Source organism: Serratia sp. BIGb0234, assembly GCF_024809915.1.
In the GTDB taxonomy this organism is placed as follows: domain Bacteria; phylum Pseudomonadota; class Gammaproteobacteria; order Enterobacterales; family Enterobacteriaceae; genus Serratia; species Serratia liquefaciens.
Map to the genome: position 1 here is coordinate 57,672 of NZ_JANUEI010000010.1, position 57,671 is coordinate 115,342.

The window sequence follows — 57,671 nt, forward strand, 5'->3', positions numbered from 1 at the left end:
TGGCTGCCCGCATGAACCGAGATATCCGCACCATTTCCAGCCATAAAAAACGGGCCATGGACAAAGCCGGTTTGCAACATAACGGCGAACTCTATGCGCTGGGGGCGCTGCTTTACGGCCCACAGCATGCAACCGCGCAGATTGCCTTACCGGCAGCGGAACAGCAAGTGTTGGCCGCCCTGCTGCGCAACGGCAGCGTCACGGCGACCGCGCAGTTGCTGGGGAAAAGCGTCAAAACGGTGAGTGGCCAAAAACACAATCTTATGCGGCGACTTAATGTGCCCCATGAGGTGGCACTGTTTGCCGCCGCCGAACACTACCATGCCGGGCCCAAAAAAAACTGCCTCGTCCACTCTGAATAGGCCTTAAACATTAAATCAATGGCCAATAGGAAAAAAGCCATCGCTTAATTATCACGCTGTGGCCATTTCGCGCGAATTAAGCCCTGGCCGAAAGTTAAAATTCGATTCTTTTGAATCGTTGGGCATTGCTTGCGGTATAGAGTACCGTATGCTGAATATTCCGGTGGCCGAGATAGTCTTGTATCAACCGGGTATCCATACCTTTATTTGCCAGGCTATAACCGCAGGCGTGACGCAACATGTGGGGATGGGCAGGTAATTCGAGACAGGCCGCTTTACCGTAATCGCGGATCAGTCGGTAGATTTGCTGGCGCGATAGCCGGCCGCCCTTGCGCGACAAAAACAACCAGGGCTGGCCGGCATGCGGGCTGTCTTTACGGTCATCCAGCCAGCGTTTAAGCATCAGGGTCTCATCCGGTTGTAATGGGTGCTGAACCGACAGACCATTTTTCAGTCGCGAAATAAAAACCCGCCGCTCGGCGAGTTCTATATTGTCCAGCGTCATACGGCTTAACTCGCTGGCCCGCAAACCGTGAACAAAGCACATGGTGATCATACAGCTGTCCCTGACCGAGTTTAGTCCTCCCTTTATATTTTTTATCATTTTTTTTATTTCTGATTCATTCAGATATTTTCTTATTTTCAATTGCATAACTCCCCAGAAACATCATGTATCAAGCAGGACCGATGGCGGGTTTAAAAAACAGCCAAAAATGCAAATACAGTTACCAAACGTGCTAAATAGTAATGAGACTCTAAGATTAATCCTTAGCTATTATTGTCACGCGCAGCATTAATTACTAATTAATTAGCATTCGCATCGGGCAGTTATTGTTCTTAGAAAATGATTCACGGCGGTCGAGCAGCCATTGTCAGTAAATTTTCCCGAGAAAAACCACGGCTCCCTTTCTTACTCTGCAAATAAGTTACAGTTCATCAGCAAGAAAGCATTGTCGATCGCAGAGGCGCTGCCTACACTGCAAACAGGAAGTGACACTGGTAACAATTTGGAACCGGTTGCTGTGGTTCCCACAATGAATAAGGAAGACATAATGAGTTGGCCGTTCCTTGCCGTATTCTTTTCCGGTTGGCTGTTCGTCGATGCCTCCTACCGTGGGCCTCGCTGGCAGCGCTGGGTGTTTAAGCCCATCACTCTGCTGCTGTTGTTATTGCTGGCCTGGCAAGCGCCGGTGTTGGGGCCTGCAGGGTATTTGATCGTCCTCGGCCTGCTGGCAACCTTAATCGCCGACACCTTGCTGCTGCTGCCGCGCGAACGCGTGCTTTACGCCATCGGTGCCTTTTTCCTGTCGCACTTGCTGTATACCCTGAGCTTCGCCAGTCAGATGACCTTCAGCCTGTTTTGGCCGCTGCCGCTGGCGCTGCTGATTATCGGCGTGCTGTTACTGGCAACAATTTGGACGCGACTGGAAGAAATGCGTTGGCCGATCGCCACTTATGTAGCGATGACGCTGCTGATGGTGTGGCTGGCGGGTGAGCAGTACTTTATGCGCAGCACCGATTTCGGTTTCTCGCTGCTGGCGGGCACTTCACTGCTGCTGCTGGCCAACGTGGTGTGGCTGGTTAACCGCTATCGCTGGACCTTCCGCGCCGCGGATGCGCTGGTGGCCTTCTGCTATTTCTCCGGCCATTTCCTGATCGTACGTTCGCTGTATCTGTAAGGCTGCTCAGGGCGGGTTCGACTGCCGAACCCGCTGTTGTTATACCAGCGCTTTCAGCGTCAGCCCATCATCCGCGCCAAGCTGGTTGCGGTAAATATCGCCATCGCGCGAGAAGAACGCCAGCGTACTGCCATCCGCCCGCAGCAAAGCGATGCCGTCCGGTGCAGGGCGCCAACCGACCACCTCGGCGGTTAACACCTTTTCCAAACAGTGCTGCCGATCAACCAATGAGTAGCCGTTGATTTCACTCTGTTCACCGGCCAAAAACTCAATCTGACATTGTTGTTCGGCATTGGCGACCAGCCATTGCCCCGCCAATGATTGCGCGCTGGGAAGAACCAAACTGCTGGCCATAACTGCCCCCGTAACCATCATGCCGCCTGCCACTAAGGCGGCGTGCGCTAAGCTGCCCTTCATATCGTCTCCTGTATAACGCCCGGCCAACCGGCGCCGGGCGTTAGCACCTGCACTGTTAAACGATAAAGTCAGTGGCGACGTCAACCTGGCCGACGATCTTCACCAGGAAGTCCGGGGCCTGATGGCCGCCGATATTCAGGGCCAGATCGCTGACGTTATTCGACGCATTGTAAGACAGCAAGGCTTCGCCCGCAGCGCCACTGAAATGATCGACGAAGTGGATCTGATCGCCACCCTGCGCGCCCTGATTGAAGAATGACAGGTCGATTTTATCGATGCCTTTCTGGAAATCCTTGATCCAGTCGGAGGCACCCGGCGCAGAATCGCTGACCGCAGAGAAGACAAAGGTGTCTTTGCCCGCACCGCCCCACAGCTCATCAGCCCCACCACCGCCGAACAGCACGTCGTTGCCCGCGCCACCTTTCAACACGTTGTTGGCCGCATTGCCGACGATCACGTCATTGCCTGAACCGCCAATCGCGTTCTCGATGGTCACACCTGCGGCAATGGACACGTTGCCTTTCAGCCCACCCACGTCGGAGAAAGATTTCTCGTTCAGATTAATACGCTGGTTAGCGGTGTAACCGGAGAAATCGAAGGTGTCATTACCACCCGCATCCCAGGCCGCAAAGATCACTTTTTGCGAATTGCTGGTGGTACTGAGGAAGTCACGGCCGGTATTTGAGTTGAAGCCATACACGGTATCGCCGGTACGGGTGGTCTGGTTGGCACCATACAGATGCTGAATAGCGGAAATGTCATCCAGCAGTGGCGCCGCAGCGTAGTGCCCGCCGTTGTCGCCACCGGTGTTGGTTTCGCTCCAGTAACTCATCAGGCTGAACTCACGAGTATCTTCGGCGTAGCTGGCGTCTCTGTAGGTCGGGTTGCCTTCACCGGCGTTGTAATCGCCCGGATGGCTCAAGCCCAACGCATGGCCAATTTCGTGGGTAAAGGTCTGGCGGCCGTAGTCTTCGCTGGCCGGATGTTTCACGTTGGACTGGTTGACGTTGTACCAGGTCTGCCCGCCCAGGTTTTGGCCCTGATAAATGGTGTTCGGCAGGAAGGCGTAAGCCTGGGTATCGTAGTCATAATGGCCGGGACGATCCTGGCTGTAGTTACCGAAGGTGATATTGGCCTTCTGGCCGGCACCAACTTCGGTAAAGGTGATATTGGCCACGTCAGACCAGGACTGCAGCGACAGCTTAGCCTGCTGCTGCTGTTCCGCGCTGAATTTGCTCAGTCCGGTATCGCCGGCGACGTTGGTGGAAGAGAATTTATAATCCGGGAAAGAGAACGTTAATTTAACCGGTTGGCCAAAAACTTTATAACCGTTCCAGGTTTGGTTCTCGCGGGTAATAAACAGCCCGGCTTGCTCGGTAGAAAATGAGTCCTTGCCATTAACCTGAATCCCGTTGCCTCGCTCATGATAATGCAGCAAATCATCTACTGCATTGTAAGCGGAGCTCGCAGCCGCAAGGCTGGATTCAGTAATTTCAATTGCCTTTTTAGTAGATTGCATTGGTTCGATTCCACTCATTAGCTGATTGTTTTCAATCAGACAGATAGACATAACCTGCCAGGAAGCCACGGAGAACGAACCGTACGCTTACGGGAAGGAGTTTATGCGCCGTTGCCGGCAGTGTGTTAGAGAGAATTAATGCATATATATCAGCAAATAAGATTACCACCATAAATGGTAATCGATTCCAATTATAGGCAGCGGTATAAAACTGCACATAAAATAATCAGCCATTTATTATCGTTTCGAAGGCGATTTATGCTGGTTTTTTACGTTCTTTACAATATTAATGAAACTTAAATGCCATGAGTTGGTAACAAACTCCAACAAAAATGCGGCCTGCAGAGCCAAGCGAATCGTGCTGGGATTTAGACGGCTAAAAGTTAAATTTTGCTAAAGCGTTATAGATTAATAACTCTTTATTATTAGCCGCCGGTACTTTTTAGTTCCCGCAGGAATAACATTTTCTTTTTTTGACTAATCACCTCGTGCCTTCCGGGTCCTTCACGCTCGTCGCCCCCTGATAAACGACAGGGGAAAAAAGAAATACCCCAATTCTCCCTCCGGTGCGCCATTAGCAATAATTCTCATCCGTCGCTTGACTCTGGAGTGGACTCCAGGGTGTAGAGTTGGTTTCAAGAAGCTCATTAACTGCCCTGAGGGGGGACGTTATGCATAACCATGAAAATCACAATCATCAGGAACATAACCATGCCGAAGGTGGCTGCGGGTGCAATCACAGCCACAGCAAAACTCAGCACGGTTGCAGCAGTGAAAAACAAAACGCTGTCAACCCTGGCGAACACTCTCATGCTCACGATCATGGCGCCAGCTGTTGCAGCGCTGACGATCATGGGGATCCGGACGAGGAAAGTGACAGGCTCGCTGCCGCCCCTCTCTCCGGCAGCGAGCGCTACAGTTGGAAAGTCACGGGTATGGACTGCCCCAGCTGCGCTAAAAAGATTGAAAATGCCGTTACTGCCATCCCGGGTGTCGTAAATGCACGGGTGTTATTCGCCACCGAAAAGCTGGTGGTAGACGGCCAGTCGAACCTTAGTCTGCGCATCCAGGACGCAGTGCAACAAGCCGGGTTTACCCTGCTCGGCACCCAGGCAAACCAAGCCGAGCCGCCTAAACCTTCACGCCTGGGGGAATTCGGCCCGTTGCTGCTGCTCACCGCGCTGATGATCGTCAGTTGGGCACTCAGCCTGGTCAACCCTGAGCTGAGCCGCATCGCCTTTATCGCCACCACGCTGGTGGGGTTGGCACCGGTCGCCACCAAGGCGATACGTCTGATCCGCTCCGGCACGCCGTTTGCCATCGAAACGCTGATGAGCGTGGCAGCCATCGGCGCGCTGTTTATCGGCGCTACCGCCGAAGCGGCCATGGTGCTGTTGCTGTTTATGGTCGGCGAAATGCTCGAATCCTACGCCGCCAACCGCGCCCGTCGTGGCGTGAAAGCGTTGATGGAGCTGGTTCCTGAAGATGCCCTGCTGCTGCAGGGTACCGAGCGTAAACGCGTGCCGGTCTCCAGCTTGCGTCCCGGCGATGTGATTGAAATTGCCCCCGGCGGTCGCCTTCCGGCCGATGCCGAACTGCTCAACCCGTTCGCCAGCTTCGACGAAAGCGCCCTGACCGGCGAGTCGGTCCCGGTCGAGCGTCAGCAAGGTCAGAAGGTGGCGGCGGGCAGTTTGTCGGTCGATCAGGCCGCGCAGATGAAGGTGATTTCCGAGCCGGGCAAAAACGCCATCGACCGTATCCTGCAGCTGATTGAAGAAGCCGAAGAGCGCCGTGCGCCGATCGAGCGTTTCCTTGACCGTTTCAGCCGTTACTACACCCCGGCCATTATGCTGCTGGCTATCGCGGTAATTCTGGTGCCACCGTTGATGTATGCTCAACCCTGGGATGTCTGGATTTATCGCGGCCTGACCCTGTTGCTGATCGGCTGTCCTTGTGCACTGGTGATCTCCACTCCGGCAGCCATTACCTCCGGACTGGCGGCGGCAACCCGTCGCGGCGCGTTAATTAAAGGTGGCGCGGCGCTGGAACAGCTCGGCCAGGTGCAAACCATCGCCTTCGATAAAACCGGTACCCTGACGGAAGGCAAACCGACGGTGACGGATGTGCTGCCGCTTAGCGTCATCAGCGAACAGTCACTGTTGATCCTTGCCGCAGCGGTAGAAGCCGGCTCCCATCACCCGTTGGCGCAGGCCATTATCAATCGCGCCGAACAATATGGTGCTCCTTTGCCGCCGGCACAGAACCGTCGTGCGTTGGCCGGCGTCGGTGTGGAAGGCATTGTCGACGGTAAAACCGTGCTGATCAGTACACCGGCCAAACTGGCTGCAGGCTTGCTCAATCAGCAAGGTGCTAACCAGGTGGAACGGTTGGAAAATGCCGGTAAAACGGCGGTTGTGGTACTGGAAGATGGCGTGCCGATCGGCCTGCTGGCCCTGCGCGATACGCTGCGCAGCGATGCCAAGCAGGCGATTGCCGAACTGAATGCGTTGGGGATCAACGGCGTAATGTTAACCGGCGACAACCCTCGAGCGGCCGCAGCGATTGCCGCCGAGCTGGGGCTGGACTACCGTGCCGGTTTGCTGCCGGAAGATAAAGTGAGGGCGGTAACCGAGCTGAGCGAGCTGCGGCCAACGGCGATGATCGGCGACGGCATCAACGATGCGCCGGCAATGAAAGCCTCCAGCATCGGTATCGCCATGGGCAGTGGCACCGACGTGGCGCTGGAAACCGCCGACGCGGCGTTGACGCACAATCGGCTGCTGGGCGTGGCGGAGATGATCCGCATCTCACGCGCTACACACGCCAATATCCGCCAGAACATCACCATTGCGTTGGGGCTGAAAGGGATATTCCTGATCACCACCCTGATGGGCCTGACCGGGCTGTGGCTGGCGGTGCTGGCGGACTCTGGCGCTACCGCGCTGGTCACCGCCAACGCCCTACGCTTGCTGAAGAAACGTCAGTAATAAGAACCAAATATCAGGATGCCAGCAATGGCATCCTGATTCACTTAGCCGAAAAATAACACCGGCAAGTCGCACGTAATAACCATAAAACCAGCATGCCTTTCTATATTCTTCCGCCACCTATTCCTGAAACCCGATAAGCCTACTTAACTTATCAGAGTCATGGCCGAATGAATGAAACCGCTATATTTTAAAATCCTGAACCTGATCGTCGTCCCTTTTATCCCTACACTGGCTCTGGCGCAGCAGCCTGATTCTGCCGCCACAGAGCAACTCATTGATAGCGCCGATCGCCCCCTTTTCACCACCCCTAACGCCTTACCCGCAGCCCAGCATAACGATGCGCCCAAGGCAAAACCCCAGCCTGAGCATCGCCTGTTGCCGATTTGGGGGGATGAAGCACGCGCCCGTGGTTATGATCTGCCGGAACCCTTCGGGATCGGCATCAACTACATGAACATGCGGCAAAATATCGATGTCGACAGTATCCAATTTTCCGGCCTCAGCCTGGGTAAAACTCCCTTGCCATCCAATTTGTTCAACATCGACGTGGGCAAAACTCGCGAGAAAAGCAAAACGGAAACCATGCGTCTGGACACCTGGGTACTGCCATTCCTCAATGTTTACGGCATCATCGGCCATACCAAAGGTAGCTCGCTGTCCCAGGTTTCCGTAGACGCCGATCCCAGTCAACAAAAAGGCTTCCTGAACAAGGTTATCGCGGGTCAGGTGCACCGCATGAATCAAAGTGGGCAACTCCGCGATCTGGATTTTAAGCTCGATTTTAAAGGCACCACTTACGGCGCCGGTTTCACGCTGGTTGGGGGATATGAGAACTGGTTCACCTCGGTCGATACCAACTACACCCGCACCAATTTCGATATCCTTGATGGTCAGATTTCCGCACTGACGGTGTCGCCTCGGGTAGGTTACCGCTTCCTGGTGCCCGGTATCAGTGGCCAAACCCATCTCAACCTGTGGGTCGGCACCATGTATCAGGACGTCCAGCAGAGGTTCAAAGGCAGCCTGAGTGATTTAAAAATGCCAACCGAACTTCAGAGCCTGATGATGATGGCCAATCAGCAGGGTGAAGGCCGTTTTGACGTGAAACAGCACCTGCAATCGCCGTGGAACGTACTGATTGGCACGCAATACGAGATCACCAGACACTTTAACCTGTTGACCGAATTTGGCTTTAGCGAACGTAACAGCTTTATGGTCTCCGGTGAATATCGCTTCTGATGGCAATATCGATCCGCAGTTTGCCGCTGGTATTGTTGGTTCTGCTACCCGGAGCTCACGCCACTTTGTTGTCACGCCAGCAAATAGATGAAATGTTGGCCCCTTTGGGGTCTAACAACCAATTCGACAGCAGCAAAACCATCGATTGGGGGGTGTTGCCCGGCCCGTTCTATACGCCAGAACTCGGTCTTGGCATCGGTACCGCCGTCGTGGGGATATACCGCCCGGACAGCCAGGATAAAGTCAGCCAAAACTCGACGCTGGCGTTAAAGGGCTTTTTCAGCACCACCGGTGCCTTCGGCGTCGGTTTCCAAAACCACAGTTTTTTCGCTGACGACCAATGGCGTTTTTTTGCCGACGGCTCGTTGAATAATATGCCCACCTATTTCTGGGGCACCGGTTACCAGGCTGGGCATAACAACGGCAACAAAGAAAAGTACACGCAGCAGGCATTCCAGATAGCCCCGCAGCTGCTGTATCGCATTGCCAATGCCACCTACGCGGGGGTTGGCTGGGATTTTTCCTCGACGCACGCCAGCAAAACTGATGAGGATGACAGCAGCCTGTTAAGGGCCCAAAAAGCCGGCGTTTCATCGCTAAGTTCAGGAGTCAGCGGTTCGCTGAGTTACGATACGCGCGACTTCGTTTCTAATGCCAGCCGTGGCCAGTATCTTCGCCTGAGCGACACCTATTTTGCGCCAGAATTGGGCGGCGACAGCCGTTTCAATGCTGTAGAAGGCCAGTACAATGCCTACCACAGCTTGAGTGCGAAAAGCGTGCTGGCGTTAGACGCTTACAGCCGCCTGACGACGGGCGAGGTGCCCTGGGACAGGCTGTCCGGCCTGGGTGACGACAAACGCATGCGCGGCTATTATCAAGGCCGCTATCGCGACAGAAATGTGTTCAGCAGCCAGATCGAGTATCGTCGCAAGCTGAACTGGCGCCACGGTTACGTTCTTTGGGCCGGTGCGGGAACGCTAAGTAGCAAGGCCGGCGATTTGGGCCAGGGGCCCTGGTTACCCACGCTGGGAGCGGGTTACCGTTTTGAATTCAAACCGAAAATGAACGTGCGGCTCGATTTTGGCATCGGACGTGGCAGCAGTGGATTTTACTTTCAGGTTGGGGAAGCTTTTTAATGCGCTCTGTTGTACTGCTGGTTTTGTTGTCGTTTACTTCCGCGCTATCTGCCAAACCCGTGGAAACGTTGGTGACCTCGCAACCCATCAACGAAAGCCGTATCGCCTGGCCGGTGGCTGCGCCGCTGTCCCCGCCGGATGGTTTGCGCCCCTGCTGTGCCTTTGGCTACAACCTCAAAGCGCAAGTTTGGGGTATCCCAGTCCCCTTTTATCAGTTGGGTAACCTGGTGGATGCCGACCGGCTTGGCCGTCACCACTATAACGACAGCGCTTTCAATGCCGTTAGCAACTTGGTGGGACTTGGCAGCGAGCAATTGGGGGTGATGTACACCCGCCGCGGGGGATTTATCGATATCGCTCACGTACGCGACACCGCCGACAATACCCTTTTCCTGTTCAGCCAACTGCTACCCCGATTGGGCCAGCAATGGAATATCGATCTTAGCCCCGAGTTGGCAATACGCCGTATCCAGCTGAACGCCTTTACCCCACCTCAGGATGCTGCGCAGCGCTATACGCTCGCGGCGTATTTGGCAGGAGAACTCGCCTTTCAAATGGCGGCGTGGCATGAAGTGGCACAGTGGTATGGCTACCAGTCGGTACCGGGGTTTTCGGAGGAGGTCTCGGCTTTTTCACCGGAAGATTTGTATTCCAACCTGCTGGGATCACGGCTGGCGATCGATGCTATCTTGCAGGGGCAGGCGGTTTCCCTAACGGCCTACAACCAGGCCATGGAGAATTTGCTCCCCCAGGCCCTGCACCAGCTTGGCGCCGTCTCCATCAGGGCAACTCAGCGGCAGTTTGACGGGATTGACGGCGACTGGTGGGACAGCCATCGCCGGGTACCGGAGAAGTTTCTGGTCTTAAAACGGGATTACACGACCGGCAGCAATCGCCTGCCGGCTCTGCCGCCGTTCGAAAACACCGCCCCACAACGCCTGATGTTACCGCTGCAGGTTCAGGGGTTCTGGCTGGCAAAGCTGGGTGAACTGCAACTCTGGCCGACGGATGCGATGCATTCTCTGCCGGTGCCGCCCCACTATTACCGCCCGCAGGATTTCAGGGGGCTGGCAATGCATGCTCGCGCATCGGACGCACAGCAAATACTGCAAAAACGCTAGGCAAAATCGGCGATTAGCGCTCAACACCTTTGCGCAATAAATAGCGGTAAGGCGTTTTTTCAGTTTCCTGCGCCACCAGCGTGTGCTCCATAAAACGGCAAAAACCCGGAATATCGCGGGTGGTGGCCGGATCGTCAGCAATAATCAGCAGGGTTTCACCGTTATCCATATGGCGCACGGTTTTACGCACCATCATTACCGGTTCCGGACAGCGCAGCCCCAGCGCATCAAGCGTCTGGTCGGCCTGGGCAAACAAGTCAGTCATGCAATTTTTCTCGGTCAAAAGCGATCGGCGTACGCTCGCCGCATCTCATTAGCGCCTAGTTTACGCCGGTAGTTTTTCTGCGCAAGATGCGTTAACGTTTGCGTTAAATTTAACCATTGCATTGGTTGCGCAAACGCGTATCATGCGGCCGCGCAGCTTATTTCGCTGCACAGACAAGACATTCTGGGTTCCCTCACCCCACTGCTAAAAAGGCTACAACATGTATTCGTTTACCGCTCGACAGCGCCTTACCGCGTTGGTCTGGCTATCGCTGTTCCATATTGTCATCATTACCTCCAGTAACTACCTGGTGCAGTTGCCGATGTCCATTTTCGGTTTCCATACCACCTGGGGTGCGTTTACCTTCCCATTTATCTTTCTGGCAACCGACCTGACGGTGCGTATTTTTGGCGCCCCGCTGGCGAGACGCATCATTCTTTCGGTGATGGTGCCGGCCCTGTTTATCTCGTACGTCATCTCCACCGTCACCTATCAGGGGGAATGGCAGGGGTTTGCCGCACTGGGTAGCTTTAACCTGTTTGTCGCACGTATCGCCGTCGCCAGCTTTATGGCTTACGTGCTCGGTCAGATCCTCGACGTACACGTTTTCAACCGGTTACGCCAGCGCAGCGCCTGGTGGGTGGCCCCTGCCGCGGCCATGTTCCTCGGCAATATCAGCGACACGCTGTCGTTCTTCTTTATTGCATTCTACAAGAGCAGCGACGCCTTTATGGCCAACAACTGGGTCGAGATTGCACTGGTCGATTACAGCTTCAAAGTGCTGATCTGCATGCTGTTCTTCCTGCCAATGTACGGCGTGCTGCTGAATATGCTGCTCAAACGCATTGCCGCTCGCCAGGGCGACAGCAGCCTGCAACCGAGCTGACCCGTGTTATCATTGGCGGCCTACCCATCCGGAGGCCGCCATGACCGTCACCACCCGCCACGCCACCCTCGAAGAAATTCATCGTCTGTATCAGCAAATCCCCGAATTCGGCAATCTGCACAACCTCAACGATCTGCAACAGCGCATCGGCTCACTCCCGATGGCCGCACTGATCGCCGAAGTCGACGGCCAGGCTACCGGTTTCAAGCTCGGTTATCAGCAACAAGACAGGGTGTTTTACAGCTGGTTGGGTGCCGTATTGCCGGCTTATCGCCGTCATGGTGTGGCAATGGCGCTATTGGCCGAGCAGGAAAACTGGGCACGGGCACAGGGTTATCACCAGTTGAGGGTGAAAACCCGTAATCAGTTCCGTGCGATGCTGATGATGCTTATCAACAATCACTATCAGATTGTTCAACTGGAAAAGAAAGGCGAAGTGGCTGATTATCGGCTATTACTTGAGAAAACCTTGTGACAACATCTGCCTTGCATTTCACCCTGGAATAGGTTGCGATACGGCAGTGAAACCCTACCTGAAAGGAAGAAGGAAGCCCAATGCGTAAAGTAGCAAAATTGATGGGTATCAGCCTGTTAGTGCTTGGCCTCGCGGCCTGCGACGGCGAAACCAAAGACACCAAAGCGCCGGCGGGCGATGCCGCAGCCAGCGCACCGGCCGGGCAACAGGTAAGCTTGCTGGAGGGTAAGCTGGCGTTCACCCTGCCGGTCGGTATGGCGGACCAAAGCGGCAAGCTGGGTAATCAGGCGAACAACATGCACGTTTACGCCGACAGTACCGGCCAACGCGCAGTGATCGTGATCCTCGGCGACAAAACCGCCGACAGTCTGGAAACCCTGAGCAAGCGTCTGGAAGATACCCAGCGCGCGCGTGATGCGAACCTGCAGGTGGTCACCAACAAAGCCATCGACGTAAACGGCGTGCCGCTGCGTCAGTTGGACAGCATCATTACCAGCGGCGGCGAGAAGGCCTACTCCTCCATCCTGATTGGCACGCTGGATAACAACATGCTGACCATTCAGGTGACGCTGCCGGCGGATAACCAGCAGCAGGCGCAAAGTGAAGCCGAAGGCATCATCAAAACGCTGAAACTGAACAAGTAAACTTTTACTGACTCAGCCTATAGGGCGCAGTTCACCCTGCTGCGCCCTACGCCAGGGCCTGTGCCAACAGGGTAATCGGGTGTTCGCAGCGCTTGCTGGTCGACATCTCGATTTGCCATTTACAGGTTTCGCAGTCCGTCACCACCAAATCGACCCCACTCTCCTCAATCTGGCTAAACAGCGATGCGCCAATCCCTTGCGAAGTCGCATAGTTCTCGGATTTAAATCCGTAGGTGCCGGCAATGCCGCAACACTGCGAATCCAATACCACCAGCTCCAGCCCCGGTATCTGCCGCAATAATTCCAGCGTATAGGCCGTCCAGCCCATTTTCTCCATGTGACACGGCGTATGGTAGGCCACCCGCAACGGCGTGCGCTTCAGCGGCAGGCTGCGCCCCTGATTGAGCAGGCGGTACAGATAGCGCGTCGCCAGCTCCACCCGTTCACGCACCGCCGAGGTATCCACCTCCAGCAAATGCGGGTATTCGTCACGCAGCGTAAAAGTACAGCTCGATGATGTGGCCACAACAGGGATGCCGCGCTCCAACACCGCCTCATGCAGCGATTCGGCATTCACCTTGGCCTGTTTCTTGGCCTGGGCGATAAAGCCGTTGGCAATCAGCGGCACACCGCAGCATTTTTCGCGCTTAAGCAGCTGCACGCCGATATCCATCGCATTGAAGACTTTGATCAGATCCTTACCCAGCTGTGGATGGTTGTAATTGACGAAGCAGCCGTGGAAAAAAGCCACCTGCTCGGCGTAACGCTGTTGGGCCTGCGCTTGCTGGCGGTACCAGCGGCGGAAGGTGCCGAACGAGTATTTGGGCAGTTCGCGACGGTGATCAATTTTCAACGCCTTGTCCAGCAGAACGCGCACCGGCTTTAACCCGGTGGCAGCGTTGACGATCGGCGCAAACGGCGTCGACAGTGAGCCCATGATATCGGTATGACTGAGGATGGCGTCGCGCAGCGTCGGCTTGCTCTGGGCAAAGTCGGCACGCGCCCGCTGAATGATATCGCCAATTTTGACGTCGGACGGGCAGGCCACCTCACAGCGTTTGCAGTTGGTGCAATACTTCAGCGCTTCGTCGTACAGCGCCGGATCTTTTAACCGTAGGCGTTCGCCGTCCGGCCCCGCCTGCTTGGGCCCGGGATAAAGCGGATTGACCTTGGCCACCGGGCAATAGGTGGTGCAGACGGTGCACTTGATGCAGTTCTCAAAACTGTTGTCTTTGTGCAGGCTCATGGTTGCTCCTCCTGTGCCGCAATCTGTTGCGCGACATGCAATGCTCCCACCAACGAAACACCTGCACCGCAGCCCTGCTGCAGCGGATCGTAGCCGCCGGTTACCGCCCCTATGGCATACAGGTTACTCAAAGGCTCTCCCTGCCTTAGGGCACGCAGCTGGTTATCGGTGCGTACCCCAAACTGCAAATAGGGTTGCGGAGCAAACAGCTCGCGACAACTCCAGTCTGCACGCTCCGCCTTACTGTCGACATCCAGTCCAAATACCGGTTCACGTATGCCGTCGAAGTCCGCCACCAGCCCATTACTGAAAAAACTGCCGCTGGCCAGCACCACCTGCTGCGCCACCAACGGAATGTCGGTGTGGTTACGGGTATAAACACCGGTGACTCGCCCGGCTTCAATATCCGCCCGCAGCACGCTGTCCCCCGGCATAAAAACGCCGCCCAATTGCTGTAATCGCGAGCGCAGTGCCTGGTGCAACCGCATCCCGAGCACTGAAGGCGGCAGCGTCGGCAGCAGGCGAATCGGTTTGCCGACCGCCGCCTGCAGCGCCGCCAATGGTGCGTCATCCTCCAGCCCCAGACAGGCCGGCAAGAATATCGCCTCGGCGTCCGCAGCCAACCGCCGAAGCTCGTCCGCCATTGGCGTCAGGTTTTCCGGCAGATCCAGTACCCTGGCGATATTTACCGCTCGGAACTCACTGGGGTTATTGCGCAGCCGGTCCAGCGCCGGCAAGTGCATATCCGCCACCTCAGCCCGAACGTCCAGGGCCTGCGTCAGGGAACTGGCGGCCAACTGTGGCTGAAAATCCAAAAATCCTTCAATGCCGATCACCGCAATGTGCCGCCACGGCAGTTCACCGCCTAACGGCGTAACGGGGATAGCCTGCGGGCTGAGCCAGGTGGCCCGGCGCGTGCCCAGCGGCGTGATGCGCAGATGATTGCGTTCGCTGTCACCCTGCAGAGCAAGCCCACAGCGCTGCAATAGTGAAGCGGCTTCACCCGACAGCGCCGCCACCCGCTCGGCACCGATCAACGCATAGGGATGCCGGGGTGCCTGTGTTGCCAGTGCGGACAGCGCCGCCAATGGCTCTGTCACCGGGGTGCCGTCGGGCAGTTGCGCCAGCAGATCAAGCGAGCCGGATGAAAAATAGAGTGCACTCTGGCCAGAACTGACCACCGCACAGCGCTTGCCCTGTTCCGCCAGGCGGATGGCGCAGGCCATACCCGCCAGGCCACCGCCAATCACCACTACGTCAAATCGCATCATCGGCCTCCTGTTCCCCCCGGGCATCGAGCCCGCACAATCCCTGGTAAACCCAACTGGTAAATTCACTTTCGCGCAGCGCATCGCCCCAGGCGATAGGCCGGACGCCTTTCCAACGCTCGTTGAGGAAATGCGATAGCTGGTCGATCGACTGCTGCGGGGTGGTGACGTTAAAGCGTGTCAGCAGCCCCGCGGCACGGCAGGCGCAAAGCTCCCCCTGGCAGGTGCCCATGCCAACGCGGGTACGACGACGCAAATCGACCAGGTTATTGACGGTGAGAGAGTTAACCGCATAACGCACCTCGCCGGCGGTCACCGCTTCGCATTCGCACACCAGGCTGTTGTCCAACCGATCCCCCGCCGGTACGCGGTTTGCACGGTCGCCGTGGCGATAAACCGCCGAGCCACGAATACTGGCAGGCAAAGACACCACGCTACGCACCGTTTCTTCCGCCGACTGACGAGAACCCGGCAACGCCTCCTGTGCGGTAGTGCAGGGGCTGTCTACCCGAAGCTTTTCGCACACTTTATCGGTCGCCCACTGCGCCATCAGCCGGTAGGTCATCAGCTTGCCGCCGGTGATGGTGATAAAGCCTTCCAGACCGTCGCGGCTGGCATGATCGAGCAGCACGATGCCACGGCTGACGTTGCGACCGCTAGGGTCGTCGTCACTGGCTACCAAAGGCCGAACGCCGGCATAAGCACGCAGAATTCGGGTTTGCGCCAATTCAGGTGCCAGCAGCGCGCCCTCGCGGATTAAAATGTCCACTTCCTGCGGGGTCACCAGCATGTTGTCGATCTGGTCATAGTCAATGTGGGTCGAGGTGGTACCAATCAGCGAGATGGTGTCGCCCGGCACCAGAATGTCGGCGTCCGCCGGCTTGCGGCAGCGGTTGATCACCATGTTGTTGATGCGATGACCCAGGATCAGCAGAGCGCCCTTGGCCGGGAACATGCGAATTCGCAGATCGGCATATTCTGCAATCTGCTGACCCCAGATACCGGCGGCGTTGACCACCACTTCGGCGTGAATATCGTAACGGCGCGACGATTGATGGTCGAAAACACGCACTCCGGTAACGCGATCGCCCGTGCGTAATAAACCGACCACCTGGTGATAAGTGAGGATCTGCGCGCCATGCTCACGGGCATCGAGCATATTGGCGGCGGTCAAACGGAAAGGATCGACAGTGCCGTCCGGCACGCGCACGGCACCGATGAGCGCCGGATTAGCCGCCGGCTCCAGCCGCAACGCCAACTGCGGATCAATAGCTTCAGCGTTGATACCGGCGCTGTGGCAGGAGACAATAAACTGCTGTTGGTAAGCCAGCGAATCCTGCGGCAGGGTGATAAACAGCCCGTCGGTTCGCTCGATACAGTGATGCGCAATGCGTTTGAGGATACGGTTCTCTTCTATGCATTCGCGCGCCGATTCGCCGTCGGTTACCGCATAACGCGCACCGCTGTGCAGCAGACCGTGGTTGCGCCCGGTCGCGCCGGTGGCGATATCATGACGCTCCAGCAGTATGCAACGCAGTCCGCGGCGTGCGCAGTCACGAGCAATGCCCGCGCCGGTCGCGCCGCCGCCAATGATGATCACATCCGTTTCGTTTTCTGCTGAATGGCTGCTCATGACGCTCCCTCTGGATCCGTGGTTATTGCCCTATTGGGCCACAGTCATTGGGGTCTTTGTTTGATAAGGAACAATAACGAACTTAAAACGAAAGTAAAATGTCCACAAAAAACCACGAATGTGATCACAATCACGATTTTTAGGCGTTTTTCTATTTCATAACGTTAACGAATCGCTCAAAATCCGCCGGTGTTTCATAAAAGTGTAACATTTGCGCCATTCATCACAGCGACACCAGGCGGTTTTGACTAGGATGACGCTCGTTATGGAACAAAAAAACACCACATTCGATATCCGCTCAATCATCAAATGAACGTAAAAGATCATATTGATGTGATAACTAGATAAAGCCATCGGAGGCGCTCATGTTGAGTATTTTTAAGCCGGCAGCACACATTTCACGTGTGCCGGTCGACAAAGTCGACCCGCTGTACCGTAAATTGCGCTGGCAAATATTTATGGGGATTTTCTTCGGTTATGCCGCCTACTACCTGGTGCGCAAGAACTTCACCCTGGCCATGCCTTACCTGATTGACCAGGGCTTCAGCCGCGGTGACCTCGGTTTCGCGCTGTCCGGTATTTCCATCGCCTACGGTTTCTCCAAATTTATCATGGGGTCGGTTTCTGACCGCTCCAACCCTCGCGTGTTCCTGCCCGCCGGCCTGATTTTGGCTGCTGCGGTCATGCTGTTCATGGGCTTCGTTCCATGGGCGACATCGAGCATCGCGGTCATGTTCGTGCTGCTGTTCCTGTGCGGTTGGTTCCAGGGCATGGGCTGGCCGCCTTGTGGCCGTACCATGGTGCACTGGTGGTCGCAGAAAGAGCGTGGCGGTATCGTTTCGGTCTGGAACTGCGCCCATAACGTGGGTGGCGGCCTGCCACCGCTGCTGTTCTTGCTGGGTATGGCCTGGTTCAACGACTGGCACGCGGCGCTGTACATGCCGGCCTTCGGTGCCATTCTGGTAGCCCTGATCGCCTTTGCCCTGATGCGCGACACCCCGCAATCCTGCGGCCTGCCGCCGATTGAAGAATACAAAAACGATTATCCGGACGACTACACCGACAAAGCGGAAGAAGAGCTGACGGCCAAGCAGATCTTCATGCAGTACATCCTGCCGAACAAACTGCTGTGGTACATCGCCGTAGCCAACGTGTTCGTTTATCTGCTGCGTTACGGCATTCTGGACTGGTCACCGACCTACCTGAAAGAAGTGAAACACTTCGCGCTGGACAAGTCTTCATGGGCTTACTTCCTGTACGAGTATGCAGGTATTCCGGGCACCCTGCTGTGCGGCTGGATGTCGGACAAGGTGTTCAAGGGTAACCGCGGCGCTACCGGCGTGTTCTTCATGACGCTGGTGACCATTGCCACCGTCGTTTACTGGCTGAACCCGGTCGGTAATCCTGGCATCGATATGGCCTGTATGATCACCATCGGCTTCCTGATTTACGGCCCGGTCATGCTGATCGGCCTGCACGCACTGGAACTGGCACCGAAGAAAGCCGCCGGCACCGCCGCAGGCTTCACCGGTCTGTTCGGTTACCTGGGCGGCTCTGTTGCAGCCAGCGCCATCGTCGGCTACACCGTTGACTACTTCGGTTGGGACGGCGGCTTTATGGTGATGATTGGCGGTAGCATCGGCGCGGTAGTGTTGCTGTTGCTGACCATGATGAGCGAGAAAAAACACCACGCGGAAATCGCTGCCAACAAACGCGGTTAAGCGTCATACAACTTTCGCATTATTTAAAGGCCGCCTTGCGGCCTTTATCTGATGACAAACACCCGAAAAATGGGATTTTCGGGCGTTTGGAGTAGCTCATAAGACATAATCCTTTGTTTTTATTAGTCCCCAGATCATAACGTTTAACTGCAAAAGACTTTGTCAGCAGTCTTAGGCCGGTTAATCACCGGCCTTTTTACTACCCCTGCACCTACAACATGGAGAACAACAATATGCGGACTCAAGTCAAAGCCCTGCTGGCAGGGATTATCCTGGCCACCTCAATGGTCAGCGCCGCACAAGCCGCCGACAAGGTGGTAATCGCCCACCGTGGCGCCAGCGGTTATCTGCCGGAACACACGCTGCCGGCGAAGGCCATGGCCTACGCGCAGGGCGCGGATTTCCTCGAACAAGATCTGGTGATGACCAAGGACAACGAGCTGGTGGTGTTGCATGACCACTACCTCGATCGCGTCACCGACGTAGCAGAGCGTTTCCCGGACCGCGCGCGCAAAGACGGCCGTTATTACGCCATCGACTTTACGCTGCCTGAAATCAAGTCGCTGAAGTTCACCGAAGGTTTTGAGATCGAAAATGGCAAGAAGGTACAGGGTTACCCGGGTCGTTTCCCGATGGGTAAATCCGACTTCCGCGTCCATACCTTCCAGGAAGAGATCGAATTTGTGCAGGGTTTGAATCATTCAACCGGCAAAAACATCGGTATTTACCCGGAAATCAAAGCGCCGTGGTTCCATAAGCAGGAAGGGAAAGACATTTCCAGCAAGGTGCTGGCGGTTCTGAAACAGTACGGCTACACCGGCAAGGGCGATAACGTTTATCTGCAATGCTTCGATGCCAACGAGCTGAAGCGGATTAAAACCGAGCTGGAACCGAAAATGGGCATGGATCTGAAGCTGATCCAATTGATCGCCTATAACAAGTGGCAGGAAACCTACGAGCAGAAAGCCGACGGCAAATGGGTGGAATACGACTATGACTGGATGTTCAAACCGGGCGCGATGAAGCAAATCGCCCAGTATGCCGACGGCATCGGACCGGACTACCACATGTTGGTGGTGGCGGAAAAATCCAAACCGGGCAAGGTGGTGCTGACCGACATGGTGAAAGAAGCGCATGCCAACAAGTTGGCGGTGCACCCATTCACCATCCGCGCCGATGCGCTGCCAGACTACGTGACCGACGTGAATCAGCTGTATGACGTGATTTACAACCAGGCGGGCGTGGACGGCGTGTTCACCGACTTCCCTGACAAGGGCGTGCAATTCCTGCAAAAGCAGGGCCAGCACAAGTAATACCAATCAGGGCGCCGCAAGGCGCCCTGTTCATATCAACCCAGGAACATTTTCCGCAGGTAATGTGGCACCGCGTCGTCGACGTTTGAGCCAATGACTTCCAGCTCAGGCAGTTTATCTTTCAAACGCTGATGCGCGTCGCGCATGATGCAGCCTTTACCGGCCATCGACAGCATTTCCAGATCGTTCATGCCGTCGCCGAAGGCGATGCACTCTTTCAACGTATAACCGATGATCTTGGCCACTTCTTCCAGCGCATGCCCTTTTGACACGCCACCCGCCATCACTTCCAGACAGGTTGGGAACGAGAAGCTGACGTTAACCCGATCGCCCCAGCGTGCATTGATGGCATCTTCCAGCGGCAGCAGCTTTTCGTGATCGTCGCAGGTGAAGTACACCTTGCACACGCCGTCTGTTTCCAACAGGCCCGGTTCGAACAACTGGTACTGGAAAATGGATTCCTGGAAAAACTCTTTCTGTTCAGGGCTTTCGCGGTTGATGTACCAGTCGTCGTTGCGGTAGACGTTGGTGGTGATATCGGCATCGTTATGCAGCATGCCGTAAAGGTCGCGGGCAATGTCTTCGGCCAGGTTATGGCTGAAAATCAGCTCACCGTCGGTGTTGTGCACGCGAGCGCCGTTGGACGTGATCATAAAGGCGCTGATGTCGAGGTTATCGCGGATCTGCGCAACGTCGATATGGTGACGCCCGGTAGCGAAGACGAAATGTACCCCACGCTGGGTCAGCAGCTTCAAGGTCTCTTTGGCGTACGGGGACAAGGTGTGGTCAGGTGACAGCAGCGTGCCATCTAAATCGGAAGCGACGACGTGATACATAGCGGTATGTTCTAACCTCTGATGGAGTGGTCGGCGGTAGGGGTACCACCTAAGTGTTGAGCAAAGAAACGCAGGATTGCGTTCAGTGCTTCGGCGCGCATCGCGTCCCGCTCAAACAGGATCTCATGCCGTGCGCCTTCGATAACCTGCGGTTTTTCCCCTTCGCAAGGGTGCCCCGCTTCTGACAATGCCTGACAAAAAGCCTGGTGAGAGCGGTTGTCGACCACCCGATCCTCCCCGGCCTGCAATAACAATAGCGGCGTAGTGATGTTAGCCGCCTGAGCGATGATATCCCGACCGGCCTGGAGACTTTCTCGCACCCAATGGTAAGTGGGCCCCCCCACCTGCAGCTCGGGATAGTCGGCGTAATAGCGCAAGCAGCGCCGATAACGTTCACGGCTGTGGGTCAACACGTTGACCACGTACGGCAGTGGCCGCCACTGGCCGGTGCCTATCGCATAGTACTCACGCACCTTCGGGTGCTTCTCCGCCCAGTCAAGAATGCGATTGGCCATCCAACCCGGCATAGGTAAATAAATGCCGAACATTGGCGCACAAAACGCGGCGGCGTCAAAGGCCTGCGGCTGACGAGCCAGGAATTGCGCCAGGATCGCGCCCCCCATTGAGTGCGCCAGCGCAAAGCGTTGCCGGTAACCGCGTGGCTTCACTTCCTGCTGATAAAACTGGGTGAAATCGTCGACGTAATCGCTGAAGTTTATCACATGACCACGGTGCGTATCCGCCAGCAAACGGCCGGAACGGCCTTGCCCACGGTGATCTAAAATCATCACATCATAGCCACACTGGAACAGATCATAGGCAACCTCAGGATATTTAACGTAACTTTCGATGCGGCCGGGGCTTACCACCACCACCCGCTGATGACGCGCAGAACAGAATCGTACGAAGCGGATGGGTACGCCGCCAACGCCGATGAACTCGCCCTCCTCACGCAGCCGCCAAAAGTCCAGCAGCGGGCCGGTGGCGAAAGCAGCAAACTGCGTTTCACGCGTTAACCAGTCATCGGTGCTGAGAGTAAACGACGTCATCAAATGCTTTTCCCTGAGCCGCCAGCGGTAAAAATGTGACCGCTGGCACAAGAAATAATACTAGCGTATTGTGATTCAATTCCTACAAAAACCGAATCATTTTGGCACAAATTGGCGCTTTCAGGGAGCACTGCAATGACTTTGGACTGGTGGCTAACCTACCTGCTGACAACCCTTATCCTCAGCCTGTCACCCGGCTCTGGAGCGATCAACACCATGAGCACCGGCATCAGCCACGGTTATCGTGGGGCAGCAGCCTCGATCGCCGGGCTGCAGGTCGGGCTGAGCCTGCATATCCTGCTGGTGGGCATTGGCCTGGGGGCGCTGATCTCGCAGTCGCTGATGGCTTTTGAATTGCTGAAATGGCTGGGTGCCGCTTATCTGGTGTGGCTCGGTATTCAGCAGTGGCGCGCCGCCGGTTCGCTGGACTTGCATACGCTGGCGGGCACCATGCCGCGCCGCCGTCTGTTCCGCCGCGCCGTGCTGGTGAATCTGACCAACCCGAAAAGCATCGTTTTTCTGGCCGCGCTGTTTCCACAGTTTATTTTGCCCAATCAGCCCCAAGCCGAGCAGTACCTGGTACTCGGCGTCACTACCGTGGTGGTCGATATCATCGTGATGATTGGCTATGCCACTTTGGCGACCCGTATTGCCGGTTGGCTGAAGACCCCACGCCAAATGCAACTGCTGAACCGCATCTTTGGCTCGCTGTTCATCCTGGTCGCAGGGCTGCTGGCCACGGCCCGAAAAGCCTGATGCAAAAGGGCCGAACATCGCTGTTCGGCCCTCTGGTTCACTGCCCCAAAATTAACGGGTAAAGATCAGGTGCAAGCCGAAACCGGTGAACAATACCCCCGCCAGTCCGTCGATCCATTTCGCCAGGCGTTGATAGCCCCGGCGCATTGCCGGTAGCGCAAACACCACGGCCACTAGGCTGAACCAGACAAAAGTCTCGGCGATGATCAACAGGAACAGCCCCCAGCGCGCACCGGCGCCCACGTCGTCACCGACAAACAGTGAGAACACGCTGCCGAAATAGATAACGGCCTTTGGGTTTGACAGGTTGGTCAGAAAACCGCGAATAAAACTGCGTCCCGGCTTAGGCAAGGCCACTTTCACTTCCGGCGCTGGCGTTGATTGTGCATTCTGAGAGCGTGCGGAGCGCAGCAGCTGCCAGCCCATCCAGCACAGGTAAATCCCCCCGCCCACCATAATAACCTGATGCAGCCAGGCCATTTTTTGCAGGATCAGGTGCAGGCCCATCAGCGCCACGCCCGCCCAGACGACGATGCCCAGCGAGATGCCCACCACCCCCATCATCGCCTCACGGCGTGAACGGCTGGCGGCGGTTTGCGAAACAAAAAAGAAGTCCGGCCCCGGGCTCATCAGCGCAATCAGGTGCACCAGCGCCACGGTCAGAAATAACATCAGCATGATTTACTGCCCTTAGTCTTCGTCATTATCGAGATGATCGCGGATCATCGCCATAAACGGGGCGCCAAAACGCTCCAGCTTACGCTGGCCAACGCCGTTAACGCTCAACAGATCGCCGGCCTTGATTGGCATCTGTTCCGCCATTTCCAGCAGCGTAGCATCGTTAAACACCACGTAAGGCGGAATATTTTCTTCATCGGCAATCGATTTACGCAGCTTGCGCAGTTTGGCAAACAGTTTGCGATCGTAGTTGCCGCCGTAGGATTTCTGGTTGGCACTGCCACGCGATTTCAGGCTTTGAATGCGTGGCACCGCCAGTTGCAGCTCCAGCTCGCCGCGCAACACCGGGCGTGCGGCCTCGGTCAGCTGCAATGCCGAATGCATGGCAATGTTCTGAGTGATAAACCCCAGGTGGATCAACTGACGCAGCACGCTGGTCCAGTGTTCGGTGGTTTGGTCGCGGCCAATGCCGTACACCGGCAGCTTTTCATGGCCGTATTCGCGGATACGCTGATTATTGGAACCGCGTAACACCTCGACAATGTAGCCCAAACCGAAACGCTGCCCGACGCGATAGACACAAGACAGTGCTTTGCGCGCATCTTCCAGCCCGTCGTAGCGCTTGGGCGGATCCAGGCAGATATCGCAGTTGCCGCAGTTCTGATGTTTGCCCTCGCCAAAATAGTTAAGCAGCACCAGGCGGCGGCAGGTTTGCGCTTCGGCAAATGCGCCCATGGCGTTCAGCTTGTGGCGCTCGATGTCCAACTGTTGTCCGGCAGGCTTTTCTTCCAGGCAGCGGCGCAGCCAGGCCATATCGGCCGGGTCATACAACAAGATAGCTTCGGCGGGCAGGCCATCGCGCCCGGCGCGGCCAGTTTCCTGATAATAAGATTCGATATTGCGCGGAATATCAAAGTGCACCACAAAGCGCACGTTCGGTTTATTGATGCCCATGCCAAAGGCGACGGTGGCCACCACCACCTGTAAATCGTCACGCTGGAACGCTTCCTGCACCTGGGCGCGGCGATCGTTGTCCAGCCCGGCGTGATAGGCACCCACGCTCAACCCACGGCTTTGCAGGCGCGCGGTGGTGTCTTCCACCTTGGCCCGGCTGTTGCAGTAAATAATGCCGCTTTTGCCGCGTTGGTCCTGTACAAAACGCCACAGTTGATCGAGAGGTTTAAACTTCTCCACCAGCGTATAGCGGATGTTCGGCCGGTCAAAGCTGCTGACCTGCACCAGAGGGTCCTGCAGTGCCAGCAGGCGCACGATGTCGCCACGGGTAGATTCATCGGCTGTCGCCGTCAGGGCTATCACCGGCATCGCGGGGAAGCGTTGCTTCAACTGCCCCAAGGCACGGTATTCTGGGCGGAAGTCGTGGCCCCACTGCGAGATACAGTGTGCTTCGTCTACTGCCAGCAACGCCGGCGGACAGTGGTCGAGCAGATCGAGAAAGCTGTCCATCATCAGCCGCTCGGGAGCGATGTACAGCATTTTGATTTGGCCGCTGCGGCACCCCGTCATCACTTCGAGCTGCTGCTCACGCGTTTGCGTCGAGTTATAGCAGGCGGCGGAAACGCCATAGGCCAACAGCTGATCGACCTGATCTTTCATCAGCGAAATCAACGGGGAAACCACTAACGTCAGGCCATCCATCACCAGCGCCGGGATTTGATAGCACAACGATTTACCGCCGCCGGTCGGCATAACAACCAGGCAATCCTGCCCGCCGATCGCCGTGTTGATAATCGTTTGTTGACCCGGTCGGAATTGCTGATAGCCGAAGGTATCGCGTAATACCTGCTCTGCCAGCAACTCTTTGTTTATCACTGCTGCGGTTGACACACACTTCCCCATTTTTTGCTGCGTAGCGACGCCTGTATGACGGCCGGATTACATAATATCGTTAAGCATGACACCAACGCCAACCCGTGTCTGCCGGAAGTTGTAATCAATCAAGGATTCGCCGTAACCGCTGAAGACTTGCGTGTAGAAACGCACGTGCTTGCTGATCGGGTAGCTCCAGCCCATTTCCGCGCCGCCGTAGCCGCTGTTCCAGTTATAGTGGCTGTCGACGCTGAAGATGCTGTCACCCCAGGCATAACCGACTTTCAGGCGGTAGTAGCCCATGTATTTGGTGATATCCGGGTTATCGTCGCTGCTGCTGCTTTCCGAGAAACGGAACCAGGGCTTCAGATCCACCTGCCAGTTGCCGTTTTGCGCCATAAAGCGCGCGTAACCGCGGTTCCAACTGCGTGAGGTGGGATCAGAACGGCCGTTGGACTGGTGATTGAGGCCCACTTCCACATCGCGCAATGTCCAGCCGGCGAAGCGGTAATCGGTCGCCCAGCCGAGGAACACCTGCGGCTCGTAGTTGGTTTCGCGAAACGGCGATGATTCACCGTGGTTGGAAAGCTGCCACCAGGAGCGCTGAGTATAAGATGCACCCAGCACCGAGTTGTCGCCGGCAATGCCGCGCCACAGTGGGAATGCCAGACTAAGCTGGAACTTCACCTCGTCCTTGCGGGCGTTATCGGACCAGTTATAGGACTGGATGGCTTCTTTATTGATATTGCTGGTATCGGTATACAACACATAGTTGGTTTCATACGGATACAGCGTAAATGGGTTGTCGTGATCCTGCAGCATGTTGGCAATAATGCTGCCGCGTACCGCCGGTTTATCATGAATTTGCTGCTCTTTGGCTTCTTCCGCCTGTACCAGCAGCGGCGCGGCCAGCGTGGCCAAAACGATCCCTGACAAAATGCGCATAACGTTCCTCACCCCAACAAAAAATGACAAACTCTGAAATAAAAACAGGCCATTTTACACACAAAGGAGATTTTACAGCAGCACGGCGTGTATTTATTGGATTAGTCTGGAAAGCAACAAAATATAGGCATAATATCAACAAACGATTAACCTGGACTGACCAGTTTACTTCCCTACGACACAGAACAAGAATGGGTATTTATGTCTACCACACCACTCACACTAGAAGCCGCACGCCAAAAAATTGGCGAAATCTTTGTTTATCACATGCCGTTTAACCGCGAGCTGGGTCTCGAGCTGCGCCGCTTTGACGACGACTACGTGGAGCTGAGTTTCACCAATCAGCCCAAGCTGGTTGGCAATGCGGCCCAGAAGATCCTGCACGGTGGGGTGATCGCCTCGGTGCTCGACGTCGCTGCCGGGTTAGCCTGCGCCGGTAGCGTGCTGATGCGCCTGGATCCACTGATCGAAGAAGAAGTCGCTAGCCGTCTGTCGCGCATGGGCACCATAGATTTGCGCGTTGATTATCTGCGCCCGGGCCGTGGCGAGCACTTTATCGCGGCGGCCAGCGTATTGCGCAGCGGCAACAAAGTCGCGGTCGCCCGCGTTGAACTGCATAACCACGATGGCCTGCACATCGCCAGCGCTACCGCGACCTATCTGGTCGGGTGATTGTATGCGGTGAGGCTCTTCAGTACACTCACCGCATCTCCGTTTTTCCCATCTGAGTAACGTCATGGACGCACAGCAAACGCGGCAGGGCATCTTCTTTGCTCTGGCCGCCTATTTTATTTGGGGCATAGCTCCAGCCTATTTCAAACTGATCCAACAGGTACCTGCGGATGAGATCCTCACCCACAGGGTCATTTGGTCATTCTTCTTTATGCTGGCGCTGATCACGCTCGGGCGTAACTGGTCGCAGGTGCGAGCCGCCTGCCACAATCGCAAACGGCTGTTCTTGTTGGCGGTGACCGCGGTGTTGATCGGCGGCAACTGGCTGCTGTTTATCTGGGCGGTGAATAACCACCATATGCTGGAAGCCAGCCTGGGGTATTTCATTAACCCGCTGGTGAACGTGCTGCTGGGGATGCTGTTCCTGGGTGAACGTTTCCGCCGCATGCAGTGGATAGCGGTAGTACTGGCATTTGCCGGCGTGTTGATTCAGCTGTGGCAATTCGGTTCGCTGCCGATTATCGGGCTGGGGCTGGCATTTAGCTTTGCGTTCTACGGTCTGCTGCGCAAGAAGATCGCCATCGACGCGCAAACCGGCATGCTGATTGAAACCCTGTGGCTGCTGCCGGTCGCGGCGGCGTATCTTTTCCTGTTCGCCGACAGCCCAACCAGTCACCTGAGCGCCAACCCTTGGTCGCTGAACCTGCTGCTGGTGGCAGCCGGCATCGTCACCACCGTACCGCTGCTGTTCTTTACCGCCGCAGCCACCCGCCTGCGCCTGTCGACACTCGGCTTCTTCCAGTATCTCGGCCCCACGCTGATGTTCCTGCTGGCCGTCACCTTCTATGGCGAAACTGTCGGCCAGGACAAGCTGGTGACCTTTGGCTTTATCTGGGCCGCACTGCTGTTGTTTATCCTCGACGCACTCTATACCCAGCGCAAACTGCGTTGAAGCAGCGCTAAGTTGAAGCCGGGGTGGCGCGGTTAGAAATGAATCGTGCCATCGCCGGGCCAGTCAGCAAGATGGTGAACAAGCGCAGCGTCTGCATCGCCATCACGAAAGACATGTCGACCCGACTGCCGGCGGCGATGATCGCCACGGTATCCAACCCACCCGGGCTGGTCGCCAGATAGGCGGTCATCAAATCCACCGGCAGGAAACGCGTCAGCATCCATGCCAGCAGACCGCAAAACAGCATCAGCGCGACGATCGACACCACCATCTGCGGCAAGGTACGCAGCGCCAACAAAAAAATCGGCCGGGTGAAGCGCAGCCCGACGCTCCAGCCAATCAGGGTATAAGCCAGGGCCAACAGCCATTCCGGCACCTGTAACGCCATGGTACCGCTGGAATGCAGCGTCGCGCCGATGATCATCGGCAGCAACAACGCGCCGGAGGGAATACGCAACCGGGGGCCAAGCCAGGCGCCGACCACGGCAATGCCCAGCGTCGCCGGGAAACGCCAATCCAGTGAAGGGAACCACTCCAGCATCGCGCCGCCATGCCCCGCTTCATCACCCAACCCAATGCGCGCCACCATCGCCGCTGCGGTTGCGACAAACAGCACCCGCAGGTATTGCATAAACGCCACCAGCCGCACGTCGGCACCGAAATCCCCGGCCATCGCCACCATCGCCGATGCCCCGCCGGGCGATGAGCCCCAGGCACCGGTTGGCCCCGGCAGACTGCTATAACGCACCAGACACCAGCCTGAAACTCCGCTGGCCAGCAGCGTAGCGATCAACACCAGCAGCACCAACGGCCAGTCATCCAGTAACGGTGTGAGAATAGCAGGCGAGAGACTTTGCGCGATCATGCAGCCCAGCACCGCCTGTGCGGCGATGAACAGGTAACCTGGAATGCGAACCGTGGCGCCCAGCAGCCCCATGGCCACGCCGACAATCATCGGCCCCAGCAACAGTGCAGCGGGAATATGGAATCTTTGCAGGCCAAACCCCAGCACCAGCGAAGCCAGCAGCAGGATTGACCATTGGATCAAGCGGGGAAACCTCTCCATCAAAACGCATGCCTTACGGACAGATAAGCCAAAGGGGCATTCTACCCCTATTTAGCAGGCTAAGCGTTGGTCGACAGCAGAAATATCGGGCGAACAGGTTCGCCCGTCAGCTTACAGCCAGTTCTTGCGTTTGAAGTACAGATACGGGGCCAGCCCCGCCAGGATCATCAGGCTGATGGCGCCCGGATAGCCGAACGACCACTTCAGCTCCGGCATAAACTCGAAGTTCATCCCGTAGCTTGAGGCCACCAGCGTCGGTGGCAGGAACACCACCGACACCACCGAGAAGATCTTGATGATGCGGTTCTGTTCGATATTGATAAAGCCCATCGCCGCTTGCATCAGGAAGTTCACCTTCTGGAACAACGATTCGTTGTGTGGCAGCAAAGATTCGATGTCGCGCAGCACTTCACGCGCCTGCTCCAACTGACCGGTCGGCAAACGCGCCTTACGCACCAGGAAATTCAGCGCACGCTGGGTATCCATCAAACACAGTCGCACTTTCCAGCCGATATCTTCCAGTTCGGCCAGCGTCGACAGTGCTTCGTCGTATTCATCGCCCTGATGGCCTTCCATGATTACCCGGCTGAGCTTTTCCAAATCGCTGTAGACGTTTTCAATTTCGTCCGCCAACTGCTCAATCTTGGTTTCGAACAGATCCAGCAACAGCTCGTAAGCGTTGCCGTCCACCATCGTCAGGTTACGTGCGCGCATGCGGTACAGGCGAAACGCCGGCAGCTCACGCTCACGCAGGGTATACAGACGCCCATCACGGATGGTGAAAGCTACGGTGGAGTTACCGGCATGGTCTTCCGCATCTTCAAAGTAGAAGAAGGAGTGAATATGCAGGCCGTCTTCGTCTTCGAAGAAACGCGCGGAAGCTTCGATATCATCCAGCTCCGGACGTGTCGCCAGGCTTTGGCCCAGCTCGTTTTGCACGCGTTCACGCTCGCCTTCTTCCGGCTCAACCAGATCAACCCACAGCGAGGTGGTGAGATCATCGGAGTCATCCAACTCCAGACGGGACAGGCGGCTTTTATCTAATTTAAACGCGCTCAGCATCTGCTAAAACTCCCTTAGGGTGACAGGGGTAAACAACGCGTGGAAGCACAGAAACAGAGGGGTGTTGCATCACCAGCTTGTTTCAGACCATGAAGGATCTGACTCGTAGCGACACTTAAGAGGTCGCCGACAACCACGAAGGCTATCAGCTCGATGGGATAGCCTTAGAAGTTGTACCTGTTGTTGTCCAGGTCAGTGAGCCAGTATCTACTGGGTGTGTCCAAGGCGTATGTCCTCATTGATAATAGTGCGCGCATGTTACGCCGAGAAGAAAAAGTCTGTCAACCGGTTAGGCCCGATAATTGCGCAACAATTCATCGCCATAACCAATGGGACAAAATCGGTTTAATCCGTGATAAAGGGTAACGAAAAAGTCGCGGGGATCTCTGACCGCGTCTGTGAATATTGCTAATATGAAGCCACGATAAGCTTGCGGACTTTAACGATGAAACAGATTACCGCCCACGACCTGACCGACATGAGTGAGCAGGCCGCTAAAGTGGCTCGCCTGCGCGCGCACCGTACGTTACACGACGAGTTGAGCGAGCCGGTGCAGCGACTGGCGATTGCCATGGAACCTGGCACCTATATTCGACCGCACCGCCATCCACAAACCTGGGAACTGTTGACACCGCTGCGCGGCCGCTTTGTGGTATTGCAGTTTAATGAGGAAGGTGTCGTCACCCAACGCACGCTGCTGGGTGAAGAAACCAAAGTACTGGAGATGCCGGCGTTTACCTGGCATGCCGTGCTGTCGGTTGATCCCGGCGGCGTGGTGTTCGAAGTAAAACAGGGGCCTTATCAGGCGCTGTCGGAAGAGGACTGCATGCACTGGGCCCCTCCAGAAGGTGGTGAAGGCATCGAAGCTGTGATGCGTTGGTATGCCACCGCGCAAGTTGGCGATCGCTATACCCGTACGCTTTAAGCCTGAGTGCTGGGGCGAAGAGATTCGCCCCTTTGGGTTCGGCGGCTACTGCCCCGCTACACCGTTTCCAGTCTGGCATAGGCGGCCACCAGCCACTTGATGCCTTCCCCTGGGAACGCAATTTGCAGCCGACTGTGTTCGCCGCTGCCTTCCAGATTGACGATGGTGCCTTCGCCAAATTTAGGGTGACGCACTCGCTGCCCCAGCTTGTAGCCGGTATCGTTTTCACCGATCGGCGTGCCCATACGACGATGGCTCACCGGTCGCGATACGCTGGCACGCAACCGCACTTCTTCCACGCACTCCTCCGGCAGTTCGCCGATAAAACGCGAAGGCCGATGGTAAACTTCCTTGCCGTACAGACGGCGCGTTTCGGCATAGGTCAGCGTCAGTTTCTGCATGGCACGCGTCAGGCCGACGTAGGCCAGACGACGTTCTTCTTCCAGCCGCCCGCCTTCATCCAACGACATCTGGCTCGGGAACATCCCCTCTTCCATACCGACGATAAACACCAGCGGGAACTCCAGCCCCTTGGCCGAGTGCAGGGTCATCAACTGCACCGCATCCTGATAGGCATCGGCCTGGCCTTCGCCCGCCTCCAGCGCAGCATGCGACAGAAACGCCTGCAGCGGCATCAGATCCTGATCTTCATCCTGATAGCTGTATTGACGGGTTGCCGTCACCAGCTCCTCAAGGTTTTCGATACGCGCCTGGCCTTTCTCGCCCTTTTCCTGCTCATACATAATGAACAGCCCCGAATCGCGGATCACCCGGTCGGTCTGTACGTGCAAGGGCATATCGGCGGTTTCATGCGCCAGGGAATCTACCAGTTCGGTAAAGCGCTGCAGCGCAGAGGCCGCACGGCCGGCCAGCACCTTGTCTTGCAGCAGGGCGCGGGTGGCCTGCCACAGGGTCAATTGACGATCGCGCGCCGTTCGACGCACTTCGTCCAACGTCCGGTCGCCAATGCCACGGGTCGGGGTATTTACTACGCGCTCGAACGCAGCGTCGTCATTACGGTTGGCTATCAGCCGCAGATAGGCCAGCGCATCCTTGATTTCCTGACGTTCGAAGAAGCGTTGCCCGCCGTAAATGCGGTAAGGCATGGCGGTTTGCAGCAGCGCCTCTTCCAATACGCGCGACTGGGCGTTGCTACGGTAAAGGATGGCGCAGTCATTCAGTGCGCCGCCATTTTCCTGCCAGGTTTTGATGCGGCCGACGACAAAGCGCGACTCGTCGAGTTCGTTGAACGCACAGTAGATAGAAATAGGTTCGCCATCCCCGCCCTCTGTCCACAGGTTTTTACCCATGCGCCCGCCGTTGTTGGCGATCAGGGTGTTGGCTGCCTTTAGAATATTGCTGGTCGAACGGTAATTTTGTTCCAGAAGGACGCTCTGCGCACCGGGGAAGTCCTTCAGGAAACGTTGAATATTTTCCACCTGAGCGCCGCGCCAGCCATAAATCGACTGGTCATCGTCACCCACGATCATCACGTTGCTGTTATTGCCGGCCAGCAGGCGGATCCAGGCATATTGAATGCTGTTGGTATCCTGAAACTCATCTACCAGTACGTTGGTAAAACGTTCGCGGTAATGGTTGAGGATATGCGGTTTGTTCAGCCACAGCTCATGGGCGCGCAGCAACAGCTCGGCAAAATCCACCAATCCGGCGCGATCGCAGGCTTCCTGATAGGCCTGGTAGATACGCAACCAGGTTGCCTCCACCGGATTATTATAGGTCTCGACGTGTTGCGGGCGCAGGCCCTCATCTTTTTTGCCGTTGATGTACCACATCGCCTGACGCGGGGGCCATTGTTTCTCGTCGATATTCAACGCCTTGACGATGCGTTTGAGCAGGCGGAACTGGTCGTCGCTGTCGAGGATCTGGAAATCCTGCGGCAGATTGGCATCCATGTGATGTGCGCGCAGCAACCGGTGAGCCAGCCCGTGGAAGGTGCCGATCCACATGCCGCCCTGACTGGTGCCAATCAGATGTTCGATACGGTGGCGCATTTCCGCCGCGGCTTTGTTGGTGAACGTCACCGCCATGATCGAATACGGCGAACAGTTCTCTACCGACAGCAGCCAGGCGATGCGGTGCACCAGCACCCGGGTTTTACCGCTGCCCGCGCCGGCCAGTACCAACAGGTTGCCACGTGGCGCCGCCACGGCTTCGCGTTGTTTTTCATTCAGGCTGTCGAGCAGATCGGAAACGTCCATAGGCACCATTAATTGGTAAGGGAAAGCGCGTCAGCGACGCGATTCCACTGGGAATTTATACAGAGTTCTGGCAGGGATTATAACAATGCTGTCAGCGATGCCAACTGCGAAATCTCAATATGTGGCAGCAGCCGGCTATCGGCAGCCTGCATCAGGCTGCGCTGACGGTCGTTGATCCAACAGGCCTGCAGGCCTGAGCGCAACGCGCCGGCGACGTCGGTGGTTAAATCATCGCCGACGTGGAGAATATGCTCAGGGGCGATGCCTAAACGCTCTGCGGCCAGTTGATACATGTCCTGATAAGGTTTGGCGCGGCCATCCGGCCCGGAGCGCAGCACAAACTGAAAGTAACCGTCCAGCCCGCACATTGCAGGATCGGCATTGCCGTTGGTGATCGCCACCAGCGGAAAGCGTTCGCCCAGTGCTTTCAACGTGGCGTGGGTAGCTTCAGGCACTTCGATGCGGCTGCGCCACAGCGCAAAATTCTGCATCGCCGCGTCAGCCCCTTCAGCAGCCTGGGCATCACGCAGCCCCTGACGGCTCAGCGCCAGGTGGATGGCACGCCAACGCCACTGGGTGACGTCGTGGTAAATCTCTGGATCCTGTTCACGTAACTCTTGGCGCAGGCGGTGAAAATCCGCCGACTGGAAGTGGTTCAGCCCGGGATGATAATTCTGCAGGAAAGCCACCGACTGCAATTCGGTCTGTTTGATCACCGGACGGTTGTCGTACAGCGTGTCGTCCAGATCGAAGGTCAATGCCGCCAGCGGGCGTAGCGGACGATAAAAGTGCATCAGGATTTCCCCCGTTTGGCGCGTGGATGCGCGGCATCGTACACGTTCGCCAGATGTTGAAAGTCGAGATGGGTATAGATTTGGGTGGTGGTCAGATTGGCATGGCCAAGCAGTTCCTGCACCGCACGCAGATCGCCGCTGGACTCCAGCATATGGGTAGCAAAGGAGTGGCGCAGCTTGTGCGGATGGATGTGGCTGTTAACGCCCTGCTTGACGCCCCACTCGGCAAAACGTTTTTGCACGTTACGGGTCGAGATGCGTTTTCCCTGATTGGACAGGAACATCGCATCGTCTGACGGCCCGAACAGGTCGCGCATCGCCAGCCAGTGTTCCAGCCAGGTCACGGCGGTGCGGCCGACCGGCAGCTTGCGTTCCTTGCTGCCCTTGCCCAAAACCCAAATTTCACCGGCGGCCAGATCGACGTGGCGACAGTCCAGCCCCACCAGTTCAGAAAGACGCAGCCCTGCACCGTACATCACCTCAAGCATAGCGCGATCGCGCACCGCCAGCGGATCGTTGAGATCGATATCCAGCAGCTGATTCATTTCATCGACGTCGATGTTTTTCGGCAGATGACGGCCACTGCGTGGCGTGCGGATCCCTTTGGCGGGGTTGGCTATCAGCATGCCCTGGCTGACCTGCCAGTCGAGAAAACTGCGTAATGCCGACAAGCGTAACGCGAGGCTGGAAGACTGCAGGCCGGCGCGTTTACTGCGCGCCGCCAGCATCCGGACTTTGGCGGCGTCCAACGCCGGCCACTCCGTGATGCCCATATCCTGAGCCAGCGCCATCAGCGCCTGCAATTGGCGTGAATAGCTTAACTGCGTCAAGGGGCTGAGCTGGCGTTCCACCTTCAGATAGCGCAGAAAGGCATCGACCGGCTGTTGCAGGCTGGCCGCCAGCGGGGTCATGCGCGTTCGATCCAGCGTTCCAGCAGTTCCGGCAGCATGCGCGCCAGTTGATTAAGCATCACCGTGCCCATGCCCTGCTGATAATGTTGCGTATCGCGGCTGCTGAAAATCACCATACCCAGCTCGCCCTCATCACCCAGCATCGACAGCGCTACCGAGCCGACCAGTTTGGCCTGCGGCAGCAGCAACAACAACTCGGGGCCATTCAGGCTGCCAAGAAAGTGCTGTTGGTCGCCCAGACGCTGAATGCGCAACGGTTCAAACGAAGAGCGCGTCAGGGCAAGGTGAGTGAAATCGGAAGGTGCGCCGATTTTCCAGCTTTCGGAAAACAGGCGGATATTGGCGCCGGCCAAACCGAAACCGCGCGCCCAACGCTGCAGGCGGTTAAGCATATCCTGCAGGCTGTCGGCGGTGGCCAGATTGGCCTGCAAATGCAGCAGGCTGGCAAACAGCGTTTCGTTGGCGCTGGCCTGCTCCATCAGCAGCGTGATTTCTTCTTCCAGCCGATGGATGTGATTGCGCTGGCGAGCCAGATGCCACTCGACCAACGATACGGTGCCGCGAACGGGATGGGGAACGCGCATTTGCTCCACCAACCGCGCGTTGCGCATAAAGAAATCCGGGTTTTGCAGCAGAAACTGCATCACGGCGTCGTCATCAAGCTCAATGCCTGCGACAGCCTGGTCCTCAACGCTCTTCATAGATGAATAAATCCGTCATATACATGGGTTGCCGGACCGGTCATAAACAGCGGGCTGCCCGGCCCTTTCCAGCGAATATGCAGGCTGCCGCCCGGCAGTTCTACATGCACCTCTTCTGACAGCAATTCCTGTTGAATCCCTACTGCCACGGCCGCACAGGCTCCGCTACCGCAGGCCTGCGTTTCGCCAGCACCGCGCTCATAGACACGCAGTTTAATGTGCTCGCGACTGACAATTTGCATAAAACCGATGTTAGCCCGTTCCGGGAAGCGCTCATGCCCTTCCAGCACCGGCCCGAGCAACTCCACCTTGGCGGTTTTTACATCATCCACCTGTAAAACACAATGTGGATTGCCCATCGACACCACGCCGCACAGCACCGTATGCTCCGCTGCGCGCATGATGTAGGTCTTTTCTTCTTTGGTTGCGCGAAACGGCACTGCCTGGGGATCGAAGTTCGGCTCACCCATATTCACGCACACCAGATCATCGTCGGTCACGCTCAACACCATGCGCCCGGTCTGGGTACTGACGCGAATATCGCGCTTATTGGTCAAGCCTTTCAGCCGTACAAAGCGGGCAAAGCAGCGAGCGCCGTTACCGCACTGCGCCACTTCACTGCCGTCGGCGTTAAAAATGCGGTAATGGAAATCCAGTTCCGGATCGTAAGGCGGTTCTACCACCAGCAGCTGGTCAAAGCCAACGCCCAAGTGCCGATCGGCCAGACGGCGGATCAACTCGGGTGAGAAATAGACATTCTGTGTAACGGCATCGACCACCATAAAGTCGTTGCCCAGACCGTGCATTTTGGAGAACTGCATATCATACTCCGCTATCCGTCTTGGGTTTGCGGTGACTCACGCCGCCGCAAACAAGGTGTTACTGGTCGCTCATCGACGGTTTTTGCTGAGAGCCAGAAAGTTCCTGCTGATTTTTCTGTACCTGATCGCCGGTCTGAACCTGGGTAGCCGGTTTCTTAGTGCTGGCCGGATCGGCTGGCGGGAAGTACAGCGGGCCCTTCAGGCCGCAGCCGGAGAGCCCGGCAAGCAGAACTGCCATCAGCGCATAGCGTAGTTGTTTTTTCATTTGCATTAATGCCTGTAATTCATGCGTCCAAGGTCTCTATAATCGCAGGTGGATCATGAAAAGCAATAGGAATTGAATATGAACGACAGTGAGTTTCACCAGTTGGCTGACCAACTGATGCTGAATATTGAAGAGACCCTGGACGATTTTGACGGCGATGCGGACATCGATTACGAAACTAACGGCGGCGTAATGACGTTAAGCTTCGAAAATGGCACCAAAATTGTGATCAATCGCCAGGAGCCATTGCATCAGATTTGGCTGGCGACCAAAACCGGCGGCTACCACTTTAACTACCGTGACGGCGTGTGGCTGTGCGATCGCAGCGACCGCGCCTTCTACCCCTTACTGAGCGAAGCGGCCAGCGCACAGGCCGGCGAAGAGGTGAAGTTTTCCTGAGAATGGCCGCATCCGTCGTCAAGGCTCAGCCTGCTGAACCTTGACGATATCAATGCAGCTGGAACTGCTGCTTCAGCGGTTGGACGGCGCTGTCGGTCAGGGGAACGCACAGGCTCGACAGCACATTGCTGCGGAACGGGATCACCTGAGTTCGGCCATCAAGATGCACTATCTGATAGAACTGGGGTAGGTTGAAGTTGATGAAGCTGGAGCCGTAGGTGAAGCGATCGTGCGAGGACGAGTAGAAACGGCTAACGTCACGCACCAGTTCCTCATTACTGCCTTCGCAATGGTGATAAACCTCAACCCGGTTAGACTCATCCAGAATATAGATGTTAAAACCTTTATCGTCCGTGGTGTCTTCGAAGAAGAACTGAATAATCCCTTCGCTGGCGAAACCGTCCACCACCGGCGGCAGATGCACCTGATCGGTTTCCACTTTGATCGACAGGCCGTGCAATTTGTTGTTGGAAATTGCGCCGTAGAACTCCACCGCGTTTTCCAGCTTCTGCACCGACACGCTCAGCCGTTCGAAGAACAAGCCCCAGGTCTGGCCGGCAACACGTACCGCTTTAAAACGGCCCGGCTCCAGTCGGGTGCTGGACAGGCGTAGCTCAATACACTCCGACACCAGCTGCTGTATACGGGTACGGATCAGGCCGCGCAGGTGCTGACTGTAGCAGAACACCTCGACCGATTCCGGCGGCGCGGCATCCTGGTGCATTTTGCCGAGAATGGTCTTCAACGCTTCAAGCACCGATTGCTCGCCGCTGAAATGCAAAGTACGCACTTCGTTCCAGGAGTTGCGATACAGCAGATCGATACTGCCCACCAGGCACTGCTGTTGCTGACCAAAGCTGAATACATCGAGCTTGCGGAAATCGAAATGCACCACCTGATTGCGGAAGGCGGCGGTCGGATCGTTTTCCAGATTGACGATTATCGCCAGGTGACGAATTTCGCACGGGCTGTACAGCGCTTTTGGCGTGGGGGCCGCCAGGCGCAGCGGGAAGTGGTGCGACACATCGGCCACCAGTTCCTGCAGTTTAGCGGTATCGCACAGGTTACCGCTCTTGATGTGCAGACGGGTTTTCGGCGTCAGCAGCCCGTTGAAATAGGCCCAGGCCACCAGTTTGTTGAGGTAGCGGTTATATTCCAGCGGTTGATGGCTGACGATCGAGTCCATGGCCGGTGCCTGGTTATAAAGATACCAGCCGGTACGGTTGGCGCGGCCAATCGGCACGTGAATAAAGGTCAAGTCGTCTTCTGACAGGTCCGGCGAAATCTGTGGGTTCACCAGCGTCACCTTGCCGGGCAGCGCTTCAAACGCGGCGTACAGCTTACGTGTCAACACGCCGATATCCTGCGGGCTGGCGCTGACGCTAAGGTTGTTGCGGCGAGCGAAGCGGATCAGGTTGCGATAGCTTTGCATCATCGCATCCAACAGTTCGTTGTGAGCTTCACGTACCCGTTCGATTTTCCAGTTGGCGCGATTATCCAGGATCGCCAGACGCTCTTCGTCCCAGCCCCATTCGCTGACCAATTGGCTGAGAATTTCACGACGCCAGCCGACGCACGCATTGGCGCGGGACAGTTTTTCACAGACTTTCAGGTAGAAACAGCGGCGGACCAGGTCGAGGCGGGTAGTGTCGTTGATTTGATTCAGATAATGCGTAACGCGTTCGAGCATCATACAGTAGGCGTCGAGACCAAAGCAGACAATCTCGCCCTGATGCAGGCGCTGTTTGATGTCCATCGCCAGCAGTTGCGTATTCGGGTATTCCCAGGAATAGGCTTCCAGCAGCAGGGTTTTCAGCACCGCCTTGTAAGGCGAGTCGATGCTTTTGTACAGTTGCCACAGGCTGGCACCGAAATATTCTTCCGCCGACAGCGTGCTCAGACCGCCGAGATCCAGCCATTCGTTCGGCGTTAACGCGCCTTGCGAGTACAGCGACAGCACATACTCATCGTAATGTGCTTCTTCTTCGCCCGGCACCATGTTCCACAAAATACGTTTGCCGGCCAGGCGCACCGCGGTGCGGTAAAATTCGTCCAGCAGCAGGATATGTTGGGTGGAGCCGCAGTCTTCGCCCCCCAGGCTGCCGCTTTCGTTATGACGGAAGCGGTTTTCATCGATCAGGAAGAAGCTGACTTCCACCCCCATCGACGCCGACCATTTTTCCAGCAGGCTGCATTTTTGCTGTAGGCGGTTACGCTCTTCGTTGTCCAGCCAGGATTGGTGGCACACCCAGATGTCGAGATCCGAGCTGCAACTCTGGCCGATCGACGAGGTGCTGCCCATCGAGTAAACCCCGGTAATCGGCAGTTCACCGCTGGCCATTTTGTCAAATGGGCTGCCCCATTTGTCTTCTAAATCATTGAGGTAATCTTGTTGAGTTTCATCAGGCGTGTAGAGGCAAACGCCATGGGGAACGTTACCGTTCAGGTAACCTGGCATCAGTGGGTGGTGGTGGTGCAATAAGGTAGGCAGCAGACTGTATACCCGTTGAAACGCGGGCTTCATGGCCGCTAGGGCGCGATCGATTCGTAATTGATTGATCGCATCCAGTCTCTGCTTCAGTGTCTCGATGTAGAGGTACAAGACGTCTCGCCTGATTATCCCGGTGTTTAGAAAAAAACCCGTATTCCATAAGTGCCGTTAGTGTTGGAAGAATATTTGGCAACTTATTGTTGGAAACGTGATCAATTTAACACCTTGCTGATTGACCGTAAAGGAAGTAACGCTTCACTATTATTGTAGCGCCACTCCAAACGATTTACCCGCAGTGTTAACTGCCCCAAAACACATCACACGTCCCGTTGATTCCGTTGTCCTTTCTTCGCCTGTGGCTTCTTGCACTGACAGTTTTCACACTCAGTGGTAGGATGAACGGCGAATTATAAAAACGGTAACAAGCATGTTAGACAAAATTATTCGAATTGCCACCCGACAAAGCCCACTCGCGCTTTGGCAAGCACATTATGTGCAGCAGCGCCTGATGGCCAGCCACCCCGGCCTGCAGGTCGAACTGGTGCCGATGGTCACGCGAGGCGACATTATTTTGGATACGCCGCTGGCGAAAGTCGGCGGTAAAGGGCTGTTTGTTAAGGAACTTGAACTGGCGTTATTGGACGGCCGTGCGGATATCGCCGTTCACTCAATGAAAGACGTCCCGGTCGATTTCCCCGAAGGCTTGGGTTTAGTGACTATTTGCGAGCGTGACGATCCTCGCGACGCATTTGTTTCCAATCGTTTCGCATCGCTCGATCAACTGCCGCAGGGCAGCGTGGTCGGTACCTCCAGCCTGCGTCGTCAGTGCCAACTGCGTGAGCGCCGTCCGGATCTGATCGTGCGCGATCTGCGCGGCAACGTCGGTACCCGGCTGGCAAAATTGGATAACGGCGATTACGACGCCATTATTCTGGCGGTCGCCGGGCTTAAGCGCCTGGGGTTGGAACAGCGTATCCGCAGTCCATTGAGCCCGGAAGAGTGCCTGCCGGCCGTTGGCCAGGGCGCAGTGGGTATCGAATGCCGCCTCGACGACGAAACCACCCGCGCGCTGTTGGCACCGCTCAATCACGTTGCCACAGAAACCCGCGTACGTGCCGAACGTGCGATGAATACCCGGCTGGAAGGCGGTTGCCAGGTACCGATCGGCAGCTATGCCGAACTGGAGGGCGACAGCCTGTGGCTGCGAGCCCTGGTGGGCTCTCCAGACGGTAGCCAAATGGTGCGCGGCGAACGCCGCGGTCCGGCAGCTCAAGCAGAGCAGATGGGCATTGAACTGGCGGAAGAACTGCTGGCGCAAGGCGCTCGTGAAATTCTGCAGGACGTTTATCAGGGGAATCCCCCTGCATGACGATTCTGGTAACCCGCCCCTCGCCTTCCGGAGAAGAACTGGTCAGCCGACTGCGTGCGCTCGGTCGGGTTGCCTATCATGCTCCGTTGATCGACTTCGCCCCCGGCGGCGATTTGCCAAAATTGCCGCAGACGTTACAGCAGCTTAATGATGGCGATCTGGTGTTCATCCTGTCGCAGCACTCGGTGAGCTACGCCCATTCTGTGATGGGCCGCGTCGGGCTGTCATGGCCTGCCAGGCTTGCCTATTACGCTATCGGTCGTACCACGGCGCTGGCAATGCACCGCATCAGCAGCCTGCCGATAGAATACCCGCGTGAGCAGGAGATCAGCGAAACATTGCTGCTGCTGCCGGCGCTGCAGAAGCTGGAAGGTAAACAGGCGCTGATCTTGCGCGGTAACGGCGGCCGTGAGCTGCTCGGCAACACACTGAGCGAGCGCGGCGCTGCGGTCAGCTATTATGAATGTTATCAACGCAGCCCGGTGCACTATGATGGCAGCGAGCAAAGCGCCCACTGGCAGCGTGCCGGTGTTGATACGCTGGTAGTCACCAGCGGTGAAATGTTACAACAGCTCTATACTTTAGTTCCTGATTACTACCGTTCTTCGTGGCTGTTACGTTGCCGCCTGGTCGTAGTGAGTGAACGTCTGGCTACCCTCGCCCAGGAACTGGGCTGGAGCACAATTCGGGTAGCTGATACCGCCGATAATGACGCGCTGATCCGCGCGCTACAATAAACCTGACTATGGGATGTGCCACTATGACGGAACAAAATACCCCATCCGCCCCGGTTGAAGAACCAACCTCTGCGGTTGAGAGCCCCCAGCAGCCAGACGCTGAAAAGCGTAAAGGTAAAAATACCGGCCCGGTGTTGGGCGCGATCGCGATCGTGCTGGTTATCGCTCTGGCTGCCGGCGGCTATTACCATACACATCGACAGGCGCAGCAGCTCATCGCCGCCAATCAAACGCTGCAGCAACAGCTGGAAACGCTGAAACAAAGCCAACAGCAAGAAAGAAGCGCGCTGGAAGGCCTGCTGCAGCAACAGGGCAAAACGCTGGACGCCGCCGATCGCGAACAGGCAACCCTGGCGCGACAGCTCAATGAACTGCAAGAGAAAGTCGCCATCATCTCCGGCAGCGATGCCAAAACCTGGTTGCTGGCGCAGGCCGATTTTCTGGTGAAAATGGCCGGGCGTAAGCTGTGGAGCGATCAGGACGTCACCACCGCCGCCGCGCTGTTAAAAAGCGCCGATGCCAGCCTGGCTGACATGAATGACCCGAGCCTGCTCGAGGTTCGTCGCGCCATCACCGAAGACGTCAGCACGCTGTCCACGCTGACTCAGGTAGATTTCGACGGCATCATTCTCAAGACCAATCAGTTGTCCAATCAGGTGGATAATCTGCGCCTGGCGGATAACGACAGCGACGAAGCGCCGATGGATCAAGACAGCAGCGAGCTGTCGAGCTCGATCGGCGAATGGCGGCAAAACCTGGCCAAAAGCTGGCACAACTTTATGGCCGACTTTATTACCGTCCGCCGCCGCGATAGCAATGCCGAGCCGCTGCTGGCCCCGAACCAGGACATTTACCTGCGCGAAAATATCCGTTCGCGCCTGCTGGTTGCCGCACAGGCCATCCCACGCCATCAGAACGAAGTGTATAAGCAGTCGCTGGAGACCATTTCCACTTGGGTTCGCGCCTACTTCGATACCACCGACCCGGCCACGAAAGCGTTCCTGGAAGAGTTGGATGCCCTGAGCCAGCAGTCGATCACCATGGACGTGCCGGATCAGCTGAAAAGCCAGCCGCTGCTGGAAAAACTGATGCAGACCCGGGTGCGTAATCTGATGGCCCAGTCCCCTGCCGCTCATCAGGAGGGATAAGCCATGTTACGCGTGCTATTTCTGTTCCTGGTGCTGATCGCCAGCGTGGTGGTTGGGCCGATGTTGGCCGGCCATCAGGGCTATGTGCTGATTCAGACCGATAACTACAATATCGAAACCAGCGTCACCGGCCTGGTGATCATGGGTATCTTGCTGTTTGTGGTGCTGCTGGTGATCGAGTGGATCCTGCGCCGCATCTTCAGCACCAGCGCCCGCACTCGCGGCTGGTTCCTGGGCCGCAAACGCAGCCGTGCGCGTAAGCAGACCAAGGCCGCACTGATCAAACTGGCCGAAGGTGATTACAAGCAGGTTGAAAAACTGCTGACGCGCAATGCCGATCACGCTGAACAACCGGTGGTGAACTACCTGCTGGCAGCTGAGGCCGCACAGCAACGGGGTGACGATTTCCGTACCAATCAGTACCTGGAACGCGCCGCCGAAGCCGCCGACACCGACCAGCTGCCGGTAGACATCACCCGCGTGCGCATCCAGCTGGCTCAGGGCGAAAACCATGCGGCACGTCACGGTGTCGATCGCCTGCTTAACCAGGCTCCGCGTCATCCCGAAGTATTGCGACTGGCGGAAATGGCTTATCTGCGCACTGGCGCTTTTGCCTCATTGCTGGAGATCCTGCCGTCGATGAGCAAGATCAATCTGCACAGTGAGGCTGAGCTGCAGGCGCTGCAACAACAGGCCTACATTGGCCTGATGAATCAGGCGATGGCGGATGAGGGCAGCGATGGCCTGAAACGCTGGTGGAAAGATCAGAGTCGCAAAATCCGGCATGAAGTGCCGTTGCAAATCGCGATGGTGGAACACCTGATCGAATGCAATGACCATGAACTGGCGCAAGAGATCGTACTCGACAGCCTCAAGCGCCAGTATGACGAACGCCTGGTGTTGCTGATCCCGCGTCTGAAGTCCGGCAACCCGCAACAGCTGGAGAAAGCGTTGCGTCAGCAGGTGAAGCAGCATGGTGCCACACCACTGCTGAACAGTACCCTGGGCCAGTTGCTGATGAAGCACGGCGAATGGCAGGCGGCGGCCGATGCATTCCGGGAAGCGCTGAAACAGCGTCCAGATGCCTACGATTACGCTTGGCTGGCTGACGTGCTGGAGAAGCTGCACCGCTCGGATGAAGCAGCACAGATGCGTCGTGAAGGCCTGATGCTAACGCTGAAGCAGAACGGCGAATAACGCACAATGCACTGTCTTCAAGGCGCGCCCACAGGTCGCGCCTTTTTTATCTAACGTTGTTTATACCCAAGATAGTTAGAGTCACAGCAAGGCGGCAAGCTCACGAATCCCCAGGAGCTTGGTCAACCAAGTGACTGGGGTGAGAGCGCGCAGTCAACGCAGCTGTGGCTTCAAATATGATGGGTATTAGGCAAAAAAAACACTTGCCGCGGTGGCAAGTGTATAAAAAAGCAATCAGGTCTAGGACAACAGGGGCGGTGCCTCACTCAACGTTTTGCCCGGAGTGTGATGTCAGCCATTGCAAGCAACGCCGTCATCGTTCTGGTGGGCAATAGGCACCCTAAATCGGCTCTGCGTCATTCCCAGGGTTTATGAAGCCTAAGGCGAACATAAGAGGTGGAATGAGCATCTACATAGTGGATATTGCACTTGGCGTGCCAACTTTGGGAAAAACGCATCACCCCTTCAGGTGAATAGCCTAATAAGCTGAATTAAAACAGATTTAATCTCAGCACTTCGTTTCATTCCGCTCACTGCCCTTTCTGCTGCTATCACCTGACGTCTACAGATATGTCGCCTTAAAACGACGACTTAAGCCAAAGTCATTTTTATTAAATAAAATCAATATATTAAATGTCTCAAGCTGACGACAATGCGGCATGCCGATGTCGCCGGAAGCCAACACCAAGCCAAAAGCGTCCTGCCGGGATACGATAGCTAGCGGGCAGAGGCAAAACCAGAGCAGGAGGGCGTAAAGCGGAATGTCAGAAAGCAAAAAGCCCGTTCATTGCTGAACGGGCTTTTCTGAATGTGGTCGGCGAGAGAGGATGACTTGCATCTGCGATGCCGCCCTACGGGCCGTTGCTAAAGCAACGTTGTCTCGCTGCGCTCGGCTCAAACCTCCTTCGGAGGTGCTCATCCTATAAACTACAGATGTAAAAAAACCCGCTAAAAGCGGGCTTTCTTGAATGTGGTCGGCGAGAGAGGATTCGAACCTCCGACCCACTGGTCCCAAACCAGTTGCGCTACCAAGCTGCGCTACTCGCCGATTTCTTGTTGCAGATACTACTAAATTTTATCGCTTATGTCTATGTAAATATTAAATTTATTAGACATTTTGTGTGGTGCGAAGAGAGGGACTTGAACCCTCACGTCCGTAAGAACACTAACACCTGAAGCTAGCGCGTCTACCAATTCCGCCACCTTCGCACAGTCACAAAACAGCTTAAAATTCTTCACTTCTCTTAGGAAGTGGGGTGGCTAATGGGACTCGAACCCACGACAACTGGAATCACAATCCAGGGCTCTACCAACTGAGCTATAGCCACCATTACTTCTTAACTACTTCACGCGGTAATACTACCACCGCAGCTCTTGCACACAAACTTAATGGTGCGCCCGACAGGATTCGAACCTGAGACCTCTGCCTCCGGAGGGCAGCGCTCTATCCAGCTGAGCTACGGGCGCATAGCGCCGTTGCGGGAGGGGATACTACGGATTTAACCCAATCCTGTCTAGTGCTTTTTCGCAGAAATGTTGTGTTTGATTACGCTTTGCTCACTCCCGCGCAGGAAAGCGCTATCCGTAGCCCCTTTTCACCGGTTATTGCTGTGTTTCTGTCCGTTTTTCAGCCGGATGATGTTTCTTGTGCATGCCGAAAGCAAAGTAGCACAGGCTGACTGCCGCTAAGAAAATCGCCCCGACCAGCAAAGAAATTCGCGTATCCGGGTTAATTCCCATGCCGATCAGCACGCAGACCAAGAAAGCGATGGTCAGATAGTTCACATAGGGGAACATAATCGACTTAAAGCTGTGGGTTTTAATCGCTTCCTTATGGGCACGGCGGAAATACAGTTGGCTAATCAGCACCACAAACCACGGCACCATGCCCGGCAACACGCTGGCGCTGTAGACATAGACAAACACCGCCTGCGGATTGGGAATAAGGTAATTCAATCCGGAACCGACTAACAGACAGGCAATGGTCACGGCGATACAGTTAACCGGCACGCCGTTGGCGGACAGCTTGGTCAACGACGCCGGCAACTGCCGGTTTTTAGCCAGTGCGTACAGCATACGGCCACCGCTATACATCCCGCTGTTACAGCCTGAAAGCGCAGCCGTGAGCACCACAAAGTTAATGATACCGGCGGCAGCGACAATACCGATCTTGGCAAAGGTCAGCACGAAGGGGCTACCTGCGGTGCCAATGCCGTTCCAGGGGAAAATCGTGACGATGACAAAAATGGCACCGACGTAGAAGATCAGGATACGCCACAGGATATTGTTAATCGCACGCTTCAGAGTCACCTGCGGGTTTTTGGCTTCACCGGCGGTGATCCCCACCAGTTCAACGCCCTGATAGGACGCCACAACAATACAAAGCGCGAACAAGAAGCCCTTCCAGCCGCCGGCAAAGAAACCGCCGTGCTCGGTCAGGTTGGCAAAGCCAATCGGCTGCCCGCCATTCCCGAAGCCAAAGAAGATCACCCCCAACCCCACCAAAATCATCACAATGATGGTGGTAACCTTGATCATGGCAAACCAGAACTCCAGCTCGCCGTACAGACGCACGGCGGCCAGGTTGGCCAGCGCTACCATCGCCACGGCGATCAACGCCGGTATCCACTGCGGGATTTCCGGGAACCAAAACTGCACGTAGACCCCAACGGCGGTGATTTCCGAGATGCCTACGGCAATCCACATAAACCAATAGCCCCAGGCGGTCAGGTAGCCAAAATAGGGATTCATGTATTTATGGGCATAAACGGCAAAGGAGCCCGCGACCGGTTCAAGGAACAGCATCTCGCCCATCGAACGCATAATGAAGAACACGAACAGGCCGGCGATGATATAAGCCAGCAACACCGATGGCCCCGCCCATTTCAGCGTGCTGGCCGAGCCCATGAACAGGCCCACCCCGATGGTGCCCCCCAGAGCAATCAGCTCGATATGCCGGGCTTCCAGCCCCCGGTGTAGGCCTTGCGGTTTTTCTTTGTGTGCCATAAATCCTCAATATTATTTTTTTGATTGTGTTTGCATGCCGGCCGTTACCGGTCGTTATTGTTTTAATGAAAATAGCGTAAAACCTCTCCCGCCGCGTTGGCGGACACCAGCTTGTGATGGGACGATCTTACGGTGAGAAAAACGTCGTTAAGCGCTATCACGTTTTGCGCCAACGCTCAGGGATAATTTCCGGGCGGTATCGTTTCGCATTTTGCCGCTATAAGCAAACCGCAATTTAAAACTTTATGGAATAAATACAGGCGAGTTTATGGGCTGAGGTTATAGGAGTGCTGACGAATCCGTCATAAAGCAGGTTATTTGAACAATTGGTTGCATCGGGGCGGGATCCTCCGCCCCAACGCAGAGATCACATCTTACCGCGGTAATAGTAGCCGACAAACTTCAGCAGTTTAAGTTGGCGCCCCAGGCGGCTCGGTTGGCTTAGCAGCCGATACAACCACTCCAGACCGAGGTTCTGCCAAATCTTTGGCGCACGCTTCACGTGCCCGGTGAACACGTCGTAAGTACCGCCTACGCCCATATAGAGCGCCTGCGGATGCACTTTACGGCAGTCACGCATCAGGATTTCCTGTTTCGGCGATCCCATGGCCACCGTCACAATGGCGGCACCGCTGCCGCGAATGCGTTCGAACAGCGCATCTCGCTGTTCAGGCTTGAAATAACCGTCCTGGCTGCCCACCAGGTTTACATTCCACTGGCTACGCAGCTTCTGTTCGGTTTCCGCCAGCACCGAGGGTTTGCCGCCAATCAGGAAGACCGGCGTACCCTCGCGTCCGGCGCGCTGCATCAACGCTTCCCACAGGTCGGCTCCCGCGACGCGCGATACCTCTGCCCGCGGGTATTTACGGCGGATCGAACGTACCATGCTGATCCCGTCCGCATACTTGTATTCGGCTTCATCCAGCAAGGCGTGCAGCGCAGTATCTTCTTCCGCCTTGAGGATCTTTTCGGCATTCATCGCGACCAGCGTGCCCTGCTTTACCCGGCCGCCGTCAAACAGAAAATCCAGGCATTGCGCCATATCGCGAAATCCCCACAGGCTGAAACCGCGCAGCTCATATTGGGGAACCGAAATCTTTGCTTCCATCGTTATTATTACCCTTACAGAAGGCCGTCGACCCGAACGGATGATGGCGTCGATGCCAGCGTACGCGTACGCCGCACCCGTGCCTTAATCAACCCGGCAGTGTCAAACAGCCAGTACAACAACTTAGCCATCAGCAGGCAGGCGCCAAAAATAAGGCAGAAGAACACCACTCGCGAGACAAAGGAATCTACCCCTTCGCGCGCCAACACGATGATGTTGAAAACCGCACCGAAGCAGAAACTTTGCAATATCGCGGCCTTATACCGGTTAGGTTCGCTTTTGCCCATCTCATACAGCCAGTCGAACCACTTGATGATCATCCCGACCAGTACCGCGCCAACGGGAATAAACACCGCACCGCCCATCACCACCAGTGAGCCGATAAGCGTGGGTGATATCGCCAGGCCGGAATGGTTATTCAACACTTCCCAGGTGAAATAGTTGGCGCTATTGAGCACCGTGTCCGGTCGCCCCGGCCACAGCCAGGCCGGAATGAACACGTAGAAATCGCGCACTATCGGTGCCAGGCCCTGGAAGTCAATCTTGTCGTAGTTCTGCAGCAACAGCGCCAGGTTTTCCCATGGCGAGAAGGTATCGCGCGTCAGGTAAAGGAAGGTATAGAACGCTTCGGGACCGCTGACGTCCAGGCTGTAGCGCTTTAACGCCAGCCAGAACATGCCGACGATACCAAACACGCCGGCGGCCACCAGCATCCACAACGAGATCCAGCCGCGCACGATGCCGATAAACAGAAACAGCGAGAAGGCAATAATGATATTGGCGCGGGTACCGCCGACTATCACGTAAGTCAGGATGCCAAAGGCCACCGTCGCCGCCAGGAAAAAGAACCAGGCGCGCAGATCTTGCTTCAGGAAATACACCACCAGCATCGCCGGGATGAAGAAATAGAAGAACCGCTTGAGCGCCACCCCGGAGACATCGCTGGAGAAAATCTGGCTGTAAGAGTTGAGCTTGAACAGCAGGAAACCGTTTTGCATGAAGAAAATGCCGACGGTCGCCATTGCCACCAGCGCCAGCAGCATCCAGGTCAGATGGGTTTCCACCCGGTTCATGGTGAACACCGGCTTACGCGGTTGCACGCTGCGCTTTCGCAGCCGGGTTTTATAGCTGACGTAATAAATCGCATAAAACGCAGTAGCGGAGAGGATCGCATAGAGTAAAAACTCTACCGGTACCACCTCGACGTCAAACTGAAACACCAGCAGACAGGTCAGCGGGAAACCGAAGTAAAACGTCAGCAAATACAGTAGCGTAAAGAAGACGTTAAAATTGAAACGGACGCGCCTAAACTCCTGGTAAGCCAGCGTCAGAATAAACAGCACGCTCACCAGATAAACGATAAACAACCCGCCAAATTGCGCCAGCGTCATACGTTGTCCCCTGCCGCCAGGGTTAATGCCTGCTGCCAGCCATCAACGTAGTTAGGGTTGAAGAAAGCGATGGCCTGTTTATCGACGGATGCCAGTTGGCGTTGCGCTTCACGCACGACCGCCTCATCCAGCGAATCGCCATAGAACAGCACCGGCAGATGTTGCTCCGCCAGATCCTGCCAGAACGGGTTCTGTCGGCTCAGCACAAAGGGCACGCCAAACTGGATCAGAAGACACAGCGTGCCTATGCCCTGCTGGCGGTTAAAAATAAAGTAACCGAGATCGCACTCGCGCAGGATATTCAGGTAATCGTCGAACGCCACCTGCTGCGTCAGCACCTGCAGGTTCCTGGCGCTGAACAGCTTTAGCCCGGCGCTGCGCACCTGTTCAATATAGGCGTCGTTATTGGCCGGGTAGCCCATCGGCAGGATCACCCGTACCTCGGCGCCAAACTGCTGATGAATCGCTTTCAACGCCTCAATATGACGGTTGGTACGATCGCCAGAGTTCCCCACCAGAATGGTCATCGGTCCGGCCAGGTTTTTCTCTACCTCAATGCCGGTTAACGCCGGATCCATCCGCGTCGGGAAATACAACAGAGAGGCCGGTACGCGGGCATGGCGCTGCTGGTAATGAATAATATCACCGCGGGTCGCGAACACGTGTCTCACTCTGCCCTGCGCAATACGGCGCAGCAAATAGAATAGACGGAATTTCCAACTGGTGGCGTTTTCATACAAATCAGCGCCCCAGATATGCCAACTCACCTGATCGGCCTTGATTTTACCGCTCAGCAACGCCAACCACAGCGTAGGGTTAAACTGGCCGTGCAGGAAGAAACGTTGATTGCGATCGGCCTGCGCGCGGGCGATGACCGCCATCGCCAGACTTTTCTTGTCCGGATGGCATTCAATGCTCAGCTCGGGGACCCCCCCTAACGCAGCGGCATCTTTGGCAGCCACCATAAAATGACGCGTCTGTTCGGACGGCAGGCGTTTCGCCAACACATCGTTGAAGAAACGCAGCACCGTCTGATTGTGATGCGGGATGTCAGATCCCAATACGTGAATCAGTGTCGTCATACTCGTCTACGGTAAAGAATAAATACGCAGCCACAGAGCGTGAAGTACACGATGTAGGTTGCCATGTAGGCCTGTGCCGCTCCCAGCGCACCATGCAGCGGTATCAACCAATGCGAGAACAGCGTTAACAGCAGGAACTGACTGACTTCGGTCAGGATATAAAAACGCAGCGACGCCTTGGCAATCACCAGATAGCCGAACACATAGGCGCCCACTTTCAGTACGTCCCCTACCAGTTGCCAGGCAAACAGATCGCGCATCGCGACGAATTTGTCCGTGAACAGCAACCAGATGGCGAAGTCGCGCAGTAACCAGACCGTGAAACTCGCCGCCGCTACTGCAGGCAGTACAAATTTTAATGAGCGCACAATCTCTTGAGAGATGGCGCTTTTTTCCTTCAGCCGCGACAGCGTAGGCAGCAGATAAACGGTAAACGAGGCGGTGATAAACTGCAGGTAAGCGTCGGAAATACTGCTGACGCCCTGCCAAATCCCGACCTCATCCCAACTGTAATGGCTGGCCAGCAGGTTACGCATCATCACATAGGCCACCGGCAGCGTCACTGATGTGATCAATGCCATGATGGTGAACTTGCCAAGATGGCTGGCTAACGCCTTGTCCCATGCCAATGCCAAATAGCGCAGCGGCAAGGTTTTGCGCCGCCAAAGGATAAAACCTGCGGGCAACACCACCAAGGCCGGCACCAGTGCCAACCCCGCCAGCGCGCCTTCGTAGCCGCCCAGCTTAAAGCACAGGTAGTAAGCCACCACGCCAATCAGGCTACCGCCAATCACCGCCAGCGCGTTGCCCATCGCATCGCGGTAGCCTTTCAGCACCGCCATAAACAGGTTGGCATAGGCGATACCCATCTGAATAAAGGCTACCGCCCGCACCACGCCGACATAGTCAGCATGGCCGAACAACCCGATACTGATAGGCTCCGCCGCAAACAGAAAAACCAGCGCCAACAGCGTGGAAAAGCCCAGCACGATGCTTGACGCCGTTCCAACAGCCAGCCGTAACCGCTGCGGATCCTGATGATATTCAGCTACGTACTTGGTGATGCCGTTAAAAATCCCGGCACCGGACAGCACGCCCAGCACGGTAATCAGCTGACGGAAGTTGCCCGCCTGCCCAACCCCGCTGGGGCCAAAGGCCACCGCCAGCAGTTTCACCACCAACAGCCCCACGCCAATCTTGATCAGCGTGGAGCCCGCGGTCCAAATTGATGCTTTTGCCAACGACATATCAGGCGCAGAAGCTAAGAATGGTATTGATCACCGTACGTTGAGTGACATCAGACATATTGTAGAACAACGGCAGACGCACCAGACGCGCACTTTCCTGGCTGGTGAAGCGGTCTTCGCCGGAAAAACGGCCAAAACGATCGCCCGCCGGGCAGTCGTGCAGCGCGATGTAATGGAACACCGCCATGATTTCCGCTTCTTTCAGATAATCGATAAAGGCCGTGCGATCTTCAATATCACGCAGTTTGATATAGAACATGTGCGCATTATGCACGCAGTCCGCCGGGATGGTCGGCAGCACAATACGGCCGGCGTTTGCCAACGGCTGCAGGCTGTCATAATAGGTCTGCCACAGTGCCAGACGACGCTGGTTGATGCGGTCAGCCGCTTCGAGCTGGCCCCAGAGATAGGCAGCCTGCAAATCTGACATCAGATAGCTGGAACCGATATCGCGCCAGGTATACTTGTCCACCTGCCCACGGAAGAACTGGCTGCGGTTGGTGCCTTTCTCACGAATGACTTCTGCCCGGTCGATCAGCGCCGGATCGTTGATCAGCGTTGCGCCGCCCTCACCGCCGGCAGTGTAGTTTTTGGTTTCGTGGAAGCTAAAACAGCCAATATGACCAATGGTACCGAGCGCTTTGCCCTTGTAAGTGGACATCACACCCTGCGCGGCGTCTTCTACCACCCGCAGGTTATATTTTTTCGCCAGCGCCATGATGGTGTCCATCTCGCAGGCCACCCCGGCGTAATGCACCGGCACGATAGCGCGTGTCTTATCGGTGATAGCCGCTTCGATTTTAGTCTCATCGATGTTCATGGTATCCGGACGCAGATCGACAAACACCACGGTGGCCCCGCGCAGCACGAAGGCATTGGCGGTTGAAACAAAGGTGAAGCTCGGCATGATCACTTCATCACCCGGCTGAATATCCAGCAGGATAGCCGCCATCTCCAGCGACGCGGTACAAGACGGCGTCAACAGCACCTTCGGGCTGCCAAAACGCTGTTCCATCCACTGTTGGCAACGGCGAGTAAAACCACCATCTCCGCACAGCTTGCCGCTGTCCATCGCAGCCTGCATATAGTCAAGTTCAGTGCCAACAACCGGCGGAGCGTTAAATGGGATCATGTTTTCCTCTGTATAACCAATACGAGGTGCTTTCAATAACAGCACCCTGTCGTTGATAGAGCCGTAATGCGGCGATATTGCCGAGCTGTGTCGCCACCCGCAGACGCATCCGCGAGTCTTTCCGACACTCTGCAATGGCCGCCGCCATTAATCGCGCACCAATACCTTTACCTGACGCGCCGGGGAAAGCTGCCAGCAGGCCGATTCTAACCTCTTGGCCGCCGATATCACGCAGGCTGACAAAGCCCTCCGGCTGACCGGCTTCGTCCAGTGCCAACAGGCATTGGTGATCGAAGGTTCCCAGTACCGCTTTTTCGATCCAGGCGGCATAGAAACGCCCGCTATCCTGAACGTCGTACCAAGGGGCCCGAAAACGGCTGGCGGTGAACACATTGGCCGCTGCCGCACGCAATACTGGAATATCCTCCGGCACTGCCAGGCGAATCGCTGGCGGTAGCTCACTCTGCGACGATGCACATTCCGTGCCGATATTCAGCAACAGATCGACCTCCGCCTCAACCAGTTGGAAACCCAGACCCGACAATGCGTCCGCCCAGGCGGTTTGGTGCGCCGGGATTTTAGCTTGCACCAAGGCGTAGGCTGCCAGAGCGGCCTCGGTCAACGCCGGGGCCGTGGTGGAAAAGTTGAGCCTGGCGCTGCCAAGAGCGAAAAATTCGCTTTCCCAGGCTAAGGGCTCAATATTGGCGTGGACGCGCATGCAATAAATCCAGCAGATACTTGCCGTAACCGGTTTTGACCAGCGCCTGTGCGGCACGTTTCACACCGTCATCATCCAGCCAACCGTTGCGCCAGGCGATCTCTTCCAGGCAGGCAATTTTAAAGCCCTGGCGTTTTTCCACCGTCTGCACGAAGCTGCTGGCTTCCAGCAGGCTGTCATGAGTACCGGTATCCAGCCAGGCGAAACCGCGGCCCAGCAGTTCAACGGTCAGTTCGCCACGCTCCAGATACATCTGGTTAATGCTGGTAATTTCCAGCTCGCCACGGGAGGAAGGCTTGACCTGTTTGGCAAACTCCACCACCTGACTGTCGTAGAAGTACAGGCCGGTCACCGCCCAGCTGGACTTGGGCTCGGCAGGCTTTTCTTCGATCGATAAAGCGCGGAAGTTATCGTCAAACTCCACCACCCCAAAACGTTCGGGATCCATCACCTGGTAGCCGAACACGGTAGCGCCCTGGGTACGTGCAGCGACCGTTTTTAGTTTCGGGCTAAACCCTTGACCAAAATAGATATTGTCGCCTAACACCAGACAGCTCGGCTCGCCGGCCAGGAACTCTTCACCGATCAGAAACGCCTGAGCCAGACCATCGGGGCTGGGTTGTTCGGCATAGCTGAGATTAATGCCAAACTGTTCGCCGTTACCCAACAGACGTCTGAATGAAGGGAGGTCTTCCGGTGTGGAAATAATCAGAATGTCGCGGATCCCGGCTAACATCAGCACCGACAGCGGATAGTAAATCATCGGCTTGTCGTAGATCGGGAGCAACTGCTTGGATACGCCGCGAGTAATTGGATGCAAACGTGTACCGGATCCACCCGCCAGAATAATACCTTTCATACTCACTCCAGAATCCACTGGGCCACCACTCAGGCAGCCCGGGTAAACTTAGTCGGATAAACCTAAACGCTCACCCGCATAGGAACCATCCTGAACGCGACGCCACCAGGTTTCATTGTTCAGGTACCAGGAAACCGTTTTGCGAATGCCGCTTTCAAAGGTTTCTTGCGGGTGCCAGCCCAGCTCCCGGTCAATTTTCCCGGCGTCGATCGCATAGCGCATATCATGGCCCGGGCGATCCTTGACGTAAGTGATCAGATCGCGGTATTGCGCCACGCCCTGCGGTTTGTTCGGTGCCAGTTCTTCCAGCAGATCGCAAATGGTATGCACTACTTCAATATTCTTGCGCTCGTTGTGACCACCGATATTGTAGGTTTCCCCTACCACACCTTCGGTAACGACCTGATACAACGCGCGCGCATGGTCTTCGACATACAGCCAGTCACGCACCTGCGCACCGTTGCCGTACACCGGCAACGGTTTGCCGGCAACGGCATTGAGGATCACCAGCGGGATAAGTTTTTCCGGGAAGTGGTACGGGCCGTAGTTGTTGGAACAGTTGGTGACCAGCGTCGGCAAGCCATAGGTCCGCAGCCAGGCGCGGACCAGATGGTCGCTGGACGCCTTGGAGGCCGAATACGGGCTGCTTGGCGCGTAAGGTGTGGTTTCGGTGAACAAGTCATCCGTACCGTGCAAGTCGCCATACACTTCGTCGGTGGAGATATGGTGGAAACGGAAGCTCTGCTTCTTCTCCGCCTCCAGCGGATGCCAATAATGACGGGCCGCCTCCAGCAGGGTATAGGTCCCCACCACGTTGGTTTCGATAAAGGCCGCCGGGCCATCAATCGAACGATCGACATGGCTTTCCGCCGCCAGGTGCATGACCACATCCGGCTGATATTGGGCAAACACCCGATCCAATGCCGCGCGATCGCAGATATCCACCTGCTCGAACGAATAGCGTTCGCTATCAGCAATCACCGCAAGCGATTCCAGGTTGCCGGCGTAAGTCAGCTTATCCACCACCACCACGCTGTCCCGCGTGGCTTCAATAATATGCCTGACGACCGCGGAACCGATAAAACCGGCGCCCCCAGTGACTAAAATACGTTTCAACGCCATACCCCTTTGGTATCTACTACCCAGGATTGCGTGATCTCTTCCGGCCTGATTGCCTTGAATTGCTTATGATCGACCAACATCACGATCACGTCCGCCTGCTGCAACGCGTCGGCCATCGCTTTCAGCGTCACATGGCCCGCCAGCGATTTCGGCAGTTGCTCAACGTTCGGCTCCACCACCAGGGTTTCACCCACGTGCCAATCAGCAATTAAATGCGCCACTTCCACCGCCGGGCTTTCGCGCAGGTCGTCGATATTCGGCTTGAATGCCAGGCCGAAGCAGGCAATTTTCACTTCCGACGCACGCTTATCGGTTGCTGCCAGACAGTCAGCCACTGCGGCTTTCACACGATCAACCACCCACAGCGGTTTTCCGTCATTCACCAGGCGCGCGGTATGAATCAAACGCGCCTGCTGCGGATTTTGCGAGACAATAAACCAAGGGTCGACCGCAATACAGTGGCCGCCGACGCCGGGACCAGGCTGCAAAATATTGACCCGCGGATGGCGATTCGCCAGGCGGATAAGCTCCCAGACATTGATGCCCTGATCGGCACAAATCAACGACAGCTCATTGGCAAAGGCGATATTCACATCGCGGAAGCTATTTTCGGTCAGCTTGCACATCTCAGCGGTGCGTGAATTGGTAATCACACACTCGCCCTCGAGGAAAATCTTGTACAGCTCGCTGGCGCGCTCCGAGCATTTTGGCGTCATACCGCCAATCACCCGATCGTTTTGAATCAGCTCAAGCATCACCTGCCCCGGCAGCACGCGCTCCGGACAGTAGGCAATGTTCACATCAGCGGCCTCACCGGCCTGCTGCGGGAAACTGAGATCGCTACGCGCTTCTGCCAGCCACTGCGCCATCTGTTCGGTCGCGCCCACCGGCGAGGTGGACTCCAGGATCACCAGATCGCCTTTTTTCAGCACCGGCGCCAAAGATTTGGCGGCGGCCTCGACATACGCCAGATCCGGCTCATGGTCGCCTTTAAACGGCGTCGGTACCGCAATCAGGAAAGCATCCGCTGCCAGAGGTTTGGTCACCGCCTGCAGATAGCCGCCGTCGACCGCGTCTTTCACCACTCTATCCAGGTCGGGTTCAACGATATGGATCGCACCACGGTTAATGGTATCCACCGCATGTTGGTTAACATCTACGCCCACCACTTTTTTCTTGCGGGAGGCAAACGCCGCCGCCGTTGGCAGACCGATATAACCCAGGCCGATAACCGAAATAGTGTTAAAACTCATAGTGTCACCTGATGATTCTTCAAAGCTTCCAGAATACGCTGGCAGGCATGCCCGTCACCGTAAGGGTTATGCGCCCGGCTCATGGCGTGATATTCGTTTTCGTCCGTCAGCAGCCGGTTAACCGCATCAACAATTTTTGCTACGTCGGTACCCACCAGCCGCACCGTGCCAGAATCTACCGCCTCCGGCCGCTCGGTGGTGTCACGCATCACCAGCACCGGCTTACCTAATGATGGTGCCTCCTCCTGAATGCCGCCAGAGTCGGTCAGGATCATATATGACTTGGCCATCAGATAGACAAAGGGCAAATAATCCTGGGGATCTATCAGGATGATATTATCAATCCCTTTCAGAATGCGGTTGACCGGCTCGCTGACGTTGGGGTTGAGATGCACCGGATACACCACCTGCACTTCAGGATGAGTACGGGCAATTTCTGCCAGCGCGCTGCAAATTCGCTCGAACCCACCGCCAAAGCTTTCGCGGCGATGCCCAGTTACCAGAATCAACTTTTTGTTGTCGGCATCCAGGAACGGGTAGCGTTGAGCCAGGCTGTCATGCAAGGCCGCATCACCCATCACCCGATCGCGTACCCAGAACAACGCGTCGATTACCGTGTTGCCTGTGACGAAGATATGATCGTCCGGTAACAGTTCGCGCAACAGGTTCTGTCGCGAGTTTTCCGTCGGGGCAAAATGGTACATCGCCAGATGGCCGGTCAGCTTGCGGTTAGCCTCTTCCGGCCACGGGGAGTAAAGGTCGCCGGTACGCAGGCCCGCCTCTACATGCCCTACCGGGATACGCTGATAAAATGCCGCCAGGCTGGTGGCCAGCGTGGTGGTGGTATCGCCATGAACCAACACCACATCCGGTTTGAATTCCTCAAGAACGCCTTTCAGGCCTTCGAGGATGCGGCAGGTGATCTCACTTAATCCCTGGCCGGGTTTCATGATGTTCAGATCGTAATCAGGCACTATCTCAAATAACCGCAATACCTGATCCAACATCTCACGATGCTG

52 protein-coding genes, 4 tRNA genes and 1 other RNA gene (2 of these 57 cut by a window edge) are annotated in these 57,671 nt (G+C 56.2%); 20 read left to right on the top strand and 37 right to left on the bottom strand.

Annotated features, from left to right (window positions below):
- Positions 1-362, top strand: partial view of a LuxR C-terminal-related transcriptional regulator gene (locus M2407_RS24030; RefSeq protein ID WP_201895845.1) — the end only. 394 nt of this gene lie to the left of the window's left edge; 362 of the gene's 756 nt are visible here — the last part of the coding sequence; its start codon lies beyond the left edge, outside the window; it ends in the stop codon at positions 360-362.
- Positions 363-456: 94 nt separating this feature from the next.
- On the opposite strand, the gene M2407_RS24035 is transcribed toward M2407_RS24030, so the two are convergent.
- Positions 457-1,008 (bottom strand): tyrosine-type DNA invertase, encoded by a 552-nt coding sequence (locus M2407_RS24035; protein WP_259220092.1) that lies wholly within the window; start codon positions 1,006-1,008, stop codon positions 457-459.
- A gap of 406 nt (positions 1,009-1,414) precedes the next feature.
- On the opposite strand from M2407_RS24035, the gene M2407_RS24040 reads away from it, so the two are divergent.
- Positions 1,415-2,041 carry a lysoplasmalogenase gene (locus tag M2407_RS24040; protein WP_020824800.1) on the top strand — a complete coding sequence of 209 codons (627 nt, stop codon included), beginning with the start codon at positions 1,415-1,417 and terminating at the stop codon, positions 2,039-2,041.
- A 39-nt stretch (positions 2,042-2,080) separates the two neighbouring features.
- Here the strand turns inward: M2407_RS24040 and M2407_RS24045 are convergent, their stop codons facing one another.
- Both M2407_RS24045 and M2407_RS24050 read right to left on the bottom strand, forming a co-directional pair.
- Positions 2,081-2,458 (bottom strand): AprI/Inh family metalloprotease inhibitor, encoded by a 378-nt coding sequence (locus M2407_RS24045; RefSeq protein ID WP_122076532.1) that lies wholly within the window; start codon positions 2,456-2,458, stop codon positions 2,081-2,083.
- A 55-nt stretch (positions 2,459-2,513) separates the two neighbouring features.
- Positions 2,514-3,977, bottom strand: a complete 1,464-nt coding sequence (locus tag M2407_RS24050; RefSeq protein WP_020824798.1) for a serralysin family metalloprotease — start codon at positions 3,975-3,977, stop codon at positions 2,514-2,516.
- A 671-nt stretch (positions 3,978-4,648) separates the two neighbouring features.
- On the opposite strand from M2407_RS24050, the gene M2407_RS24055 reads away from it, so the two are divergent.
- From M2407_RS24055 to M2407_RS24070, 4 genes are all read left to right on the top strand, one after another.
- Entirely contained in the window at positions 4,649-6,964 is a 2,316-nt protein-coding gene (locus M2407_RS24055; protein ID WP_259220057.1) for a zinc/cadmium/mercury/lead-transporting ATPase, read from the top strand.
- Between the two features lie 174 nt (positions 6,965-7,138).
- Positions 7,139-8,206, top strand: coding sequence for a hypothetical protein (locus M2407_RS24060; RefSeq protein WP_116691456.1), 1,068 nt, complete (start codon positions 7,139-7,141; stop codon positions 8,204-8,206).
- On the top strand, positions 8,206-9,342 hold the full coding sequence (locus tag M2407_RS24065; RefSeq protein ID WP_259220058.1) for an outer membrane protein assembly factor: 1,137 nt from the start codon (positions 8,206-8,208) through the stop codon (positions 9,340-9,342). Before M2407_RS24060 ends, M2407_RS24065 begins: the two co-directional genes overlap by 1 nt.
- Positions 9,342-10,463: a DUF4056 domain-containing protein gene (locus tag M2407_RS24070; protein ID WP_130016604.1), complete on the top strand. Its 1,122-nt coding sequence runs from the start codon at positions 9,342-9,344 to the stop codon at positions 10,461-10,463. The genes M2407_RS24065 and M2407_RS24070 overlap by 1 nt, the downstream gene beginning before the upstream one ends.
- A gap of 13 nt (positions 10,464-10,476) precedes the next feature.
- Here M2407_RS24070 and tusA read toward each other — a convergent pair whose 3' ends face one another.
- Complete coding sequence (tusA, locus tag M2407_RS24075; RefSeq protein WP_020824793.1) at positions 10,477-10,728, bottom strand: sulfurtransferase TusA; 252 nt, start codon at positions 10,726-10,728, stop codon at positions 10,477-10,479.
- Positions 10,729-10,948: 220 nt separating this feature from the next.
- Here tusA and M2407_RS24080 point away from each other — a divergent pair, with 220 nt between their 5' ends.
- From M2407_RS24080 to M2407_RS24090, 3 genes are all read left to right on the top strand, one after another.
- On the top strand, positions 10,949-11,614 hold the full coding sequence (locus M2407_RS24080; RefSeq protein WP_020824792.1) for a 7-cyano-7-deazaguanine/7-aminomethyl-7-deazaguanine transporter: 666 nt from the start codon (positions 10,949-10,951) through the stop codon (positions 11,612-11,614).
- Between the two features lie 40 nt (positions 11,615-11,654).
- Entirely contained in the window at positions 11,655-12,089 is a 435-nt protein-coding gene (locus M2407_RS24085; RefSeq protein ID WP_259220060.1) for a GNAT family N-acetyltransferase, read from the top strand.
- A gap of 80 nt (positions 12,090-12,169) precedes the next feature.
- On the top strand, positions 12,170-12,733 hold the full coding sequence (locus tag M2407_RS24090) for a DcrB family lipoprotein (RefSeq protein WP_048762234.1): 564 nt from the start codon (positions 12,170-12,172) through the stop codon (positions 12,731-12,733).
- Between the two features lie 46 nt (positions 12,734-12,779).
- On the opposite strand, the gene glpC is transcribed toward M2407_RS24090, so the two are convergent.
- Genes glpC through glpA form a run of 3 tightly spaced genes read right to left on the bottom strand, consistent with a single transcriptional unit; the run spans position 12,780 to position 16,880 of the window.
- Positions 12,780-13,979, bottom strand: a complete 1,200-nt coding sequence (glpC, locus tag M2407_RS24095) for an anaerobic glycerol-3-phosphate dehydrogenase subunit GlpC (RefSeq protein WP_142816121.1) — start codon at positions 13,977-13,979, stop codon at positions 12,780-12,782.
- On the bottom strand, positions 13,976-15,247 hold the full coding sequence (glpB, locus tag M2407_RS24100) for a glycerol-3-phosphate dehydrogenase subunit GlpB (protein ID WP_128864863.1): 1,272 nt from the start codon (positions 15,245-15,247) through the stop codon (positions 13,976-13,978). Before glpB ends, glpC begins: the two co-directional genes overlap by 4 nt.
- On the bottom strand, positions 15,237-16,880 hold the full coding sequence (gene glpA, locus M2407_RS24105; RefSeq protein ID WP_020824787.1) for an anaerobic glycerol-3-phosphate dehydrogenase subunit A: 1,644 nt from the start codon (positions 16,878-16,880) through the stop codon (positions 15,237-15,239). Before glpA ends, glpB begins: the two co-directional genes overlap by 11 nt.
- 365 nt (positions 16,881-17,245) lie before the next feature.
- Between glpA and glpT the strand changes: the two genes are divergently transcribed.
- A complete protein-coding gene (gene glpT, locus M2407_RS24110) occupies positions 17,246-18,601 on the top strand; it encodes a glycerol-3-phosphate transporter (protein WP_020824786.1) in 1,356 nt (451 codons plus the stop codon).
- A 233-nt stretch (positions 18,602-18,834) separates the two neighbouring features.
- Positions 18,835-19,914 carry a glycerophosphodiester phosphodiesterase gene (glpQ, locus tag M2407_RS24115; protein WP_020824785.1) on the top strand — a complete coding sequence of 360 codons (1,080 nt, stop codon included), beginning with the start codon at positions 18,835-18,837 and terminating at the stop codon, positions 19,912-19,914.
- A 35-nt stretch (positions 19,915-19,949) separates the two neighbouring features.
- Here the strand turns inward: glpQ and yigL are convergent, their stop codons facing one another.
- Together yigL and pldB are read right to left on the bottom strand one after the other, a co-directional pair.
- Positions 19,950-20,750, bottom strand: a complete 801-nt coding sequence (gene yigL / locus M2407_RS24120; protein WP_020824784.1) for a sugar/pyridoxal phosphate phosphatase YigL — start codon at positions 20,748-20,750, stop codon at positions 19,950-19,952.
- Positions 20,751-20,761: 11 nt separating this feature from the next.
- The gene (pldB, locus tag M2407_RS24125; RefSeq protein ID WP_046374738.1) at positions 20,762-21,799 is read right to left on the bottom strand and encodes a lysophospholipase L2; all 1,038 of its coding nucleotides are present in this window, start codon (positions 21,797-21,799) and stop codon (positions 20,762-20,764) included.
- A 135-nt stretch (positions 21,800-21,934) separates the two neighbouring features.
- Here pldB and rhtB point away from each other — a divergent pair, with 135 nt between their 5' ends.
- Complete coding sequence (gene rhtB / locus M2407_RS24130; protein ID WP_020824782.1) at positions 21,935-22,555, top strand: homoserine/homoserine lactone efflux protein; 621 nt, start codon at positions 21,935-21,937, stop codon at positions 22,553-22,555.
- Between the two features lie 51 nt (positions 22,556-22,606).
- Here rhtB and rhtC read toward each other — a convergent pair whose 3' ends face one another.
- From rhtC to pldA, 3 genes are read right to left on the bottom strand one after another with little or no spacing between them, the layout of a single operon-like run.
- The gene (gene rhtC, locus M2407_RS24135; RefSeq protein WP_020824781.1) at positions 22,607-23,233 is read right to left on the bottom strand and encodes a threonine export protein RhtC; all 627 of its coding nucleotides are present in this window, start codon (positions 23,231-23,233) and stop codon (positions 22,607-22,609) included.
- Between the two features lie 12 nt (positions 23,234-23,245).
- Positions 23,246-25,078, bottom strand: coding sequence for an ATP-dependent DNA helicase RecQ (gene recQ / locus M2407_RS24140; RefSeq protein ID WP_201895848.1), 1,833 nt, complete (start codon positions 25,076-25,078; stop codon positions 23,246-23,248).
- A 48-nt stretch (positions 25,079-25,126) separates the two neighbouring features.
- The gene (pldA, locus tag M2407_RS24145) at positions 25,127-26,005 is read right to left on the bottom strand and encodes a phospholipase A (protein WP_020824779.1); all 879 of its coding nucleotides are present in this window, start codon (positions 26,003-26,005) and stop codon (positions 25,127-25,129) included.
- Between the two features lie 201 nt (positions 26,006-26,206).
- On the opposite strand from pldA, the gene M2407_RS24150 reads away from it, so the two are divergent.
- Together M2407_RS24150 and rarD are read left to right on the top strand one after the other, a co-directional pair.
- Positions 26,207-26,677 (top strand): thioesterase family protein, encoded by a 471-nt coding sequence (locus M2407_RS24150; RefSeq protein WP_020824778.1) that lies wholly within the window; start codon positions 26,207-26,209, stop codon positions 26,675-26,677.
- 64 nt (positions 26,678-26,741) lie between these two features.
- Positions 26,742-27,629: an EamA family transporter RarD gene (gene rarD / locus M2407_RS24155; RefSeq protein WP_020824777.1), complete on the top strand. Its 888-nt coding sequence runs from the start codon at positions 26,742-26,744 to the stop codon at positions 27,627-27,629.
- 7 nt (positions 27,630-27,636) lie between these two features.
- Here rarD and M2407_RS24160 read toward each other — a convergent pair whose 3' ends face one another.
- Together M2407_RS24160 and corA are read right to left on the bottom strand one after the other, a co-directional pair.
- Positions 27,637-28,695 (bottom strand): AbrB family transcriptional regulator, encoded by a 1,059-nt coding sequence (locus M2407_RS24160; protein WP_046374739.1) that lies wholly within the window; start codon positions 28,693-28,695, stop codon positions 27,637-27,639.
- Positions 28,696-28,806: 111 nt separating this feature from the next.
- Entirely contained in the window at positions 28,807-29,757 is a 951-nt protein-coding gene (gene corA / locus M2407_RS24165) for a magnesium/cobalt transporter CorA (protein WP_020824775.1), read from the bottom strand.
- A gap of 445 nt (positions 29,758-30,202) precedes the next feature.
- Between corA and M2407_RS24170 the strand changes: the two genes are divergently transcribed.
- Complete coding sequence (locus M2407_RS24170; protein WP_122080560.1) at positions 30,203-30,682, top strand: WbuC family cupin fold metalloprotein; 480 nt, start codon at positions 30,203-30,205, stop codon at positions 30,680-30,682.
- 56 nt (positions 30,683-30,738) lie between these two features.
- Here M2407_RS24170 and uvrD read toward each other — a convergent pair whose 3' ends face one another.
- The 6 genes from uvrD to lptM form a co-directional block, all read right to left on the bottom strand.
- Positions 30,739-32,901, bottom strand: a complete 2,163-nt coding sequence (uvrD, locus tag M2407_RS24175) for a DNA helicase II (protein ID WP_046375101.1) — start codon at positions 32,899-32,901, stop codon at positions 30,739-30,741.
- A gap of 77 nt (positions 32,902-32,978) precedes the next feature.
- Positions 32,979-33,695 carry a 5-amino-6-(5-phospho-D-ribitylamino)uracil phosphatase YigB gene (yigB, locus tag M2407_RS24180; RefSeq protein WP_046374740.1) on the bottom strand — a complete coding sequence of 239 codons (717 nt, stop codon included), beginning with the start codon at positions 33,693-33,695 and terminating at the stop codon, positions 32,979-32,981.
- Positions 33,695-34,606, bottom strand: a complete 912-nt coding sequence (xerC, locus tag M2407_RS24185; protein ID WP_020824771.1) for a tyrosine recombinase XerC — start codon at positions 34,604-34,606, stop codon at positions 33,695-33,697. Before xerC ends, yigB begins: the two co-directional genes overlap by 1 nt.
- Positions 34,603-35,307 (bottom strand): DUF484 domain-containing protein, encoded by a 705-nt coding sequence (locus M2407_RS24190; protein ID WP_020824770.1) that lies wholly within the window; start codon positions 35,305-35,307, stop codon positions 34,603-34,605. Before M2407_RS24190 ends, xerC begins: the two co-directional genes overlap by 4 nt.
- Entirely contained in the window at positions 35,304-36,128 is an 825-nt protein-coding gene (gene dapF, locus M2407_RS24195; RefSeq protein WP_020824769.1) for a diaminopimelate epimerase, read from the bottom strand. Before dapF ends, M2407_RS24190 begins: the two co-directional genes overlap by 4 nt.
- 58 nt (positions 36,129-36,186) lie before the next feature.
- Positions 36,187-36,393, bottom strand: a complete 207-nt coding sequence (gene lptM / locus M2407_RS24200) for an LPS translocon maturation chaperone LptM (RefSeq protein ID WP_020824768.1) — start codon at positions 36,391-36,393, stop codon at positions 36,187-36,189.
- Between the two features lie 78 nt (positions 36,394-36,471).
- Between lptM and cyaY the strand changes: the two genes are divergently transcribed.
- On the top strand, positions 36,472-36,792 hold the full coding sequence (gene cyaY / locus M2407_RS24205) for an iron donor protein CyaY (RefSeq protein ID WP_044554409.1): 321 nt from the start codon (positions 36,472-36,474) through the stop codon (positions 36,790-36,792).
- A gap of 49 nt (positions 36,793-36,841) precedes the next feature.
- Here the strand turns inward: cyaY and M2407_RS24210 are convergent, their stop codons facing one another.
- Positions 36,842-39,394 carry a class I adenylate cyclase gene (locus tag M2407_RS24210; RefSeq protein WP_259220068.1) on the bottom strand — a complete coding sequence of 851 codons (2,553 nt, stop codon included), beginning with the start codon at positions 39,392-39,394 and terminating at the stop codon, positions 36,842-36,844.
- 316 nt (positions 39,395-39,710) lie between these two features.
- On the opposite strand from M2407_RS24210, the gene hemC reads away from it, so the two are divergent.
- The 4 genes from hemC to hemY are packed head-to-tail and all read left to right on the top strand — an operon-like array spanning position 39,711 to position 43,734.
- Positions 39,711-40,652: a hydroxymethylbilane synthase gene (gene hemC / locus M2407_RS24215; protein ID WP_130016601.1), complete on the top strand. Its 942-nt coding sequence runs from the start codon at positions 39,711-39,713 to the stop codon at positions 40,650-40,652.
- On the top strand, positions 40,649-41,389 hold the full coding sequence (gene hemD / locus M2407_RS24220; RefSeq protein ID WP_128864833.1) for a uroporphyrinogen-III synthase: 741 nt from the start codon (positions 40,649-40,651) through the stop codon (positions 41,387-41,389). Before hemC ends, hemD begins: the two co-directional genes overlap by 4 nt.
- Positions 41,390-41,412: 23 nt before the next feature.
- Positions 41,413-42,537 carry a uroporphyrinogen-III C-methyltransferase gene (gene hemX / locus M2407_RS24225; protein WP_115057955.1) on the top strand — a complete coding sequence of 375 codons (1,125 nt, stop codon included), beginning with the start codon at positions 41,413-41,415 and terminating at the stop codon, positions 42,535-42,537.
- Positions 42,538-42,540: 3 nt separating this feature from the next.
- Complete coding sequence (gene hemY, locus M2407_RS24230) at positions 42,541-43,734, top strand: protoheme IX biogenesis protein HemY (protein ID WP_116691461.1); 1,194 nt, start codon at positions 42,541-42,543, stop codon at positions 43,732-43,734.
- Between the two features lie 811 nt (positions 43,735-44,545).
- On the opposite strand, the gene M2407_RS24235 is transcribed toward hemY, so the two are convergent.
- The 16 genes from M2407_RS24235 to wecB form a co-directional block, all read right to left on the bottom strand.
- Positions 44,546-44,674: non-coding RNA, RtT sRNA (locus M2407_RS24235), on the bottom strand.
- Positions 44,675-44,705: 31 nt separating this feature from the next.
- Positions 44,706-44,782, bottom strand: a tRNA-Pro gene (locus M2407_RS24240).
- Between the two features lie 74 nt (positions 44,783-44,856).
- Positions 44,857-44,943 (bottom strand) — tRNA-Leu (locus M2407_RS24245).
- A gap of 43 nt (positions 44,944-44,986) precedes the next feature.
- A tRNA-His gene (locus M2407_RS24250) sits at positions 44,987-45,062 on the bottom strand.
- A 62-nt stretch (positions 45,063-45,124) separates the two neighbouring features.
- Positions 45,125-45,201: transfer RNA gene (locus M2407_RS24255), tRNA-Arg, on the bottom strand.
- A gap of 135 nt (positions 45,202-45,336) precedes the next feature.
- A complete protein-coding gene (gene thrP / locus M2407_RS24260) occupies positions 45,337-46,740 on the bottom strand; it encodes a bifunctional threonine/serine APC transporter ThrP (protein WP_020824761.1) in 1,404 nt (467 codons plus the stop codon).
- A gap of 367 nt (positions 46,741-47,107) precedes the next feature.
- Complete coding sequence (gene wecG / locus M2407_RS24265; RefSeq protein WP_128864831.1) at positions 47,108-47,848, bottom strand: lipopolysaccharide N-acetylmannosaminouronosyltransferase; 741 nt, start codon at positions 47,846-47,848, stop codon at positions 47,108-47,110.
- A gap of 14 nt (positions 47,849-47,862) precedes the next feature.
- Positions 47,863-49,239, bottom strand: coding sequence for an ECA oligosaccharide polymerase (wzyE, locus tag M2407_RS24270; RefSeq protein ID WP_020824759.1), 1,377 nt, complete (start codon positions 49,237-49,239; stop codon positions 47,863-47,865).
- A complete protein-coding gene (locus tag M2407_RS24275; protein WP_259220071.1) occupies positions 49,236-50,321 on the bottom strand; it encodes a TDP-N-acetylfucosamine:lipid II N-acetylfucosaminyltransferase in 1,086 nt (361 codons plus the stop codon). Before M2407_RS24275 ends, wzyE begins: the two co-directional genes overlap by 4 nt.
- On the bottom strand, positions 50,318-51,568 hold the full coding sequence (gene wzxE / locus M2407_RS24280; RefSeq protein ID WP_259220072.1) for a lipid III flippase WzxE: 1,251 nt from the start codon (positions 51,566-51,568) through the stop codon (positions 50,318-50,320). The genes M2407_RS24275 and wzxE overlap by 4 nt, the downstream gene beginning before the upstream one ends.
- Before the next feature lies 1 nt (position 51,569).
- The gene (gene rffA / locus M2407_RS24285; RefSeq protein WP_259220073.1) at positions 51,570-52,700 is read right to left on the bottom strand and encodes a dTDP-4-amino-4,6-dideoxygalactose transaminase; all 1,131 of its coding nucleotides are present in this window, start codon (positions 52,698-52,700) and stop codon (positions 51,570-51,572) included.
- The gene (gene rffC / locus M2407_RS24290; protein ID WP_259220074.1) at positions 52,687-53,418 is read right to left on the bottom strand and encodes a dTDP-4-amino-4,6-dideoxy-D-galactose acyltransferase; all 732 of its coding nucleotides are present in this window, start codon (positions 53,416-53,418) and stop codon (positions 52,687-52,689) included. The genes rffA and rffC overlap by 14 nt, the downstream gene beginning before the upstream one ends.
- Positions 53,396-54,277 carry a glucose-1-phosphate thymidylyltransferase RfbA gene (gene rfbA / locus M2407_RS24295; protein ID WP_259220076.1) on the bottom strand — a complete coding sequence of 294 codons (882 nt, stop codon included), beginning with the start codon at positions 54,275-54,277 and terminating at the stop codon, positions 53,396-53,398. Before rfbA ends, rffC begins: the two co-directional genes overlap by 23 nt.
- 48 nt (positions 54,278-54,325) lie before the next feature.
- Entirely contained in the window at positions 54,326-55,399 is a 1,074-nt protein-coding gene (rffG, locus tag M2407_RS24300) for a dTDP-glucose 4,6-dehydratase (protein ID WP_259220077.1), read from the bottom strand.
- Positions 55,390-56,652, bottom strand: a complete 1,263-nt coding sequence (gene wecC / locus M2407_RS24305; RefSeq protein WP_259220079.1) for a UDP-N-acetyl-D-mannosamine dehydrogenase — start codon at positions 56,650-56,652, stop codon at positions 55,390-55,392. Before wecC ends, rffG begins: the two co-directional genes overlap by 10 nt.
- Positions 56,649-57,671: the 3' portion of a non-hydrolyzing UDP-N-acetylglucosamine 2-epimerase gene (wecB, locus tag M2407_RS24310; RefSeq protein WP_122080551.1), read on the bottom strand. It continues 111 nt past the right edge of the window; the window shows 1,023 of its 1,134 coding nt (coding positions 112-1,134); its start codon lies beyond the right edge, outside the window — the gene reads right to left on this strand; it ends in the stop codon at positions 56,649-56,651. Before wecB ends, wecC begins: the two co-directional genes overlap by 4 nt.

Bases quoted from the DNA above. Each gene is read 5' to 3' on its own strand.
- hemY (WP_116691461.1), top strand. From the start codon at position 42,541: ATGTTACGCGTGCTATTTCTGTTCCTGGTGCTGATCGCCAGCGTGGTG.
- wecG (WP_128864831.1), bottom strand. From the start codon at position 47,848: ATGGAAGCAAAGATTTCGGTTCCCCAATATGAGCTGCGCGGTTTCAGC.
- hemC (WP_130016601.1), top strand. From the start codon at position 39,711: ATGTTAGACAAAATTATTCGAATTGCCACCCGACAAAGCCCACTCGCG.
- xerC (WP_020824771.1), bottom strand. From the start codon at position 34,606: ATGACCCCGCTGGCGGCCAGCCTGCAACAGCCGGTCGATGCCTTTCTG.
- uvrD (WP_046375101.1), bottom strand. From the start codon at position 32,901: ATGGACGTTTCCGATCTGCTCGACAGCCTGAATGAAAAACAACGCGAA.
- hemX (WP_115057955.1), top strand. From the start codon at position 41,413: ATGACGGAACAAAATACCCCATCCGCCCCGGTTGAAGAACCAACCTCT.
- rarD (WP_020824777.1), top strand. From the start codon at position 26,742: ATGGACGCACAGCAAACGCGGCAGGGCATCTTCTTTGCTCTGGCCGCC.
- wzxE (WP_259220072.1), bottom strand. From the start codon at position 51,568: ATGTCGTTGGCAAAAGCATCAATTTGGACCGCGGGCTCCACGCTGATC.
- lptM (WP_020824768.1), bottom strand. From the start codon at position 36,393: ATGAAAAAACAACTACGCTATGCGCTGATGGCAGTTCTGCTTGCCGGG.
- rffA (WP_259220073.1), bottom strand. From the start codon at position 52,700: ATGATCCCATTTAACGCTCCGCCGGTTGTTGGCACTGAACTTGACTAT.
- pldA (WP_020824779.1), bottom strand. From the start codon at position 26,005: ATGCGCATTTTGTCAGGGATCGTTTTGGCCACGCTGGCCGCGCCGCTG.
- cyaY (WP_044554409.1), top strand. From the start codon at position 36,472: ATGAACGACAGTGAGTTTCACCAGTTGGCTGACCAACTGATGCTGAAT.
- M2407_RS24065 (WP_259220058.1), top strand. From the start codon at position 8,206: ATGGCAATATCGATCCGCAGTTTGCCGCTGGTATTGTTGGTTCTGCTA.
- rhtB (WP_020824782.1), top strand. From the start codon at position 21,935: ATGACTTTGGACTGGTGGCTAACCTACCTGCTGACAACCCTTATCCTC.
- rffG (WP_259220077.1), bottom strand. From the start codon at position 55,399: ATGGCGTTGAAACGTATTTTAGTCACTGGGGGCGCCGGTTTTATCGGT.
- M2407_RS24170 (WP_122080560.1), top strand. From the start codon at position 30,203: ATGAAACAGATTACCGCCCACGACCTGACCGACATGAGTGAGCAGGCC.
- M2407_RS24090 (WP_048762234.1), top strand. From the start codon at position 12,170: ATGCGTAAAGTAGCAAAATTGATGGGTATCAGCCTGTTAGTGCTTGGC.
- rfbA (WP_259220076.1), bottom strand. From the start codon at position 54,277: ATGAAAGGTATTATTCTGGCGGGTGGATCCGGTACACGTTTGCATCCA.
- M2407_RS24050 (WP_020824798.1), bottom strand. From the start codon at position 3,977: ATGCAATCTACTAAAAAGGCAATTGAAATTACTGAATCCAGCCTTGCG.
- wecC (WP_259220079.1), bottom strand. From the start codon at position 56,652: ATGAGTTTTAACACTATTTCGGTTATCGGCCTGGGTTATATCGGTCTG.
- M2407_RS24160 (WP_046374739.1), bottom strand. From the start codon at position 28,695: ATGGAGAGGTTTCCCCGCTTGATCCAATGGTCAATCCTGCTGCTGGCT.
- rhtC (WP_020824781.1), bottom strand. From the start codon at position 23,233: ATGCTGATGTTATTTCTGACCGTGGCGCTGGTGCACCTGATTGCGCTG.
- yigB (WP_046374740.1), bottom strand. From the start codon at position 33,695: ATGCACTTTTATCGTCCGCTACGCCCGCTGGCGGCATTGACCTTCGAT.
- M2407_RS24055 (WP_259220057.1), top strand. From the start codon at position 4,649: ATGCATAACCATGAAAATCACAATCATCAGGAACATAACCATGCCGAA.
- corA (WP_020824775.1), bottom strand. From the start codon at position 29,757: ATGCTGAGCGCGTTTAAATTAGATAAAAGCCGCCTGTCCCGTCTGGAG.
- M2407_RS24190 (WP_020824770.1), bottom strand. From the start codon at position 35,307: ATGAAGAGCGTTGAGGACCAGGCTGTCGCAGGCATTGAGCTTGATGAC.
- M2407_RS24045 (WP_122076532.1), bottom strand. From the start codon at position 2,458: ATGAAGGGCAGCTTAGCGCACGCCGCCTTAGTGGCAGGCGGCATGATG.
- M2407_RS24085 (WP_259220060.1), top strand. From the start codon at position 11,655: ATGACCGTCACCACCCGCCACGCCACCCTCGAAGAAATTCATCGTCTG.
- M2407_RS24080 (WP_020824792.1), top strand. From the start codon at position 10,949: ATGTATTCGTTTACCGCTCGACAGCGCCTTACCGCGTTGGTCTGGCTA.
- tusA (WP_020824793.1), bottom strand. From the start codon at position 10,728: ATGACTGACTTGTTTGCCCAGGCCGACCAGACGCTTGATGCGCTGGGG.
- yigL (WP_020824784.1), bottom strand. From the start codon at position 20,750: ATGTATCACGTCGTCGCTTCCGATTTAGATGGCACGCTGCTGTCACCT.
- glpQ (WP_020824785.1), top strand. From the start codon at position 18,835: ATGCGGACTCAAGTCAAAGCCCTGCTGGCAGGGATTATCCTGGCCACC.
- glpC (WP_142816121.1), bottom strand. From the start codon at position 13,979: ATGAGCCTGCACAAAGACAACAGTTTTGAGAACTGCATCAAGTGCACC.
- glpB (WP_128864863.1), bottom strand. From the start codon at position 15,247: ATGCGATTTGACGTAGTGGTGATTGGCGGTGGCCTGGCGGGTATGGCC.
- M2407_RS24040 (WP_020824800.1), top strand. From the start codon at position 1,415: ATGAGTTGGCCGTTCCTTGCCGTATTCTTTTCCGGTTGGCTGTTCGTC.
- rffC (WP_259220074.1), bottom strand. From the start codon at position 53,418: ATGCGCGTCCACGCCAATATTGAGCCCTTAGCCTGGGAAAGCGAATTT.
- hemD (WP_128864833.1), top strand. From the start codon at position 40,649: ATGACGATTCTGGTAACCCGCCCCTCGCCTTCCGGAGAAGAACTGGTC.
- pldB (WP_046374738.1), bottom strand. From the start codon at position 21,799: ATGACGTCGTTTACTCTCAGCACCGATGACTGGTTAACGCGTGAAACG.
- glpT (WP_020824786.1), top strand. From the start codon at position 17,246: ATGTTGAGTATTTTTAAGCCGGCAGCACACATTTCACGTGTGCCGGTC.
- M2407_RS24150 (WP_020824778.1), top strand. From the start codon at position 26,207: ATGTCTACCACACCACTCACACTAGAAGCCGCACGCCAAAAAATTGGC.
- M2407_RS24070 (WP_130016604.1), top strand. From the start codon at position 9,342: ATGCGCTCTGTTGTACTGCTGGTTTTGTTGTCGTTTACTTCCGCGCTA.
- thrP (WP_020824761.1), bottom strand. From the start codon at position 46,740: ATGGCACACAAAGAAAAACCGCAAGGCCTACACCGGGGGCTGGAAGCC.
- glpA (WP_020824787.1), bottom strand. From the start codon at position 16,880: ATGAGCAGCCATTCAGCAGAAAACGAAACGGATGTGATCATCATTGGC.
- M2407_RS24275 (WP_259220071.1), bottom strand. From the start codon at position 50,321: ATGACGACACTGATTCACGTATTGGGATCTGACATCCCGCATCACAAT.
- dapF (WP_020824769.1), bottom strand. From the start codon at position 36,128: ATGCAGTTCTCCAAAATGCACGGTCTGGGCAACGACTTTATGGTGGTC.
- M2407_RS24060 (WP_116691456.1), top strand. From the start codon at position 7,139: ATGAAACCGCTATATTTTAAAATCCTGAACCTGATCGTCGTCCCTTTT.
- wzyE (WP_020824759.1), bottom strand. From the start codon at position 49,239: ATGACGCTGGCGCAATTTGGCGGGTTGTTTATCGTTTATCTGGTGAGC.